Annotated in this window: 62 protein-coding genes and 2 pseudogenes (1 of these 64 cut by a window edge); 28 read left to right on the plus strand and 36 right to left on the minus strand. The window is 60.2% G+C overall.

Features of this window, described 5'->3' with window-relative positions; translation table 11 throughout:
- On the plus strand, positions 1–690 hold a 690-nt coding region (locus OB916_RS09790; protein WP_315909111.1), incomplete at its 5' end, for a pyruvate kinase alpha/beta domain-containing protein.
- A gap of 5 nt (positions 691–695) precedes the next feature.
- Here OB916_RS09790 and OB916_RS09795 read toward each other — a convergent pair.
- Positions 696–1,346, minus strand: a complete 651-nt coding sequence (locus OB916_RS09795) for an alpha/beta hydrolase (protein ID WP_315909112.1) — start codon at positions 1,344–1,346, stop codon at positions 696–698.
- A 205-nt stretch (positions 1,347–1,551) separates the two neighbouring features.
- Between OB916_RS09795 and OB916_RS09800 the strand changes: the two genes are divergently transcribed.
- Positions 1,552–3,711, plus strand: a complete 2,160-nt coding sequence (locus OB916_RS09800) for a hypothetical protein (protein ID WP_315909113.1) — start codon at positions 1,552–1,554, stop codon at positions 3,709–3,711.
- On the opposite strand, the gene OB916_RS17095 is transcribed toward OB916_RS09800, so the two are convergent.
- Positions 3,708–3,848 (minus strand): DUF7503 family protein, encoded by a 141-nt coding sequence (locus OB916_RS17095; protein ID WP_449267324.1) that lies wholly within the window; start codon positions 3,846–3,848, stop codon positions 3,708–3,710. The genes OB916_RS09800 and OB916_RS17095 overlap by 4 nt on opposite strands.
- Before the next feature lie 221 nt (positions 3,849–4,069).
- Between OB916_RS17095 and OB916_RS09805 the strand changes: the two genes are divergently transcribed.
- On the plus strand, positions 4,070–4,705 hold the full coding sequence (locus OB916_RS09805; protein WP_315909114.1) for a DUF7504 family protein: 636 nt from the start codon (positions 4,070–4,072) through the stop codon (positions 4,703–4,705).
- Between the two features lie 37 nt (positions 4,706–4,742).
- Here OB916_RS09805 and OB916_RS09810 read toward each other — a convergent pair whose 3' ends face one another.
- From OB916_RS09810 to OB916_RS09845, 8 genes are all read right to left on the minus strand, one after another.
- Complete coding sequence (locus tag OB916_RS09810; RefSeq protein WP_315909115.1) at positions 4,743–6,623, minus strand: ABC transporter ATP-binding protein; 1,881 nt, start codon at positions 6,621–6,623, stop codon at positions 4,743–4,745.
- Positions 6,620–8,509 (minus strand): ABC transporter ATP-binding protein, encoded by a 1,890-nt coding sequence (locus tag OB916_RS09815; protein ID WP_315909116.1) that lies wholly within the window; start codon positions 8,507–8,509, stop codon positions 6,620–6,622. The genes OB916_RS09810 and OB916_RS09815 overlap by 4 nt, the downstream gene beginning before the upstream one ends.
- Before the next feature lie 251 nt (positions 8,510–8,760).
- Positions 8,761–9,372 (minus strand): 3-isopropylmalate dehydratase small subunit, encoded by a 612-nt coding sequence (gene leuD / locus OB916_RS09820; protein WP_315909117.1) that lies wholly within the window; start codon positions 9,370–9,372, stop codon positions 8,761–8,763.
- Between the two features lie 94 nt (positions 9,373–9,466).
- Positions 9,467–10,888: a 3-isopropylmalate dehydratase large subunit gene (leuC, locus tag OB916_RS09825; RefSeq protein ID WP_315909118.1), complete on the minus strand. Its 1,422-nt coding sequence runs from the start codon at positions 10,886–10,888 to the stop codon at positions 9,467–9,469.
- Between the two features lie 93 nt (positions 10,889–10,981).
- Positions 10,982–11,995: a ketol-acid reductoisomerase gene (gene ilvC / locus OB916_RS09830; RefSeq protein ID WP_315909119.1), complete on the minus strand. Its 1,014-nt coding sequence runs from the start codon at positions 11,993–11,995 to the stop codon at positions 10,982–10,984.
- A gap of 21 nt (positions 11,996–12,016) precedes the next feature.
- Positions 12,017–12,619: an acetolactate synthase small subunit gene (gene ilvN, locus OB916_RS09835; protein ID WP_315909205.1), complete on the minus strand. Its 603-nt coding sequence runs from the start codon at positions 12,617–12,619 to the stop codon at positions 12,017–12,019.
- A gap of 13 nt (positions 12,620–12,632) precedes the next feature.
- Complete coding sequence (gene ilvB / locus OB916_RS09840; RefSeq protein ID WP_315909120.1) at positions 12,633–14,396, minus strand: biosynthetic-type acetolactate synthase large subunit; 1,764 nt, start codon at positions 14,394–14,396, stop codon at positions 12,633–12,635.
- A gap of 358 nt (positions 14,397–14,754) precedes the next feature.
- A complete protein-coding gene (locus OB916_RS09845; protein ID WP_315909206.1) occupies positions 14,755–15,942 on the minus strand; it encodes a LeuA family protein in 1,188 nt (395 codons plus the stop codon).
- Positions 15,943–16,180: 238 nt separating this feature from the next.
- Here OB916_RS09845 and OB916_RS09850 point away from each other — a divergent pair, with 238 nt between their 5' ends.
- Positions 16,181–16,474, plus strand: a complete 294-nt coding sequence (locus OB916_RS09850; RefSeq protein WP_315909121.1) for a DUF5779 family protein — start codon at positions 16,181–16,183, stop codon at positions 16,472–16,474.
- 6 nt (positions 16,475–16,480) lie between these two features.
- On the opposite strand, the gene OB916_RS09855 is transcribed toward OB916_RS09850, so the two are convergent.
- The gene (locus OB916_RS09855) at positions 16,481–17,194 is read right to left on the minus strand and encodes a TMEM165/GDT1 family protein (protein WP_315909122.1); all 714 of its coding nucleotides are present in this window, start codon (positions 17,192–17,194) and stop codon (positions 16,481–16,483) included.
- A 148-nt stretch (positions 17,195–17,342) separates the two neighbouring features.
- Between OB916_RS09855 and OB916_RS09860 the strand changes: the two genes are divergently transcribed.
- Positions 17,343–18,344 (plus strand): DUF5784 family protein, encoded by a 1,002-nt coding sequence (locus OB916_RS09860; protein WP_315909123.1) that lies wholly within the window; start codon positions 17,343–17,345, stop codon positions 18,342–18,344.
- Positions 18,345–18,371: 27 nt separating this feature from the next.
- Here the strand turns inward: OB916_RS09860 and OB916_RS09865 are convergent, their stop codons facing one another.
- Both OB916_RS09865 and OB916_RS09870 read right to left on the minus strand, forming a co-directional pair.
- Positions 18,372–18,932 (minus strand): maltose acetyltransferase domain-containing protein, encoded by a 561-nt coding sequence (locus OB916_RS09865; protein ID WP_315909124.1) that lies wholly within the window; start codon positions 18,930–18,932, stop codon positions 18,372–18,374.
- Positions 18,929–20,188, minus strand: coding sequence for an NAD(P)/FAD-dependent oxidoreductase (locus OB916_RS09870; RefSeq protein WP_315909125.1), 1,260 nt, complete (start codon positions 20,186–20,188; stop codon positions 18,929–18,931). Before OB916_RS09870 ends, OB916_RS09865 begins: the two co-directional genes overlap by 4 nt.
- Positions 20,189–20,297: 109 nt before the next feature.
- On the opposite strand from OB916_RS09870, the gene OB916_RS09875 reads away from it, so the two are divergent.
- Positions 20,298–21,488, plus strand: a complete 1,191-nt coding sequence (locus OB916_RS09875; protein WP_315909126.1) for a threonine synthase — start codon at positions 20,298–20,300, stop codon at positions 21,486–21,488.
- Between the two features lie 11 nt (positions 21,489–21,499).
- Here OB916_RS09875 and OB916_RS09880 read toward each other — a convergent pair whose 3' ends face one another.
- The 3 genes from OB916_RS09880 to OB916_RS09890 all read right to left on the minus strand — a co-directional run bounded on the left by OB916_RS09880 (position 21,500) and on the right by OB916_RS09890 (position 23,419).
- On the minus strand, positions 21,500–22,759 hold the full coding sequence (locus tag OB916_RS09880) for an RNA-guided endonuclease InsQ/TnpB family protein (protein WP_315909127.1): 1,260 nt from the start codon (positions 22,757–22,759) through the stop codon (positions 21,500–21,502).
- Positions 22,760–22,763: 4 nt separating this feature from the next.
- On the minus strand, positions 22,764–22,919 hold the full coding sequence (locus OB916_RS09885; protein WP_315909128.1) for a DUF2080 family transposase-associated protein: 156 nt from the start codon (positions 22,917–22,919) through the stop codon (positions 22,764–22,766).
- A 227-nt stretch (positions 22,920–23,146) separates the two neighbouring features.
- A complete protein-coding gene (locus OB916_RS09890; protein ID WP_315909129.1) occupies positions 23,147–23,419 on the minus strand; it encodes a DUF7577 domain-containing protein in 273 nt (90 codons plus the stop codon).
- 107 nt (positions 23,420–23,526) lie between these two features.
- Between OB916_RS09890 and OB916_RS09895 the strand changes: the two genes are divergently transcribed.
- The 5 genes and pseudogenes from OB916_RS09895 to OB916_RS17020 all read left to right on the plus strand — a co-directional run bounded on the left by OB916_RS09895 (position 23,527) and on the right by OB916_RS17020 (position 26,391).
- Positions 23,527–23,838, plus strand: coding sequence for a 30S ribosomal protein S24e (locus OB916_RS09895; protein WP_315909130.1), 312 nt, complete (start codon positions 23,527–23,529; stop codon positions 23,836–23,838).
- On the plus strand, positions 23,839–23,973 hold the full coding sequence (locus tag OB916_RS09900; protein WP_315909131.1) for a 30S ribosomal protein S27ae: 135 nt from the start codon (positions 23,839–23,841) through the stop codon (positions 23,971–23,973).
- A gap of 520 nt (positions 23,974–24,493) precedes the next feature.
- Positions 24,494–24,598, plus strand: a pseudogene (locus OB916_RS09905) (AN1-type zinc finger domain-containing protein); the annotation flags it as partial.
- A 258-nt stretch (positions 24,599–24,856) separates the two neighbouring features.
- Positions 24,857–25,543 (plus strand): CAP domain-containing protein, encoded by a 687-nt coding sequence (locus OB916_RS09910; RefSeq protein WP_315909207.1) that lies wholly within the window; start codon positions 24,857–24,859, stop codon positions 25,541–25,543.
- Between the two features lie 596 nt (positions 25,544–26,139).
- On the plus strand, positions 26,140–26,391 hold the full coding sequence (locus OB916_RS17020; RefSeq protein WP_390884076.1) for a UPF0058 family protein: 252 nt from the start codon (positions 26,140–26,142) through the stop codon (positions 26,389–26,391).
- A 420-nt stretch (positions 26,392–26,811) separates the two neighbouring features.
- Here OB916_RS17020 and OB916_RS09915 read toward each other — a convergent pair whose 3' ends face one another.
- The 3 genes from OB916_RS09915 to OB916_RS09925 all read right to left on the minus strand — a co-directional run bounded on the left by OB916_RS09915 (position 26,812) and on the right by OB916_RS09925 (position 30,092).
- Positions 26,812–29,490, minus strand: coding sequence for a PriCT-2 domain-containing protein (locus OB916_RS09915; protein WP_315909132.1), 2,679 nt, complete (start codon positions 29,488–29,490; stop codon positions 26,812–26,814).
- A gap of 87 nt (positions 29,491–29,577) precedes the next feature.
- Positions 29,578–29,781: a hypothetical protein gene (locus OB916_RS09920; RefSeq protein ID WP_315909133.1), complete on the minus strand. Its 204-nt coding sequence runs from the start codon at positions 29,779–29,781 to the stop codon at positions 29,578–29,580.
- Positions 29,778–30,092 (minus strand): hypothetical protein, encoded by a 315-nt coding sequence (locus OB916_RS09925; protein WP_315909134.1) that lies wholly within the window; start codon positions 30,090–30,092, stop codon positions 29,778–29,780. Before OB916_RS09925 ends, OB916_RS09920 begins: the two co-directional genes overlap by 4 nt.
- 194 nt (positions 30,093–30,286) lie before the next feature.
- Between OB916_RS09925 and OB916_RS09930 the strand changes: the two genes are divergently transcribed.
- The 8 genes from OB916_RS09930 (at position 30,287) to OB916_RS09960 (ending at position 33,651) form a co-directional block, all read left to right on the plus strand.
- Complete coding sequence (locus tag OB916_RS09930; protein WP_315909135.1) at positions 30,287–30,829, plus strand: hypothetical protein; 543 nt, start codon at positions 30,287–30,289, stop codon at positions 30,827–30,829.
- Between the two features lie 179 nt (positions 30,830–31,008).
- The gene (locus OB916_RS09935; protein WP_315909136.1) at positions 31,009–31,305 is read left to right on the plus strand and encodes a hypothetical protein; all 297 of its coding nucleotides are present in this window, start codon (positions 31,009–31,011) and stop codon (positions 31,303–31,305) included.
- On the plus strand, positions 31,298–31,444 hold the full coding sequence (locus OB916_RS17100) for a DUF7563 family protein (protein WP_449267325.1): 147 nt from the start codon (positions 31,298–31,300) through the stop codon (positions 31,442–31,444). The genes OB916_RS09935 and OB916_RS17100 overlap by 8 nt, the downstream gene beginning before the upstream one ends.
- Positions 31,445–31,448: 4 nt before the next feature.
- Entirely contained in the window at positions 31,449–31,679 is a 231-nt protein-coding gene (locus tag OB916_RS09940) for a hypothetical protein (protein WP_315909137.1), read from the plus strand.
- Positions 31,676–32,113, plus strand: coding sequence for a hypothetical protein (locus OB916_RS09945; protein WP_315909138.1), 438 nt, complete (start codon positions 31,676–31,678; stop codon positions 32,111–32,113). Before OB916_RS09940 ends, OB916_RS09945 begins: the two co-directional genes overlap by 4 nt.
- A gap of 620 nt (positions 32,114–32,733) precedes the next feature.
- A complete protein-coding gene (locus OB916_RS09950; RefSeq protein WP_315909139.1) occupies positions 32,734–32,913 on the plus strand; it encodes a hypothetical protein in 180 nt (59 codons plus the stop codon).
- 103 nt (positions 32,914–33,016) lie between these two features.
- Complete coding sequence (locus OB916_RS09955; RefSeq protein WP_315909140.1) at positions 33,017–33,187, plus strand: hypothetical protein; 171 nt, start codon at positions 33,017–33,019, stop codon at positions 33,185–33,187.
- Positions 33,188–33,342: 155 nt separating this feature from the next.
- The gene (locus tag OB916_RS09960; protein ID WP_315909141.1) at positions 33,343–33,651 is read left to right on the plus strand and encodes a hypothetical protein; all 309 of its coding nucleotides are present in this window, start codon (positions 33,343–33,345) and stop codon (positions 33,649–33,651) included.
- Positions 33,652–34,483: 832 nt separating this feature from the next.
- Here the strand turns inward: OB916_RS09960 and OB916_RS09965 are convergent.
- Together OB916_RS09965 and OB916_RS09970 are read right to left on the minus strand one after the other, a co-directional pair.
- Positions 34,484–34,897 (minus strand): FxLYD domain-containing protein, encoded by a 414-nt coding sequence (locus tag OB916_RS09965; protein WP_315909142.1) that lies wholly within the window; start codon positions 34,895–34,897, stop codon positions 34,484–34,486.
- Positions 34,898–34,984: 87 nt separating this feature from the next.
- On the minus strand, positions 34,985–35,842 hold the full coding sequence (locus OB916_RS09970; protein ID WP_315909143.1) for a hypothetical protein: 858 nt from the start codon (positions 35,840–35,842) through the stop codon (positions 34,985–34,987).
- A gap of 353 nt (positions 35,843–36,195) precedes the next feature.
- Here OB916_RS09970 and OB916_RS09975 point away from each other — a divergent pair, with 353 nt between their 5' ends.
- Positions 36,196–36,768 (plus strand): zinc-ribbon domain-containing protein, encoded by a 573-nt coding sequence (locus OB916_RS09975; protein ID WP_315909144.1) that lies wholly within the window; start codon positions 36,196–36,198, stop codon positions 36,766–36,768.
- 149 nt (positions 36,769–36,917) lie between these two features.
- Here the strand turns inward: OB916_RS09975 and OB916_RS09980 are convergent, their stop codons facing one another.
- From OB916_RS09980 to OB916_RS10005, 5 genes and pseudogenes are all read right to left on the minus strand, one after another.
- Positions 36,918–37,328, minus strand: a complete 411-nt coding sequence (locus tag OB916_RS09980; protein ID WP_315909145.1) for a hypothetical protein — start codon at positions 37,326–37,328, stop codon at positions 36,918–36,920.
- A 50-nt stretch (positions 37,329–37,378) separates the two neighbouring features.
- Positions 37,379–37,855: pseudogene (locus OB916_RS09985) on the minus strand (site-specific integrase); the annotation flags it as partial.
- A gap of 47 nt (positions 37,856–37,902) precedes the next feature.
- Complete coding sequence (locus tag OB916_RS09990) at positions 37,903–38,745, minus strand: hypothetical protein (protein WP_315909146.1); 843 nt, start codon at positions 38,743–38,745, stop codon at positions 37,903–37,905.
- A gap of 234 nt (positions 38,746–38,979) precedes the next feature.
- Positions 38,980–40,290, minus strand: a complete 1,311-nt coding sequence (locus OB916_RS09995) for a tyrosine-type recombinase/integrase (RefSeq protein WP_315909147.1) — start codon at positions 40,288–40,290, stop codon at positions 38,980–38,982.
- 208 nt (positions 40,291–40,498) lie between these two features.
- The gene (locus OB916_RS10005; RefSeq protein ID WP_390884073.1) at positions 40,499–41,674 is read right to left on the minus strand and encodes a lycopene cyclase domain-containing protein; all 1,176 of its coding nucleotides are present in this window, start codon (positions 41,672–41,674) and stop codon (positions 40,499–40,501) included.
- Between the two features lie 145 nt (positions 41,675–41,819).
- Here OB916_RS10005 and radB point away from each other — a divergent pair, with 145 nt between their 5' ends.
- On the plus strand, positions 41,820–42,503 hold the full coding sequence (radB, locus tag OB916_RS10010; RefSeq protein ID WP_315909148.1) for a DNA repair and recombination protein RadB: 684 nt from the start codon (positions 41,820–41,822) through the stop codon (positions 42,501–42,503).
- 99 nt (positions 42,504–42,602) lie between these two features.
- Here radB and OB916_RS10015 read toward each other — a convergent pair whose 3' ends face one another.
- Both OB916_RS10015 and OB916_RS10020 read right to left on the minus strand, forming a co-directional pair.
- Positions 42,603–43,232, minus strand: coding sequence for an RAD55 family ATPase (locus tag OB916_RS10015; protein ID WP_315909149.1), 630 nt, complete (start codon positions 43,230–43,232; stop codon positions 42,603–42,605).
- 227 nt (positions 43,233–43,459) lie between these two features.
- Positions 43,460–44,488 (minus strand): aldo/keto reductase, encoded by a 1,029-nt coding sequence (locus OB916_RS10020; protein WP_315909150.1) that lies wholly within the window; start codon positions 44,486–44,488, stop codon positions 43,460–43,462.
- A gap of 105 nt (positions 44,489–44,593) precedes the next feature.
- Here OB916_RS10020 and OB916_RS10025 point away from each other — a divergent pair, with 105 nt between their 5' ends.
- Positions 44,594–44,932, plus strand: coding sequence for a hypothetical protein (locus OB916_RS10025; protein ID WP_315909151.1), 339 nt, complete (start codon positions 44,594–44,596; stop codon positions 44,930–44,932).
- A 14-nt stretch (positions 44,933–44,946) separates the two neighbouring features.
- Here OB916_RS10025 and OB916_RS10030 read toward each other — a convergent pair whose 3' ends face one another.
- The gene (locus OB916_RS10030; protein ID WP_315909152.1) at positions 44,947–45,144 is read right to left on the minus strand and encodes a DUF5800 family protein; all 198 of its coding nucleotides are present in this window, start codon (positions 45,142–45,144) and stop codon (positions 44,947–44,949) included.
- 112 nt (positions 45,145–45,256) lie between these two features.
- Between OB916_RS10030 and OB916_RS10035 the strand changes: the two genes are divergently transcribed.
- A complete protein-coding gene (locus tag OB916_RS10035; protein ID WP_390884074.1) occupies positions 45,257–46,372 on the plus strand; it encodes a polymer-forming cytoskeletal protein in 1,116 nt (371 codons plus the stop codon).
- A 36-nt stretch (positions 46,373–46,408) separates the two neighbouring features.
- Here the strand turns inward: OB916_RS10035 and OB916_RS10040 are convergent, their stop codons facing one another.
- Both OB916_RS10040 and OB916_RS10045 read right to left on the minus strand, forming a co-directional pair.
- Positions 46,409–47,146 carry a beta-ketoacyl-ACP reductase gene (locus OB916_RS10040; protein WP_315909154.1) on the minus strand — a complete coding sequence of 246 codons (738 nt, stop codon included), beginning with the start codon at positions 47,144–47,146 and terminating at the stop codon, positions 46,409–46,411.
- Positions 47,147–47,757: 611 nt separating this feature from the next.
- Positions 47,758–48,090 carry a hypothetical protein gene (locus OB916_RS10045; protein WP_315909155.1) on the minus strand — a complete coding sequence of 111 codons (333 nt, stop codon included), beginning with the start codon at positions 48,088–48,090 and terminating at the stop codon, positions 47,758–47,760.
- A gap of 128 nt (positions 48,091–48,218) precedes the next feature.
- Here OB916_RS10045 and OB916_RS10050 point away from each other — a divergent pair, with 128 nt between their 5' ends.
- On the plus strand, positions 48,219–49,400 hold the full coding sequence (locus OB916_RS10050) for a redox-regulated ATPase YchF (protein ID WP_315909156.1): 1,182 nt from the start codon (positions 48,219–48,221) through the stop codon (positions 49,398–49,400).
- Positions 49,401–49,460: 60 nt separating this feature from the next.
- Here OB916_RS10050 and OB916_RS10055 read toward each other — a convergent pair whose 3' ends face one another.
- Together OB916_RS10055 and OB916_RS10060 are read right to left on the minus strand one after the other, a co-directional pair.
- A complete protein-coding gene (locus OB916_RS10055) occupies positions 49,461–49,622 on the minus strand; it encodes a hypothetical protein (protein WP_315909157.1) in 162 nt (53 codons plus the stop codon).
- A 47-nt stretch (positions 49,623–49,669) separates the two neighbouring features.
- Complete coding sequence (locus OB916_RS10060; RefSeq protein WP_315909158.1) at positions 49,670–50,041, minus strand: hypothetical protein; 372 nt, start codon at positions 50,039–50,041, stop codon at positions 49,670–49,672.
- Positions 50,042–50,160: 119 nt separating this feature from the next.
- Here OB916_RS10060 and OB916_RS10065 point away from each other — a divergent pair, with 119 nt between their 5' ends.
- Entirely contained in the window at positions 50,161–51,345 is a 1,185-nt protein-coding gene (locus OB916_RS10065; RefSeq protein ID WP_315909159.1) for a hypothetical protein, read from the plus strand.
- A gap of 69 nt (positions 51,346–51,414) precedes the next feature.
- On the plus strand, positions 51,415–52,338 hold the full coding sequence (locus OB916_RS10070; RefSeq protein ID WP_315909209.1) for an alpha/beta fold hydrolase: 924 nt from the start codon (positions 51,415–51,417) through the stop codon (positions 52,336–52,338).
- A 13-nt stretch (positions 52,339–52,351) separates the two neighbouring features.
- Here the strand turns inward: OB916_RS10070 and OB916_RS10075 are convergent, their stop codons facing one another.
- The 3 genes from OB916_RS10075 to OB916_RS10085 are packed head-to-tail and all read right to left on the minus strand — an operon-like array spanning position 52,352 to position 54,411.
- Positions 52,352–52,624 carry a DUF7111 family protein gene (locus OB916_RS10075; protein WP_315909160.1) on the minus strand — a complete coding sequence of 91 codons (273 nt, stop codon included), beginning with the start codon at positions 52,622–52,624 and terminating at the stop codon, positions 52,352–52,354.
- A gap of 60 nt (positions 52,625–52,684) precedes the next feature.
- Positions 52,685–53,470 (minus strand): endonuclease V, encoded by a 786-nt coding sequence (locus OB916_RS10080; protein ID WP_315909161.1) that lies wholly within the window; start codon positions 53,468–53,470, stop codon positions 52,685–52,687.
- Between the two features lie 2 nt (positions 53,471–53,472).
- Positions 53,473–54,411 carry a rhomboid family intramembrane serine protease gene (locus OB916_RS10085; RefSeq protein ID WP_315909162.1) on the minus strand — a complete coding sequence of 313 codons (939 nt, stop codon included), beginning with the start codon at positions 54,409–54,411 and terminating at the stop codon, positions 53,473–53,475.
- Positions 54,412–54,540: 129 nt separating this feature from the next.
- On the opposite strand from OB916_RS10085, the gene OB916_RS10090 reads away from it, so the two are divergent.
- Both OB916_RS10090 and polX read left to right on the plus strand, forming a co-directional pair.
- Positions 54,541–54,996 (plus strand): DUF5788 family protein, encoded by a 456-nt coding sequence (locus OB916_RS10090; RefSeq protein WP_315909163.1) that lies wholly within the window; start codon positions 54,541–54,543, stop codon positions 54,994–54,996.
- Positions 54,993–55,105, plus strand: partial view of a DNA polymerase/3'-5' exonuclease PolX gene (gene polX / locus OB916_RS10095; protein ID WP_315909164.1) — the start only. 1,627 nt of this gene lie beyond the right edge of the window; the window shows 113 of its 1,740 coding nt (coding positions 1–113); its start codon is at positions 54,993–54,995; its stop codon lies beyond the right edge, outside the window. The genes OB916_RS10090 and polX overlap by 4 nt, the downstream gene beginning before the upstream one ends.

Genomic DNA, 55,105 nt, shown 5'->3' on the forward strand with positions numbered 1-55,105 from the left:
CACGCGGCACGGTTCCTGGCCGAAGACGTTGACGCCACCGCGATCGTTGCCGCCAGCGAGTCGGGTCACTCCGCGCTGAAAATGGCCAAGTTCCGGCCCGGTATCCCGATCATCGCCTCGACGCCGAACGATCGGGTCCGCCGGCGGCTCGCCCTCTCCTGGGGCATCCACCCGACTTCGACCCCCTACACCACCGAAGGGGCGGACGCCATCATCCAGAACTCCGTCCAGTCGGCGCTTGACACTGGGATCGCTCGGAGTGGGGATACCTTGATCGTCGTCTCAGGGATGATGACTGAACTCGATGGGATCGGGACTTCGAACATGCTCAAGATCCACGTTGCAGCCGAAACCATCGTTTCCGGGAAAGCTATCGTCAGCGGCCTCGTCACGGGCGAGCTACACCGCGTCGAGGACGGCGACCTCTCGGCAGTTCCTGACGGGGCGATTGCGGCGATTTCCGAAGCGTACGATGGCGAGTTGACTGGTGACGCCGACCACGTCCGTGGGATCGTCAGCAGCGCAAGCGACGTGACTAGCAGCCACGCTGCCGTCCTGGCACGCGAACTCGACATCCCGATGATCGGCGATGCCGCGGTTCCGGACGACATCGAGGACGGAACCGTCGTCACGCTCGACGCTGAACGCGCGGTCCTGTACCGTGACGTCGTCGGCGCCCGCGAGGAATAGCGACCCTATCCAACGAGCGAGGCAAGCAATTCGGAGACGAACTGGATTTCGTCCTCGTTGATATCGTGCCCCATCCCCTCGTAGAGTCGCGTCGTCACGCTTCCCCCGAGCCGTTCGAAGACGGTTGCGGACTCGTGGACGCGCTCGGCGGGGATGTGCGGATCAGTATCACTGCAACCCAGGAAGACCGTCGTGCCATCGAGGTCACCCTCGTACTCGCTGGGATCGATCGACTCACCGATGAGCCCGCCGCTCAGTGCGACGAGTCCGCCGTAGCGATCCGGGTTTCTGGCGACGAACTCGCTGGCCAGGCACCCACCTTGAGAGAACCCGAGAATCACGACTTGGTCGATCGGTATATCGGCGGCTTCGGCCACAGAGATGGCGTCGTCGACGGCCTGCAGTCCCGACGTACGGCCGGGCTCGTTGGACTCGACCGGCGCGGTGAAGGGGTTAGGATACCAGGTGTTGCCAGCAGCCTGCGGGGCGAGGTGCGCGACGCCCTCGACGGCAAACTGATCGGCCATCCGAACCATCCCCTGGGCTGTCGCACCCCTGCCGTGAACGAGGATCATCGCGACAGTTGCGCTCTCGAGTGGCGTTCCCGCAGTCTCTATCGGCTGGTTTTGGTGAGGGGACTCGCTATCAGGGTGCATAGAGACGACTGGGCTGGCAACGCCTCAAGGCTTTCGTGTCAGACACACAGTTGGTTTGACCCGCTACCGGTAGCGTTTTTGACTCGCACACGTACGTACACGAAAAGGATCGGGCTGGGTCCACTGGACCCACTCGGAGCGGATTGCGGGAGCGACCGATGAGCAGTGTCGTCAGGTGCGATCATACAACAGGGGATCTACGATCGTGACAGAGAAATGGTCGAAAGAAGAGAGCGAGCAGGCGCGCGAAGACGGAGCATATCCGCAAGTACGCGCACACCCGCTGTTCGACGGTGTCCAGATCATCGATCCGATCGAGGGATCGCAGTTCACGCTGTTGACACCCACGTCAGTCGAACCGACGGCGATCGATCTGGACGAGTTCTACTTCCCGGTCGACACGGCGGCCACCATCTGTACGAACGAACTCGAAACGCCGTATCTGGTCGACATCTGGATTCGGGATGCAGAGGGAGAGCTGGTCGCACAGAGTACCGACGAAGGGTCAATCTCGGTACCACCGGGGGAATACAATCTGGAAGTATCGTCCGCGCAGATGAAACTCTACATCGCCGTCAACGGGCGCGTACAGGTCGCCACGGGTGAGGACCGAGTGCGGCTCGATTTCGGCGAGACAGAGTGCATCTCGATCGGTGTTCGGTCGCTGCACGAACAGCCGGCGGCGACGATCACGACGACCGACGACCCAGAAGACCTGATGGCCGCGATATCGGCGTTCGGCTCGGCACTGAAAACCACCTCCTGTGAACGGTCGTTCCCGACACTACGGGGACATCCGCCCCTGCTTGAACGCGGGACAGAGCTCGACATCCCGGACGTGCTCGACGTTCCCGAGACTGGGATCCGGATCGAAGTCCCGCCGGAACGAGAGTACATCTATCCGATCGCGTCGCTGGCCTACTACCTCGGTGCGACGGTCGTTCCGGGCGATCGGCCGCGATTGCACGCAGACGGCGAGACGTTCTCGCTGACAGCCGATGGCGACTTCGAGTCGACCGTCGCGCGGGTGCTCGAACAGGTGTTCCTCATGGACTGTGTCACCCGGACAGAGGGATACTATACGGTTGACCTGCACGAGCGGAACGTGGTCGAGGACGCCGTCGATCTCGATTTCGAGGCACTTTACGAGCGATCGACCGCGGAACAGGTCCGGACGTACCTCTCGATCCCCTTCGAGGACGTCACGGACGCCGTCCCGCGGTGGAAACTCACCGCCGACGTCGTTCCCGATCCGGAGCACGCCGAGACGTTGCCTTTCCTGGCGAACGACCTGGCGAAGATCCGGACCCTGTCGGACGCGGAGATCCGGTCGCGCTCGGTCCACGAAGGTCTGGCGACCGTAGAGGATTTCTTCGGCCGCGGTTCGAAGAGTGCCCGCTCGGCGCTGACTCGTTCGACGCGGACCTACCGCTCCGACTCCAGCGGCCCCTTCGAGGAGCACGTATTTCGACCGCCGGAATCCGACAGCATCGAACAGGCGTATGTCGGCGAAGGGGTGCCGATCCGGGCCAGCAAGCTATCCGTCGAGGCGTTCAACCGACGCCTCCGATATCAGCCCTCGGAAGACGCCCGGACAGAGGTGATCGTCGTCTCCAACGAAGAAGAGATGGCCGACGAAAGCGTCGTCTCCGAGATTTACGGGACCCGGGAGTGGATTGATTTCGACATCACGATCCGGCACGAACTCACGACCGACGAAATGAGAGACGTGCTGGCGACCGACGCCGATTTCTTCCACTATATCGGCCACGTCGACGAAGAGGGAATCCGGTGCAGTGACGGCTGGCTGGACACTCGCACGCTCGATGAGGTGGGCGTGAGCGCGTTCCTGTTGAACGCGTGTAAATCGTACGAGCAAGGACGAGCACTCGTCGAAAAGGGCGCGATCGGCGGAATCGTGACGGTCGCGGACTTGCTGAATAAGACAGCAACGAAACTCGGACGGACAATCGCCTTCCTGAGCGACGCTGGATTCTCGTTATCTACTTCTTTAGAATTGCTCGAACGGCAGAGTATTGTTAGTAATCACTATCTCATTGTCGGAGATGGGAATATGCAGGTAGTGGAAAGCCAGACCGGCTCCCCATACTTAGCAAAATTAGAAGATGACAATGAATTTAAAATACAATATGAATTTTACCCATCTAGAAATTATGGGCCTGAAACATTAGTCACTCCAAGAGTGAAAGGTTATACCACCCGGTATCTCACAGGCAACCGAACGCGGTGGTATCAATTATCTATGAATTCACTAGAGGATTTCATCCAAAAACACGGCTTCCCTATTGAATATAACGGATCAATTTACTGGAGTGAGGATTTCCCTATGGAACGTTTAGATTAGGGGCCAACAGTTGACGTAGCGTTCCCACCCACAGCCGTCCCGGCCTGCATAAGCAATACAGTCATCCAGAACAGGACGCCGATCCATTTGGGGTGCTCTTTGAGGAAGCTTCGTACCGATGACGCACTTTGACTCATGTTGCATGAGTGCGTTCGACGGGATCTGCATTGAATTTTTCTAAATAATTATTATAGAAAATTGGCGAGATAATGTCAGAGTGTCGAAAACGATCGACAGACGGACGCCGGCACGAGCGGGGCAACGCCGCCAAGCGTGCGAGCACCTGCAAAACACTCTTGATATTGTGGGTTGTTTGTCCTCGTAGTACAATGAATTCGGGCCGGGCGAGGTGGCGACAGTGAGCGGGGACCCTGGCGGTGACCTCGACACCGTCTCGAACGTACTCGTGTTGGCACCGCGGCTGGACGGGGCAGGAGCCGACGCGTGTGCGAGCCTCCTCGTCGACGGTGGTGACGCCCTCGACCGACTCGTCGTTGTCGCAGTCGGACAGACACCGACGGAGTGGCACTCGCGATTGACCCAACACGTCACTGGAACGCTTCCGGAGATCGACTACATCGACGTGAAGACGCTCACCCGCTCGACAGCCACTTCGACGGAGACGGTCGACGCACCTGCGCCTGTCGCGACCATCTCGAGCCCGGCCGACCTGGTATCGCTCGGGACCGCGATCAACGATCGACTCAGCGCCGCCGCCGAACAGGGCGAGCACGTGGGGCTCTGTCTCCACTCGATCACCGATATGCTCCAGTTCGTCGATCGAGAGTCCGTCTTCAAGTTCCTGCACGCGGTCAGCGCACGCGTCCGCAACGTCGACGCCGTCGCCTACTACGACCTCGACAACGACGCCCCCGACGAGAAACTCGAAACGATGTTCGCACACCTCTGTGACACCGTCGTCTCCGTCGAGGGCGGCGAGATGTCCGTCTCGGCAGGCTACTACACGCCAGCTAGTAGCGAATCCGAGAGCTGAGTCGAGCGCAGCACAGTCGACAACCGATTTTTGCCGATCAGTCGACGACGCCCGAGCGAGCGTGTTCGATGAACTCCGCCGGCAGCGCATCAAGGTTGCCGACCTGGACGTTCCAGAGGTTCGCGTAGGTGCCGCCAGCGGCGAGGAGGTCGTCGTGTGTCCCCTGTTCGGCGACCGTTCCATCGTCGAGGACGACGATGCGGTCAGCGTCGCGCACCGTCGAGAGCCGATGGGCGATGACGAACGTCGTCCGGTCGGCGGTCAACTCGTCGAGATTCCGCTGGATCAGCACCTCAGTTTCGTTGTCGACGTGGCTGGTCGCCTCGTCGAACACCATGATCGGTGGATCGGAGAGGATGGCCCTGGCGATGGCGATTCGCTGACGTTGTCCACCCGAGAGTTTCGTCCCACGCTGGCCGACCTCGGTGTCGTAACCGTCGTCGAGATCGGTGATGAACCGGTGGGCGCCGGCCGCCTTCGCCGCAGCTTCGATGGCCGCGTCGTCGGCATCGAGGTCACCGTAGGCGATGTTCTCCATGACCGTGCCGTGGAAGAGGAACGGGTCCTGGTTGACGTAGCCGATAGACTTCCGAAGTTGTTTGCGCGGGACGGACGCGATGTCACGGCCGTCCAGCGTGATCGCACCGTCCTGGACGTCGTAAAAGCGCAGCAGGAGCTTGATCAGTGTCGACTTGCCGGCACCCGTCGAGCCGACCAGGCCGACGGTCTCGCCAGGCTCGACCTCGAAGCTCACCCCGTCGATCGTCCGTTCCTCGGCACTGGGGTAGCTGAAGGTGACTGCATCGTAGGTGACGTGACCGTCGGCCGATTCGAGGGGGGAAGGGTCCTCGGGATCGGCGACGGTCGTCTCGGTTGCCTTGAGACCGAGAATCCGCCGGGCGGCAGCCTGAGAGCGCTTGTACTGCTCGACGAGCGTCGGGACCTGTCGCATCGGGCTGGCGAGCTGCTGGGTGTAAAACAGGAACGGGATCAACTGCCCAGCGGTGAGGGCCCCGCTGAAGGGCCACGGCGGACCGGTCGCGACCCAGAACCCACCCACCAGGAACGTGACGACGAGCGCGCTCCCGGAGATGAGCCGAATCGACGGGTGATGACGGGCCGAGATCCGTTTGGATTCCCAGCGAGCCAGGAGGTGACCGTAAGAAGCCGATTCGACCTGCTCGGACTCGAACGGTTCAGCGGTGGAGGTCTTCACGACGTCGATGCCGCTCAGACTGGTTTCGAGACGGGCGTTGAGTGCGCCCGTTTCGGATCGAATCTCGTTTTGTAGTCGTTCCTGAACTCGGGAGAACCACCAGTTGACACCGGCGATCAACGGGGCACTGGCGACGACGAACAACGCCAGCTGCCAGTTCAGCAGCGACATGAACACCAACACCGTGACCAACACGAGGGTGGTGCGGAGCAGCCACGTGATGCCGCCACTCAGGAACTCCTCGAGGGTGTTGACGTCGTTGTTGAGGATACTCATCACGTCGCCAGTCTGGCTGTCGTTGAAGAACCCCAGTTCTAGGTGCTGGGCCGTGTCGAAGGCGTCGATGCGGACGCTGTCGAGGACACGTTGGGAGAAGATCCCCCTCATCACCTGGCTGATATTTGCGGCCGCGATGTCACCGGCTTTCATCACCAGCAGCAGACCCACCGTGAACCAGAGTTGATCCATCGGTGTCGTCGGGATCATCCCATCCGGAAACAGCGGAAGGACGTAGGACTGGTCGTTGAACATCGCGTCGAAGGCGATACCGAGCACGAACACGTCTGCACGGTCGAGCACCGTCGCGACCAGCGTCGAGAGGAACGCCCCGACGAGATACGGGAGGTGCCGCCGACCCGTCGTCGTCACGAGATACGCGAGGGGACGGTCCGTCGGTGCGCGCTCGGCGATCTCGTCGCTCATCGAGCCACCTCCTCGGGCGGGACGTCGCCAAGGAACCGATCCGAGACGGCGTCGATGTCGCCGACTTGCACCCGCCAGAGGTCCGCGTACAGGCCGTCGCGATCCAGCAGGTCCTCGTGGGTCCCGCGTTCGGCGATCTGTCCGTCGTCGAGGACCAGGATCGCATCGGCGTCACGCACCGTCGAGAGCCGGTGGGCGATGACGAACGTCGTCCGGTCGCCGGCGATTGCCTCCAGGCTCTGCTGGATCTGGAGTTCGGTCTCGTTGTCGACGTGGCTGGTCGCCTCGTCCAGCACCAGAATCTCGGGATCACTCAAGAGCGCGCGAGCGATGGCGAGTCGCTGGCGCTGTCCACCGGAGAGTTTGACGCCGCGTTCACCGACCTCGGTATCGTAGCCGTCGTCCAGCGACGTGACGAACTCGTGGGCGCCGGCGATGCGTGCTGCTCGTTCGACCGTCTCCTGGTCGGCCCCGGGGGTCGCGTAAGCGATGTTGCTGCGGATCGTCCCGTCGAAGAGGAACGGATCCTGGCTGACGTAGCCGATGTGCTCGCGAACGCTACGTCGGGAGACCGTGCCGATGTCGGTCCCGTCGATACGGATCATCCCCGAGTCGGGGTCGTAAAAACGGAACAATAGTTTCAGCACGGTGGACTTGCCCGCACCCGTCGAGCCGACGATCCCGACGAGGTCGCCGTCGTCGACCGACAGATCGATCGATCGGAGCGTCGGTTCCTCGGCGGTCGGGTAGGTGAACGTGACGTCCTCGTAGCTGACGCTCCCGTCCGTAATCGAGAGCGTATCTGTGTCACCGTCGTCCTCGATGGCCGAATTGGTCAGCACGCCGGCGACGCGCTTGGCCGAGGCGTTCGCGTTCTGGATCCGGTCGATGACGTTGACAGCGAGCTGCTGGACCGGGATCAGGAACGAGTGAGTGTACATGAAGAACGTCAGCAACGTCCCCGGCGTGAGCGACCCACTCATCAGCGGCGGTGGTCCGACGAGGATCCAGTAGCCACCGATCAGCAACAGGACGTGTTCGGAGCCACGGCCGACGAACCAGGTGATCGCACTGAAGACGACACGGATGCGGATGGCCCCCCATCGCGTCGCCTTGTATCGGCGGGACTGCTCGGTGACCCGGTCGAGTTCGTGATTCTCTCGGGTGTTGGCTTTCACCGTCGCGATCCCGTCGATGGTGTCCTCAAGTCGTGCGTTGACCTGACCGACGCTCTCACGGACGGCCTCGTAGCGCTGTTTGATCTGCCTGGCGTAGATGTGAGACAGCACGCCCATGAGAACGGGGATGAGTGCGGCAACGATCGCGAGTTGCCAGTTCAACACCAGCATAAACGCCAGCGCGATGAGCACCTGGCTGACGAAGTTCGTCCCCGAATAGACCCCTTCCGAGAGGTTGTCGATGTTGTTGACGTCGTTGTTGAGGATGCTCATCACCTCGCCACTTTGGGTGTCGTCGAAGTAGGACATCTCCAGAGCGACGACGCTGTCGTAGGTGGCCGTCCGGATATCGTGGAGGGTGTGGACCGTCGCGTGATAGTACGACCACCGCGAAACCCAGTCGAGACCGCTCTCGACGAGGACGGCCCCAGCCAGAATGAAGACGGTAAACCAGAGCTGACCGGTCGGCGTCTCCGGGATCCATCCCTGAGGGACGAGCGGCAGGCGGTAGGGTTGGGTCGCGAGAAACAGTGCGTCCAGCGAGACCCCGATCAGCAGCGCAGGAATCCGCTGGGGAATCCGTGCGAGGACGAGCGTCACGAGGCCGAAGGTGAAACCGCGGCTGTGAGGCCGGGCAAAGCGCGAGAGCAGTAGCCTGAGTGGCGTCTGCTCGTCCGTCGATCGTGAACGTGGCGTATCTGTGCTCATTGCGAGAGTGTCTCAGCGTTGAATCCGACGTGCCGTCACCGGGACGATCTGACGAAGGACGGAAAGGACGCCTCGTCAACGGTCACTTACCGCCCCGACGAGGACAGTCGTTTGTGATCGTACGTTCCCTTTCACGAAGCCGCAGTTAACTGTTTCTGGTGGGAGTGAACAAGACCCACGGACCGAGGACGAGACAGAGAAGTACAGACTGCAGGTACTATCAGATATTTTAAATTGGTTGGCGATCGCGGTTACAGATACGGCAGCGAGTCGGCCGTCTGCTGGATGGCGTTCTGGTTGGCCTTCATCAGGGCCGTCGTGTCCCAGATACCTTCGACCAGGGCCTGGCGCTGGGCGTCGTCGACGCTGACCGAGATCTCGTTGCTTCCGTAGCGGACGGTCTCGGCCGCGACGTCGACCTCGATCTCGCCGTCGGGGTTGTCGTCGACCCACTGCTGGAGGGCGTTGATCGTCTCGTGGTCGGCCGTGACGGTCGGGATGCCCAGTGCGAGGCAGTTGCCCGCGAAGATCTCCGCGAAGCCCTCGCCGATGATGGCGTCGATGCCCCAGCGCATCAGCGCCTGGGGGGCGTGCTCGCGGGAGGAGCCACAGCCGAAGTTGTTGTTGACCACCATGAGCGAGGCCTCTTTGAACCGGTCCTCGTTCATCGGGTGGTCCTTCTCGTTGTCCTCGTCGTCGAAGCGCTGGTCGAAGAACGAGAACTGGCCCAGGCCGTCGAAGGTGACGACCTTCATGAACCGCGCCGGGATGATCTGGTCGGTGTCGATGTCGTTGCCCCGGATCGGGATCCCCGTGCCTTCGACGTAGTCGACCTCGGGGATCTCCTCGGTGGGATCGCTCATGCGACCACCCCCAGCGCTTTGCGCTGTCGAGGTCGCATGGCTCGCTCACGGGCGCTGCCCGTTCGCGTGTTCGAGATGCGTGGCATCTCGCTTGTCATGCCAGGTTGACCTCCTTCAGGTCGCGCACGTCAGTGACCTCGCCGGTCACGGCCGCGGCCGCGACCATCCGCGGGTTCATCAACACAGTTCTCCCGTCCTTGGACCCCTGTCGGCCGATGAAGTTCCGGTTCGAGGAGCTGGCACAGGCCTCGTCACCCTCCAGCTGGTCCTCGTTCATGCCCAGACACATCGAACAGCCAGCGTTGCGCCACTCGAAGCCGGCCTCCTCGAAAGTGTCTTTCAGGCCTTCTTCCTCGGCGGCTCGCTGGACGCGCTGGCTGCCGGGGACGACCATCGCGCGGACGTCCTCGTCGACCTGACGACCCTCGACGATCCGGGCCGCGCGGCGCAGGTCCGGCAGGCGCGCGTTGGTACACGAGCCCAGGAAGGCCACGTCGATCTCGTAGCCGTTCATCGTCTCGCCAGGCTCGACGCGCATGTGCTTCTGGGCACGGCGGGCGGTGTCCTGCTTGTCCTCGGCCAGATCTTCGGGTGCCGGAATCGGGTCGTTGATACCGATGCCCTGCCCGGGTGTGGTCCCCCACGTGACGACGGGCTCCAACTCTGAGGCGTCGATGTGGACGACGTCGTCGTACTCGGCGTCGTCGTCGCTCTGGATCGACTCCCAGTAGGGTTTGAGCTTCTCGAACTCCTCGGGGTTGTCCTGGAAGTAGTCGGTCTGCTCCAGCCATTCGAAGGTGGTCTCGTCGGGGTTGACGTACCCCGCGCGAGCGCCGCCCTCGATGGACATGTTACAGATCGACATCCGACCTTCCATGCCCAGGTTCTCGATGGCCTCGCCGGCGTACTCGTAGACGTAGCCGACGCCGCCCTCGGTCCCGAGGCGGCGGATGATCTCCAGGATGATGTCCTTGGCCTCGACGCCGTCGCCGAGTTCGCCGTCGACCTGGATCTTCCGAACTTTCTGTTTCTCCATCGCGATGGTCTGGGTGGCCAGGACGTCCCGGATCTGGGACGTGCCGATCCCGAACGCCAGCGCGCCGAACGCGCCGTGCGTGGAAGTGTGGCTGTCACCGCAGACGATGGTCTTACCGGGCTGGGTCAGCCCCTGCTCCGGGCCGACGACGTGGACGATCCCCTGATCCCCGGTGGTGGGGTCCAGGAAGTCGATGCCCGCGTCGCGGACGTTCGCCTCGAGTTCGGACATCATGTTCTCGGCCGCGTCGTCGGTGTAGGGTCGCGACTGATCGGCCGTCGGGACGATGTGGTCCACGGTGGCGAGGGTGAGGTCCGGTCGCGCGACCTCGATGTCGCGCTCGCGGAGCATCCCGAACGCCTGCGGGCTCGTGACCTCGTGGATGAGGTGCAGCCCGACGAACAACTGGTCCTGCCCGTTCGGCAGTTCGGTTACCTTGTGTTTCTCCCATACCTTGTCGTACAGCGTTCCGTCACTCATTGTCCGTCTCCGTGTCGTGTCTGCATTTGTTATCGTACTGTGTCCGTGTCTGCATTTGTTGCCGTGCCGCCGTTTGTCCGTGCGTCTGACTCGTCATTCCGCGCTCTCGTCCCAGTCGAACAGCTCGCGCAGGCGACCGCCCACGTCTTCGATGTCGTGGTTCTGCTCGGCTTCCCGGAGCTGCTTGTAGCTGGGTCGGTTCGTCTGGTTCTCGGAGATCCACTCCTTGGCGAACTCGCCGTTCTGGACCTCCTGCAGTATCTGCTCCATTCCCTCGCGGGCCGAGTCGTCGATGACGTACTCGCCGCGGGTCAATCCGCCGTATTCGGCCGTATCGGAGACCGAGTCCCACATCTCCATCAGTCCACCCTCATAGATGAGATCGACGATCAACTTCATCTCGTTCATGACCTCGAAATAGGCCATCTCCGGACTGTAGCCGGCCTCAACCAGCGTCTCGTATCCGACCTTCATCATCTCTGTGACGCCGCCACAGAGGACGGCCTGCTCGCCGAACAGGTCCGTCTCGGTCTCCTCCTGGAACGTCGTCTCGATGACCCCTGCGCGGGTACAGCCGATGGCCTTCGCGTAGGCCAGCGCTTCGTCTTTGGCCTTGCCGGTGGCGTCCTGATAGACCGCAACCAGACCGGGCGTCCCCTCGCCGCGCTTGTACGTTCGTCGAACGAGATGGCCCGGCGACTTGGGCGCGACCATCGTCACGTCGACGCCCTCGGGCGGTTCTATCTGGCCGTAGTGGATGTTGAACCCGTGGGCGAACTGCAGCGTGTCGCCTTCCTCCAGGTTCGGCTCGACCGCGTTCTCGTAGACGTCCGGCTGCACCGTATCGGGGACCAGCATGACCACGATATCGCCTTGGGCCGCTGCTTCGGGCTGGGTCGCGACCTCGATCCCGTCGGCTTTCGCCTCCTCTCGCGAGGGGGACCCCTCGCGAACGCCGACGACCACGTCGACGCCGCTGTCGGCGAGGTTCTGTGCGTGGGCGTGGCCCTGGCTCCCGTAACCCAGAACGGCTACGGTCCGGTCGTCCAGTATCGATTCGTCCGCGTCCTCGTCGTAGTATACGTCCGTACTAAATTCGTCTACCATAGGTGATTCGTCGGGGATCGCTCAGTTATCGCTTTCCATTGTCGCCGAGTCCATCGTCTTCGAGCCGCGCTCGAGGGCGGCCGCGCCGGTGCGGACGATCTCGAGCACATCGAACTGTTCGAACGCCTCGATCGCGGCGTCGATCTTCTGCTTGCTGCCGGTGATTTCGACGGTCACTGCGTCTTTCGAGGCGTCGACGGCGTCGCCGCCGTACATCTGCGCGACCGCCTGCACGTCGTCGGGCTTGTCGCCAGCGACCTTGATCAGCGCCAGCTCACGGCGCATGGCCGCCGACTCCAGTTCCTCGACCTCGATGACGGGGATGAGCTTGCGGAGCTGCTTTTTCGCCTGCTGGACGCCCGGCTCGGGCTCCTCGATGACGATCGTCATCCGGGCAGTCGTCTCGTCGGCCGTCGGTCCCACAGTGAGACTCTCGATGTTGAACTGTCGGCGGCTGAACAGGCTCGACACTTCCGACAGGACGCCGGGCTCGTGTTTGACCAGCGCCGACAACACGGCCATCCGCGGCTCGTGGGTCGCCTCTGCTTCGGGATCGATGCGGATTCCTTGCGTGTTGCGCCGACCGATCGGACGCATCCGTTCGTCCGGGGCCGGACCGGGCATTTCTCCGGGCATCTCAGATCATCTCCAGGTGTTGCTCGTTCAGGGCAAACAGTCCGTTGTCGCCACCGGAGGGGACCATCGGGAAGACGTTCTCGGCGGGATCGATGATCGCGTCGATCACGGCCGGTCCGTCGTACTCGCGGGCGGCCTGGATGGTCTCCTCGACGTCCTCGGGCTCTTCCAGCCGGAACCCGCGCGCGCCGAACGCTTCCGCGAGCTTGTCGAACTCCGGCACCCAGGGGTATTCGGAGGCCATCCGACGCCCCTCGTAGAAGCCGTCCTGCCACTGGCGGACCATCCCGATCGCCTCGTTGTTGAGTATGACGTAGGTGACGTCGAGGTTCTCCCGGACCGCCACCGACAGCTCCTGCATCGTCATCAGGAAGGATCCGTCTCCGTCGAAGGTGACGACTTCCTTGTCGGGTGCGCCGATCTTCGCACCGATGGCCGACGGGACACCGTATCCCATCGTCCCCAGGCCGTTCGATGAGACCCACGTTCGCGGGTATTCGTAGGTCCAGAACTGGGCGGCCCACATCTGGTGTTGCCCGACGCCGGTCGTGACGATCGCGTCGTCGTCGGCCAGTTCGTCGAACTTCTCGACGACGTACTGTGGCTTGAGCGGCTCGTCCTCGGGCATCTCGTAGGTCAGCGGATACTCCTCGGTCCAGGTCTGGCACTGCTCGCGCCACTCGTCGGCCTCCGGCGCACGTGTCATCGCGTCGTCCAGCTGTTCCAGCACGCGCTCGGCGTCGCCGATTAGCGGATGGTCAGCCTCGATGTTCTTGGAAATTTCCGCCGGATCGATCTCGACGTGGATGACGTCCGCGTCTGGTGCGAACGACTCGACGCCGCCGGTCAGCCGGTCGTCGAAGCGGGTGCCGACGCCCAGCAGCACGTCACAGTTGGTAACGGCCATGTTCGCCGCACCGGTCCCGTGCATCCCGGCCATCCCCAGCGAGAGGTCGTCGGTCTCCGGGAACGTCCCCAGCCCGGGCATCGTCGTGATGACGGGGATCTCGTACTCGCGAGCGAACGATCGGAGATCGTCGCTGGCCTCGCTTTTCACGACACCGCCACCGGAAAGGATCAGCGGGCGGTCGGCCTCTTTCAGTGCCGTCGCGGCTGCTTCGACTGCCGATTCGTCGGCCTCGACCGGCTCGTCGTGGGTTTCAGGCGTCTTCGGGGGATTCGGCCACTGGTCGGTCTCGCCTTTGGTGATGTCCTTCGGGAGGTCGACCAGCGTCGGGCCCTGCCGGCCCTTTTCCGCCAGCGCGAACGCCTCGCTGACGTCGTCACCGACCGTGTCCGAGTGATCGGCGAAGTAGTTCTGCTTGGTGATCGGCATCGTGATGCCGGTCGTGTCGGTCTCCTGGAAGGCGTCGTTACCGACGAAATCGGTCGCGACCTGGCCGGTCAGCGCGATCAACGGATCGGAGTCCATCGCCGCGTCGGCGATACCCGTCACCAGGTTCGTCGCGCCGGGGCCGGAGGTGGCCATCGCCAGACCGGGTTCGCCGGTGACGATCCCGTAGGCGTCGGCCGCGTGAGCCGCGCCCTGCTCGTGCGCCATCGTGATGTGGCTAATCGAGGAGTCGTACAGGGCGTCGTAGACGGGCATGATCGCGCCGCCCTGGACGCCGAAGGCGTGCTCGACGCCGGCCTGTTCGAGCGCGGCGATCACCGATTGGGAGCCGGTTGTGACCTCTTCGATGCCGTTCTCTCGTTCGGGAACTTCTTCTGGGTCCCGTTTGGGAATCGATGCGCGTTCACTCATGATCGATCACTGTGTGTTGGGTGTCGTGTCTGCATTGCTGGTTGCTGGGTTGGTGTTCGAGAACGATACCGGCCGGAACGAGAGCGTGTGATAGCGGGGCCTAACGGGCCCCTACAATACCGCCGAGAAGGACGAGCGCGCCGCTGGTGACGGGGCGATCCCGAGCGCCAGCGGGCTGTATCATCAGTACGTGAATCTGTCCGTCCCGGGTAATAAAGGTTCCGTGAGAGCGGCTGGCGAGGTGACGGTCGTCGTCCTGTGGGTGTCGAACGAGACGGTCGCCGGCTCGCGTCCTGTAACGCCCTCGCGTACGGCAGCCGCTGCTGACCGGGGGGCTCGATCGCGGTCGGCGACATGATCAGACGCTGACCTCCTCGACTCGCGTGCGGTCGACGCCGACTTCGTCGGCGAACCGTTCGAGGACGTCCAGCGTGACCTGTCGTTTCTCGGCGCCGTAGTCCTTGACGCGACGGGTCACCTGCCGGACTTCCTCGTCGGTCGGGTTGTACCCGGCCTCGGTCAGCCGCTCGCGAACGGAGTGGGTGCCGGTGTGTTTGCCCAGAACCAGTTCGCGTTCGGCCCCCACCATCTCGGGGGTCATCACGCCCGGCTCGAAGGTGTCGGCGTTCTCGATGACGCCGGCGGCGTGGATACCACTTTCATGGGAGAAGGCGTTGGCGCCGACGACCGGCTTGTTGCCGGGTACGGCGATCGAACTCTTCTCCTCGATCAGCCTCGACAGTTCGGTAATCTTCGTCGTGTCGATCCCGGTATCGACGTCGTAGAGGCTCTCCAGTGCCATCACGACTTCCTCGTAGGCGGCGTTGCCCGCCCGCTCGCCGATGCCGTTGACCGACACCTGCGACTGGGCGGCACCGGCCTCGTAGCCCGACAGGGCGTTGGCCGTCGCCAGCCCGAAGTCGTCGTGGGTGTGAACGTCCACGCGGGCGTCCGTGTGCTCGAGGACCGTCCCGACCAGGTCCTCGAACCGGCCGGGGGTTGCGACGCCCGTGGTGTCCGGGATGTTGATCCAGTCGGTGCCTCCCTCGGAGACGGCCTCGACGACCTCGATCAGGAACGACTCGTCGGTGCGCGTCGCGTCCATCGGTGAGAACATGCACTCGACGCCCGCCTCTTTGACGCGTTCGACCGACTCGACCGCACGGCTGAGTGCGTCTTCACGGGTGGCGTGCATGCTATCCTGCAGCTGGACGTCGCTGGTCGAGACGAACACGTGGACCAGTTCGACGCCCGAATCGAGCGCCGCTTCGACGTCGTCCTCGACGACGCGGGCCAGTCCACAGACGGTCGTGGACGTCGAGGCGGCGATGTCCCGGACCGCCTCGAACTCCGCGTCGGAGTTGACCGGGAACCCGGCCTCGATGACGTGGGTCCCCATCTCGTCGAGCAGCGCGGCTATCTCGCGTTTGTCTTCGTAACTGAACGACGTACCAGGCGACTGCTCCCCGTCGCGGAGCGTCGTGTCGAAAATTCGTGCCTCGTCGATTTCAGAGGTGCTATCGAGTGTGCCCTGGAAGAACTCGATCCGCCGGAGACTCCGACGTGCCCTCGGTGTGTTGGGTCATTTGCATCCGAATCAAGGTCACTCGCGATATAAAAAGGTTGTTCTCCCGTGATCGGCCCGCCTTTAGGAATCGTATTGTGACAAAGTGTCAGTGGACGTTCGTCAGTCCCGGTAGCTGCTACCGTCCCGGAGATGGACGGGTGTCAGATTCGGACGCTCATATGCACCATTTTTGTCGGTGGCCGCCGAGAGGAGACGTATGGCCGAGTTCGATCTCGATCTGCAGGCTGTCGAGGACAAGCTAGAGGGGGGCGAAGAGAGAGACAGCCGGATCGTGCTGGACATTCTCGACGGATCCACTCCCGACGCGGAATGGATCGAGTTGCTCGAAGACGACGCAGTCCTCGTTCTCAGCGTCGATGGGAACGTCAACGAACTCGCAGCCGGGTTCGCCCGCGACGTCCGGGACATGGGCGGCGAGCTGGTTCACTTCAGAGGGTTCCTGATCGTCGCTCCACCGGGTGTATCAGTCGACACCGACCGGCTGGACTGACATCGCCTAGATCCCGACAGTAGTGAGCAGATCGAGCAGCGTCGATCCGACCGCGTTCACGACGGTTTCCCAGACGGAGAAGCCGGTCGTGATCGCCAGTACAGTGTCGGCGGCGAAGAAGGCGAAGATCGCCGCGCCGACGAAGTGAGCCTTCCGGATGTCGAACCGGTGCGAGAACGTGTGGAAGAAGTACGCGTTCGCGAGGCTCACGGGGATGATGGCGAGCATCTCGCCGATCCAGATCCCGGGATGGGCGCCGTACTGAGCGGCCAGCGTGATCGTGATCAGCTGAGTCTTGTCGCCGAACTCACCGGCGCTCATCATCGCGAAGATCGGCAGCCAGCCGCCGAGCGCGTTCGGGACCTCGCGACCGAAGATCTCGACGTCCAGATTGCCCTCCGCGCCGAACGCGCCGCCGTCGGTCGCGGTCGGATGGGTCTGCTTCGCGGGGGCCGACCGGAGGAGCAAGACCGCAAACACCGCGAACAGGATCGCGGTAAAGAGATTCAGGTAAAGCTCCGGGAGCGCGCCCTGCAACGCGTTGCCGAAGAGGATCTCCAGCGCCGTCCAGCCCGCGAAGGCGGCTCCGGCAGCCGAGACCACAATCAACGGGTGGTATCGCGTCGAGAGGCCCGCGATGATGAACTGTACCTTCTCCCCCGGGAGGACCGCCAGTTGTGCCGTCGCAGCGACGAACACGACTATAAGAAAATCTGACATGACTCTCCCTCTCCTGATCGGCTCCGTCCCATTGGAGAGATTTAGATACGTCTAATATGTAAGTGTTTTGGAGCCAATCTAGATATGAGGCCGATAGAACGGGCACCAGCACCGAACACATATAGGCGGTGGCGGTCTACTGATTCGCGTGGCAACACCGCTTCGGTTCCGTCGGTCGAACGCTAACTGGACGGAGGGACGAGTCCGTGCGGAGATCTATCAGTCACTCGATCAGAACCTTGGCGCGGAGATGTCCACACCGTGGTACAAGCCACCCGACGGGTACGACGCCAGGCGGTTCGAGATGGACAACGGCGACGTGGCGCTGTTCTGCTGGAACGACGACGGGGGGTACTGGCTCGGTAATACCGAGACCCCGAAAACGCTGTGGGGAACGAACAAGGTGACCTTCGAGGAGGCGCCGGATCCGGTCTCGGAGTGGGCACAGCGCGAACTGCTCGCCCAGCTGTACGAGGAGGATCCGTGGCTCGAAACGACCCCGAAGCTGGCGTGGTTTTTCCTGCCAGTCTTTCTCTCGAAGGACGGGCGCGAGAGCACGCGAGCGTTCTTCCGTGAGCACGCTGCGGGCTTTCCGGACGCCGACCGAGATACGGCACTGTCTTTCTACGAGGACTTTCTTGCGACTGGGGCACTCGACGGCCACCGGTATGTGATGGCCTCGAAACTGGGGACCTCCGAGACAGTCCATCACGCCCGGATGGCAGCGGCGATGAGCGAATTCACCGTCGCGAAGATCCTGTTCGAACAGGGCTATACAGTCACACCCGAAATCGAAATCTCGACGGGCCACTCCATCGATTTCCGGATCGATCGGGCCGACGCCGAGACGACGCTGGTCGAAGTGACCCGCCCCGTGCCCCCGGACGACCGGGTGGCCGACTCCGCGGTCGCGGCGATCCGCCAGACTGCCGGGAACAAGACCTCGGGACAGTTGCAGGAACACGGCGGCGGCGTGACGCTCTTCGTCGACTGCTCGTCGTTTACCGACGACGGGTGGGCCGAGATCGCGCGAAACCGACCGGAGGTCGGTCATCGCCCCGCTGTCGTCTTCCGTGCCCGCCCCGACGGCCGGCTCGACGGCTACACCCACGGTTCCGTTCCGATCGATCTCCCCCGCGAGATCGACTAGCGCCGCGTGTCGCGGTTCGATCGGGGGCTACTCGTCGATTTCCCGAATCACGCGTGCCGGATTCCCGCCCACGACCACGCCGTCGGGCACGTCCTCGATGACGACCGCCCCTGCCGCCACGACGACGTCGTCGCCGATCGTCACGCCGGGATTGATCACGGCCTGCCCGCCGATCCATGCTCGGTCGCCGATCTCGACTGGTTTGCCGAACTCCGTACCGCTGGTGCGTGCGGTCGCGTCGAGTGGGTGTGTCGCCGTGTACACGTGGACGCTCGGCCCGAGCATACACTGATCGCCGAAGCGGATCTCACAGACGTCCAGAAACACGCAGCCGAAGTTCGCGAAGAAGTCCTCGCCGACGTGGATCTGCCCGCCGTAGTCACAGCGAAACGGGGGCACGACGTTGGCCGTCTCACCACCGGAGCCGAAGAGCGCGGCAAGCACCGTCCGTCGACGCTCGTCTGCAGTCGGGTCGGTCTCGTTGAACAGGCGCGTCAACTGACGGGCGGCTCGGCGTTCGGCACGCAACTGCGGGTCCATCGGATCGTAGGCCTCGCCGGCGAGCATCTTCTCTTTCTCGGTGGTCACTGTCGCTCTCCTCTGGCGAGTTCGGCTGCACGGCGGCCGCTTTCGAGTGCCCCCTGGATCGAACACCAGCGCGTGTAGTCGCCGGCGAGGACGACCGGGCCGTCGGGTGCGTCCGGGTCAGGGAGTGACGACAGAAATCCCGGCGGCTGAGGGAACTGTGCGAATTCGATCCGGTCGGTGTGGCGCAATTCGAGTCCGCCAAGATCGCGCTCGGGATACCACGCGGAGAGTGCCTCGCGCGTCTCCGCGGCCAGTTGCTCGTCGCTCTCCGCCTGGTCGCCGAGAAAGGTCGCGCTCAGCAACTGCGTCCCCTCGGGCGCGTACTCCGGCGCGACGGCCGATAGCGGCGCGATCTGGTTGGGACGGTCGTCCGCAGCGTTGAGCAGGAGCTTGGTCCCGGTGTCGAGCTCGGCGTAGCTGTCGAGCGTGTAATACTGTGTGACACAGCCTTTCGCACCGGTCGGGATCGATTCGACGCCGGTCAGTTCCCGTGCAGTGTGGGGGTCGGTGGCGACGACGACGGCGTCCGCGTCGACTGTCTCTCCGGAGAGTTCGACCGTGCCGTCGCCGACGGCTGTCACCTCCCGCCCGGTCTCGATCCGCGCGCCGGCCGCCTCGGCGCGGCGGGACAGTTGTTCGCCGATCGCGCCCATCCCCGCGGCCGGGACGACAGTAGATCCCTCCGAGGCCATCTTGAACGTGTACTCGAACACGCGCGAGTCGGTCGACAGCGACCGGTCGAGCGTGATTCCGCCGTAGAAGGGGGCGACGAACCGTTCGACGTACGCCTTCGAGAAGCCCCGATCTGCGAGGAATTCGCGGATCGTCGTCGCCGGACGATTCGGGTCGAGGATCTCGTCCGGATTCGTCCGGGCGAGTTCGCGCTGGAGCCGGAACGTCCGGAGCTTGTCCCCAGTCCGAACGTCGCGATTGAACAGCGTCTCAAGCCCGTCCCGAGGGTTGCGGAACGGATCGGACAGGACCGACCGGTGGCCAGGCCGTGCGATAGTCGCGCCCGGCGCGAACGATCGGAGATCGAGCGCGTCCAGGTCGAGTTCCCGCTGGACCGCCGGATACGCGGTAAAGAGCACCTGAAAGCCCCGGTCGAGCGTCAGTCCGTCCTCGCGACTCGTTCGCACTCGACCACCGACCGTCTCCTCGCGTTCGAACAGCACCACGTCGTGGCCGCCGTCTGCGAGATGGCGCGCGGCGACCAGCCCGGCCAGGCCACCGCCAGCCACGGCGAAATCAGTCATGGCACTACCTGCGAGCGGCGGGCACAAAACGACTGCGACGGGTCGGGCACTCTCGGAAGCTCCACCGGCGACGGACAGGGCTTTGTCGGTGGCTCCCGGAGGGCGAGGCATGGAGACGACGGCGGCCTGCAGCGGACTCCGCTGTACGGACTGCGGGGCGACACACGAACTGGACGCGGCGACGCATCGCTGTCCGGGCTGTGGTGGCGTCCTCGAACTCACCTACGACTACTCGGTGCTCGATCTTGATCCCGTGGGGCTGCGAGCCCGACCTTTCGACGGGCTCGGCCGGTACGCCGAGCTCTTGCCGTTTCCCCGGGAAACGCTCGTGACGATCGGCGAGGGGACGACGCCGCTGGTCGGAGCCTCCGACTGGGCCGAACGACTGGGCGTCGAACGCGTCCTGCTCAAAGACGAGGGCGCGAACCCGACCGGGTCGATCGCGGACCGCGGTGCAACCCTCGCGGTGACCGCAGCGAAGCGACACGGCGCAGCGACAGTCGCGCTGCCCTCGACCGGCAACGCCGCGCAGGCCGTGAGCGCCTACGCCGCCCGCGCGGGTCTCGACGTCGAGGCGTTCGTTCCGTCGCGCGCGATCTTCGACGCCAAGGCGATGATCAACGTCCACGGCGGCGAGATGTCCGTCGTCGGCGGCCGGCTCGCCGACGCGATCGACGCGTTCGAGGAGGCAGTCGCGGACGAGCAGTGGTACTCGCTCGCGGCGTTCGAAACGCCCTATCGCCAGGACGGCGTGAAGACGATCGGCTACGAGATCGCCGAACAGCTGGACTGGCGCGCCCCCGACCACGTCGTCTATCCGACCGGCAACGGTGTCGGATTCGTCGGGCTGGCCAGGGCGGTCCGCGAACTCCGTGAGCTGGGGTGGATCGATACCGCGCCGACCATCCACGCCGTGCAGCCGGAGGGTTGCGCGCCGATCGTCGAGGCGTTCGAAGACGGCCACGCCAAACACGAGCCGGTCGAGTACCCCGACACGATCTGTGGCGGACTCGAAGTCGCCGATCCGCCGGCGAGCCGGCTCATGCTCGACGCCGTCCGGGAGAGCGACGGGTCGGCCGTCGCGACGCCGGACGCAGCGATTCTGGAAGCCGCAGCCGATGTTGCCCAGTCTGCGGGTGTCGAGGTCGGGACGGCCGGTGGGGCGGCCGCGAGCGGCGCGCTCGAACTCGCCGAACGCGGCGTCTTCGGCGACAGCGAGACTGTCGTGATCGTCAACCCCGCGGCGGGGAACAAGGAGTCAGATGTGCTTCGGAGCCATTTGATGAGCAAGGGGATGTGAACTACCCCACCCTACTCGCTCACCGCTGTCGCGGCTCGCTCCTTGAGGGTGGGGCTTCCTGTTTCAACGACGCACTTTGCATCCACAACGGTGGACGAACCATCAGTCGCGGACGTAGGGAGTGCAGTCTCCGCAGGCGTCACTTCGGCGTGTCCCACGCCTAACTCCTGAAGACCGCGTTGTAGCACGTTGTACGCGGCGTTCTCGTCACGGTCAGTCTCGAACCCACACGTCGGGCAGGAATGTTCGCGTACCCACAGTTCTTTCTCAACCTCAACCCCGCACTCGGCACACTCTTGCGTCGTGCCCTCTGGTTCGACTTTGACGAAGTGCCTGCCCTCGCGGTCGCACTTGTATTCGAGGAAGTCGATGAACGTCCGCCACGACGCCGACGCTCGGTTCCGACTGTTCGACGGCAGTTGCATCATCCCGTGAACGTCGAGGTCTTCGACGGCCACAAGGTCATACTCTCGAACGTAGTAGTTCGAGAGCTTGTGCAGGAAGTCGCGGCGCTTCCGCACAATACGAGTGTGGATACGGGCCACGCGGCGGCGTTGCTCGTGCCAGTTTTGCGACCCCTTCTCCTTGCGACTCAACGCTCGTTGCTCGCGTTCGAGCCGCTCGTACTCGGCGTCGAGGTCGAGACTGCCGACCATCGTGCTGTCGGTGTCGTGAGCGTATTTGATGATGCCCACGTCGATGCCAACCATATCCTCACGGTCAACCTTGTCTAACGCGGCTTTTTCGGGCGCATCGTCTTCGGTTTCGATGCCGAAGATGGCGTACCAATCACCCGTTTTCTCTTGCTTGACCGTGACTTGTTTCACGCGGGCGTCGTCGGGGATGTCGCGGTGGAGGTGTATCGGAATCTCACCAATCTTGGAAAGAGAAAGGAGTGTCTGGTCACTCGTGTTCTTGAGTTCGAAACCAGACTGGTTGTAGGTAAGACTCTGATACTCCTGCGGCGACTTCCACGTGAGCATCCCGACCTTTCGCCCGTTGTCTTTCTGGACTTTGAGGCGGTCGAGATTGTCGCTGACGCGACGGGCGACCATCTGCAACACTTTCGAGTACACGTCGTTGAGGTCGCCCCACCAGTCTTTCAGGTCGGGGAGCATATTCTGCATCGCGGTGTACGACAGGTACTCGTCGGTGTTGCGAAGTTCGTACAGGTAGTGGTTGTAGAGTTGCCTACAGGTATCTATGTGCCGTTCTAACTCGACTTCGACGGCTTCGTCAGGCTCGATGCGATACCTGTAGTTGTAGTTCATCGTGTTACTCTTCGTCGTCGGTTTCGTCGGGGTCGGTGACGCGGATGACTTTCACGTCTGCGCCACGCCAGTCTTTGGGGACGGTAACGTGGGCACTCCCACCGAACTCCTTCGCTTCCCGGTCGATGATTTCTTGGCCTTCCAGTTCGAACGTGTCCATATACGAGTATATATTGAGTATATATTTATGCGTTTCGGTGGAGAGTGACAATGGCTTACGGCTGTATCCCCGCCCTACTGCGCTACTCACTCGCTCCGTTCGTTGCGTTGCTCCTTGAGGACGGGGACTTAGCCTGCACAAGTTAAATCACCACCGAGCGAGGGGGTCGCGAAACGAAGGGGTACTCTCGCTGTCGACTGGTAGACTGCGCGCGAGCGTCTCTCCAGCTACTGCAGTCGCTGGACACACTCCTGGCAATAGGTGTAGGCTGGGTCGCGCTCGTTGTAGGCGCCACAGCGCGGACAGCGGACCAGCTCTCCGTCTTCGGCCTCGATGCTCGTGGCGGCGGCCCGGGGGCGGGCGAGTTCGGTGTCACCGTAATCCGGCGTCGCCTGTTCGAGCGGAGGCTGCTCTTCGCCCTGGAGATAGCGATAGAGCAACAGCTGAAACAGGGCAAACGCCAGCACGTACACCAGGATCCAGATCCAGGCTCCCGGCATACATTGATATTTGTTGCCACGACACTTGGGTGTTTGGGCGGACACGGAACGTCTGCCGGTTCGAAATCCTTTTAGGTATTTCGGAGGGAAGATATGAGCAACGAACTATGGACGTCGACATTATCGAGGAAGAAGAGAACCCCATGCTGCACAGGACGGACATCCGGTTCGAGATCACTCACGAGGAAGCGACGCCGTCGCGGCTGTCGGTCCGTGATTCGCTCGCGGCCAAGCTGAACAAGGACGCCGAGGAGGTCGTCGTCCACAAGCTCGACACGAAATTCGGCATGCGAAAGACCATCGGCTACGCCAAGGTCTACGACGAGCCCGAGGCCGCCCTGGAGGTCGAACAGAAGCACATGCTCGAACGGAACAAGATCGCCGTCGACGGCGAGGAAGCCACCGCGGAGGAGGCATAGATGGCGCGCTACGAACTCTACGACGAGGACGGGACGACCGACCACGAACAGTGCCCTCGGTGTGGCGACGCGTTCCTGGCTGATCACGGCGACCGGCTCCACTGCGGCAAGTGCGGCTACACAAGATGGGACTAAGCGGTAAGTAGAAAATCCGGTTGAACACCGGGAAACGGCTATTCTCCCGAATCGCAACATGGCGTAGGGATTGCTATATCACTATCTGAAACCTGATAGGTCTTGAGACACCCCCCACCTCTCTATCAAATGATAGGTTCGGCGCGCAAATTGCCATCAGTGGTATTTTGGATTGGTATTCTGTCCTACTGTGTGCGGCAAAATGGGTCTACCCCTTTATTTTATTTTTGAACAGACAAATGTGTAGCCATGAGCAAGCAATTCAGAAAATTCCTCTATCGCACAGGAATAGCGTTATTTGTGATCATAGTGTGGGCTGTTGCGATGATAGCCGCAGGCGTCGGTCCGTTTTGAAGTGGTTGGTAGTACGTTAGAAAAGCGTGGGGAAAGGATCGATCCGTTTGGGGGATAGCCACTTGAGGGTGGCACCGGCAAATGCACTGTCGGGGGGTATAATTCCTTCGCAATTGCGCCAGAATAAGGACCGATTTTTATTGTGAGTGCGTGACAAGAACAGGTAATGAAAGAATGTTCCGTCTGTGGTGAGTCTGTAGCCCACTCCTATACGTGTAACTACTGTGGCGAGACTCACTGTAGTGAGCACCGCTTACCAGAAAACCACAACTGTCCGGAACTCATTTCAGAACTCTCTTTTGGCGGGAATGGGCCAGGATCGGGCTGGATTCAGGAAACAAGCGATACAGACACGTCTGCACAAGATAGTAACGAGACTACAGAGCGACGTACTGTGGATAATCCTGGTCGGGTAGGTAGTTCTTCGAGGCAGGATTTCGGAGAATCAAGTCCCGATGTTGCTAGTGATGGATCAATCAAGGGACCAACATCGGGAAGGGTGTCAAACCCCCAGTCAGATGAAAGCGGTGTGATTGACTGGCGAAAACTGTGGATTGACACGAAAATCTATACCCGAAAGGGTATTTCGATCGGCTTTCGCCTAATTCTTGTCGGCCTAATCGTCGCCGGCTTGCTGCTCCTTGTTGGTGCGACTGTAGGCACTGGAATTCCTATAATCGACGGGCCGTCCCAAGACCTTGCCTCTGGTATCTCTGATTTTGCCGATACAAGCGTGAACCGGACGGAAGTAGAACGTGAAATCCACCGCGAAATCAATGAACGACGGGGAGAACATGGATTGCGCCCTTTAGAATGGGACACTGAATTACGAGATATTGCCCGCTACCATAGCGAAGATATGGCTCAGAACGGGTATTTTGCCCATGAAGCACCCGATGGAGAAACTCTCGAAGACCGCTATCAGAGGTTCAACTATAACTGCCGTATTGAGACAGCGGACGGGATAATCACAAGTGGAGGTGAAAATATCGCGTATACCTTTGCCGGGTCCGATGTTGAGCGAGAAGACGGTTCAGTTGTCGATCACGATTATGACGAAACACAAATTGCTGAGGGACTAGTCAGCCAGTGGATGAACTCCCCTGGCCACCGAGAGAATATCTTACGGCCATACTGGCAAGCAGAGGGAATCGGTGTCTACATCGCGGATGACAACGGGAAGACGAAAGTCTATGCCACACAGAATTTCTGCTAGCATTCCGCCACATAGCAAGCTGCTAATTAGGAGTATACACATAACCGCAAGACAGCACAAGGGTTCAAGGGTCCCCCCGATTTTGGCTTTATCCCGCCCGCGTGTACGCCCGCGCGGGATAAGCAGCGTCCCCTGGGGACCCTCGATTAAAACCATGAAGAATAAACTGCTCTCTTGTGGTTCGAGGGGTCGCGCGAGCGCGCGGGAAAGTCGGGCTATATCGCTATACCCTTACATACTGTTGTTATAGAAGCGACAGAATATAGTTAGTTGGAGGATCTTATCTATCTGAGTGAAACAGATATCAAAATAGTGAGATTATCACAGAGTAACGTGCAAGATGGAAAGCGCATATACGGCACCACGTACTTTGCAGATCGTCCCTGGTCGAATCGATCAGTACAGGGAATAAGATAACGAAGATCCTGTGTTACGGAGTATCCCAAACACAGCCCTGTAAGCATCCCTTTTTGGGGAGAGATACCGCACGATGGTTTCGGAGCATCAGCTGTGTACGAGACACTTACAAAACCGTAATTTCGGATTATTCCGATATGGCAGAAAATTACTTTCCCTACAGAGAGACAGTGAGACGCATGAAACACCAGGAGCTTCTCCATATTCACGCGTTGCTATTCAAAGTGAGTGCGTATATCAAGCGCGAAGACACGAGTCACGCTGATATTTTTGCCCGGTATGAGTCCCAGCCAACGCGACCGCACCACGTCCATCGAGGCAAAGACGCCCATAGAACTGCAATCACTCATCTACTGTGTGGATGCTCCCGAGCCATTCGCGCATTCCACCAGCACACACAGACTGCCAGTCCCGGAACGACGCCCTCATAGTAATGTCAATCACCTTCAAAGACATGGCCGAACGGTGTGGGTTGGAAGGCACGCTGATCAAACGGAAAACCAGAGCCAACATCTACGTGTGCTATCCGGCAGACGCGACCGACGAGGAACTCAGAACAATGTGGATTCGAGCAATACAGAGTGATCTCACTTCGCTGGCAGATCATCGATAACTGAGACCATCTCAGCCCGAGCAATCAGCGTCAGCATCCTCCCCGAATTAATCTCATCCTGATTATTTACAGGAGTCGTTCCAATCTCGCTGAGCCTATTTGGCTTCTGCTGTATACACTCTCTATATCTTGCACTGGGTGTTTCCCTAACTTCATGACACATCGGTTTCACTGCGTTCGGGAAGAGCCAAGTTGGAACAAGTGAACCAACTTTCCACCGACGAAAAAGCGCCAATCGTTAATACCGGCCTAGTCCGGTTGCGGTCGTTTCATCGGTCACATTGAACCGATATTCGTTCGTGTGACCTTCGTGAATTTCGAGGTTATACAGTTCGCTTAGTTCGCTCTCATACTGGCTGAGTTTGCCGCCAAGGCCCTGGGGCCGACTGTATGTGAAAGATAGATTGTGACTATCAGCAACCTCATTCAGTCGATCCACAAGCGAACTAGCCGAACGCCATGTACTGGCGTCGTTGGGATCGTCGTCTATCCATTCGTCAATAGTAGCCGCCCAGGGTTCGTTTTCAAGGGCAAAGCTCGCGCGTTCCGTTTCCATCGTTTCGAGAAGGTTGTCAACCCCGGACACATCAAGGGCGTCAGCCGTCGCCTGAGCAAAGATTGCCCAATCTGCCATACGGTGACTTGACGACATCGTACCCATATCTCGACGTTCGTATTCAGCAAGCACCTGCTGAATGTTGTCGAGATAGGTAGACCACAGTGTGTCCCGGTACTGTGTGACTTGTCGCTGAAACACGCCTTCTCCGATGAATTCGTTATCAGAGAAGCGTTGCACACGGAAGACTAGCAGTCTATCGGCTACGTCGTCACGTCGGAACGGTGGATCTCGACTCGTCAACGATAGCCAGCAGCGTGGTGTCTCACGGCGTAGCGTGTTCGTGGTATACAGTTCCCGTTTGTCGATCCCGGCACCTGTAGCGATAGCAGCCAAGAGGTCATTGGCCCAATCAACCCCGTCGTCGTAGTTATCGACAAAGGCGAGTGCCTGATTCGTGACTTTCGCCAGAAAGTCGTCTTTGCTATCAGGCATAACGCTCTCCTTATAGCCGTCGCCATACAGAAAGCGGCCAATCGACCGCTGTATCATAGATTTCCCACTTCCCTTCTTTCCGACCCACGCCATGATCGGACGAGCGTTCAACACATCAATGAAGGGTAGCGTATGTAGGTGTAGATACAACTGCTTTCGCTGTTCTGTCGGCCCGAGAGTCGCGTTTTCATCGTAGTTAATCCGGTTTCCGAACAGTCGCATAATCGGATCACCGGAACCGCCCCACATCGGGCGTTCCCCTGGGATTTGCTGGGGGAGTGATTCACGTTCTTCTGGCGGCAGGTACTCGAAAGGTTCCGCTCTATCGTCAGGGAGAAAGTACACATCGGTACCGTTCGGTCGCCATTCGATTGCAGTGGGAGACACCGCATAGTACCCGTTCCCCCAATCAGTCAGATACAGCTCACCCTCTGAGTCGTTGTAGTGAGCAAACTGGTACACGTCTTTCTTGGGGGCCGCTCGCCGTGCTTGACTCTTCAAGTCCTTACCCAAGTTCCGGCTGAAACTCCCCGAGAAGAGATTGTACCGTTCCCACACCATACCCTGAAACTCTTCGCTTAGGGTTCGGTTCTTCAATTGTGGGTCAACCCGATACACTTCGGTTTCATCGTCAAAGAAGTAGTACAGGCGTCCGTCGTCGGTTTTGAAGAACTCGCCCGAATCTTGGAGATCGGTGAAGACAACTCGACCAATCACGGCTTGCTTGTCCGTGCCGTCAAGATTGTCGGCTTCCCTGTTGAACAGCATTACAGCGTCGTCTATTCCAGTCGTCGGCAGGATATCACCGACACCGACATACTGCTTTTCACCGTCAAAGGTCCGGGTAGCAATCTTGCCTGCTTCTATCTGGTAGTAAGCACAGGCGTTTCGAAACGTCTCATGGATATCGGAAGTGTCACTAATCGACGTGTCCGATGTACCCCCGCCTGTTGTGGTCGTTGCCCCACCGTCTGTGGTTTTCTTGGGATAGGACCACCCTTCTTTCTTCGCTTTGTGGACTAACGTGCCAACACTCACATCCCCATTATCGTCGGCATTCGACCAGATCCAGTCAATCGTGTTCTGTGCAGCGTTGTCGTACTTGGAACTGCCTCGTGACCAACTCTCGAAGACAGACTTTCCTGTTGAGCCACTGTCCCACGCATGGACAGCGAACCCAACACGGACCCATTCATCATGGACCATACTCGGGTCAAGTTTGCTTAGCGCGTCCTCAACCGATTCCTTCGAGAGGTCACTGTCCCCGTCGTAATCTCCCCTGTCACTATCGGAAGACGACAATTCGCGGGGAAGACGACCATACAACTCTTGATACGCCTTCAACAGCCACGGCGTCGGATCAACCTCTTGTGGTTCACCGGCAGAGATAGACAGTTCATTCCCGGTGACAATGAAGAACTTTTCTTCATAAGCTTCTACGCCTTCGTGTTCGCGGTCGTCAAAATGCTCATTTGACCACCATTCGGGGAGATTGCCCTTACCGAACAAGTGGAAACCAGTTCCAGAGGTCGAAAACTGAGCATAGGCCGTGTCAACAAACAACTCTGGACTCGGAACCCAATCTTTCGGTTTCTCAGTGTTGGGTTCCCGCAAGGCACTATCTACGTCGATCCCGAAATACGGATCGGCCTTACTCACGACAAAGCCGATTCCGTCAAACCGGCTGTCTGTTTTCGCTAGTTCGTATGCCCCTTCAAAGGACAGCCAGCAACCGGGATCATTCCACTCTTTCCCTGTTTTGTTTTCGTCAAGCGGCATTTTGTCCTTGTCATAGGACCACAACCGCCACTGGTTCCGTCCTTTCATCCAGTCCGGAACAGCGGACTTGGCCGGTATCTCACCCATGTTGGACCACCCCGACGTGCATGGTCCGATAGGTGGCTTTCCACCCTGCCGATGGACTCGACTCGCGGCGTAGCTGCCGATCCTGGATCATTCCCGAACCCCCTCAAGCGCGGCTTGGGCAACTTCCTGTAGCGGATTCTCGTCGTCTTCAGCCACTCTCTCGAAGGCGTCCATGCCTTCAACCACCACTTCCCGAATCTCGCGCCCACACTTTCGGCACTCGAAGGCGTCCACATCCAGCGACTCTAGGCGACCGCCACACTGTGGACAGTCGTAATTCGCCTGGCTCATTCCGACCACCCCACAAGCATCGTCTGTTCGCTTGTATCGCCCTGCCACTGCTCGAACAGTTCCGGCAGGTCCGATAGGTCCGGATCAAAGCCGTCTTCGCGGTCACGGCGTTGGCCGATCCAGAGAAGGAATCTGGCGCTGCCGTGTGTGGGGAGTCCGTGATTCGGTGGCTCTCCTTGGCTTGCGTCAAGACTATTGCCCGCGCCTGTGCTACTGTCGTCTTGGGCGGTCTTGCGACCGTCCCGCTTCGGGTAACTCGGTGTGTCTTTGGTAGGGTGCGCCGAGTTGCCCGGAAAGGCGTTCGTTGCCATGTCTGTGTACTCCTGCGAACACGGTGAACGCCTGACCGAACCAACTAAGAGAGAATAGCCCCAATACACACTTGTTCAGGGTGCGTCGGGCTTTCTCCGGCGTTCTTCTCCCCGATTAGCTCAGGGTGCCGCGTTCACATCATAACCCTACGAATGCCGGGGTTTTATGAGATGACAATTCATACTCATGTATTATGAGGTGCGAATCACAGGGGATAGAACATGATGATGTGGATAGGTCGTGTGGTTTCCTGACTAAAACTGAAAGAGAGTACCTGCTCGGGGAGTGGCAAGGCCGTGATGACCAACAGGAGAAATCCAAAGAAAACGAAATCGCGGTGAGAACACGTCACGCGCTGGCAGATTTTGCTTTGTTACAGAAGCACGGTTCCAATGGCTTCACTGATAGGATCGTGCAGACAGACATTGACCCCCCTATTTTTCGCACCCAAGTCAGAGAGCACCTGATTCAAGGGCTGTTGCGGTTTGCTTCGGACGCCACAACAGACGAGTCCGTTACCAACTATCTCTTTGACGAGTTGCACAGAGAGAACGCAGAAGGCCCTGATGGCGTGGATTCAGATGATGAAACACAAGCGATGTTAGAAGCAGCAGCACAAGGGAATGCTGAGCAATTCTTAACTCGGCATTTTAGACAGTTTGGCGAAGCAGCGAAGGATGCAGATATATCAAAACGCGAAGCTCGTAGGATATTTGAATCTGCTTGGCCTGAATAGCGCCTTTTTCGCCTGGCCTACCGCATTTTTGGGATTATCTACCTTATATCCGTGTATGGAACGGGTAGAAGCTATGGTTCCGCCGCCGATGTATGAATCAGTTGAAGAACACCGCCAGGAACACGGTTTCGAGAATCATTCTCAAGCGATCCGTGACCTACTCCGGCGAGGGTTAGACAATGAGTGACTACACTACGCTGTCGATCCGCGAAGATAGTAAAGACGCCTTCGAGGAAATCCGTCAGGGGACCGACCTTAGCCAGTCGGACCTTCTCGACAGACTCATTGAGTCCTATCAGCTCCGGCGGCTTCGAGAAGACAAACGGATTCAAGAAGCGCGGGAAGCGGTGGCTAAGGATCATGGCGTTGATCCCGAAGAGGTATCGCTTCGTGGCTTGCTGAAAACGACGGCAGGCGCGTATGTCGGCTATCAAACCACGGACGATTGGGAGATAGAAGGTGAGAGCCATGCCTGAGTGTGCTAACTGTGGTAGCCACGTCTCAGAGCACTACGCTCGCGTGTTCACACCGGACGGTGGGCAACCGCAAGCTTGTCCAAACTGTCCGAACCGTAAAAGAGGCGCAAACGGCAGAGCGGTCAAGAAGAGGGTCTGAAACTATGAGTGGAACCCACGGCAGAACCGACCGCGTGGACCTAGCCCTGGCGTTGTCAACCTTCGCCGGGATTCTTGTGTTCGTTGGCTGGATTGCGAACAGTGTGTTGGGTGAGTTATCAAGGGTAGACCGGACTGGCACAGTTGAAGGCTGGTATCTGATATTAGGCGTCCTAATGCCCGTGCTTGCCATTCTCGGCGTTGTCGCGTATTCCATCTGGAGTGGATACCAATGAGTCGAGATCGGACTTTTCGCCCGCGACTTGCCCGTGAAGAGAGAGACAGGGTGTACCAACTGGCCGAACGGTTGAACGGTGCCGAAGTGACGGGCGGGTTCCCAAAGGCGCTACGGCTGCTGCTACGCTGGTTTACGGTGATTCTGGAAAACGTCGAAGAGTGTCCTGAGTGTGGCAGCGACGACTTACGCGACTGGTTCGAGACTGAGAGTGGCGACACTATCGAGCTACCGGACGGCAAGTGGTACTGCCCCGAATGCGGGGAACCATTCGACGTGTGGGACTACGTAGGCGTCGATAACAGGGAGCAAGCACAGTTCCCAATCTTCCGTGATACCATTCGCTACACCTTCGAGGCAGACGACAAACCGACCGGAAACGTCAATGCTGATGTGGATGTGTCGGGTACCAATCCGATCAACGACTCTTGGTAGTGTTCTTTTCGGCACTTTAGACTATCACGTAGTAGACACCACTCCCCGATGTATGGATAGAGGGGATTCTACCAGGACAGGGTAATACGGGCGGCACAGACTTCACAGAACAGAAATCCAGAACGAACGACTACCACAAGCAAGCGGCATACAATGTATCAATATAACGTATAGACCGGAATGGTACCCAAGTTGTAGTGGGTGCAGGGTGGGACTGGCGGCAGGGTCATATCTTCGGCCAGTGAATCGGCTACTGTCCGGCGATTAGGAAGCTATGAGTGAATCGATTAAGCAACCCTATAAAGGACAACACGCGAAAGGCAAGACAGCAGTGGAATCCTAACGTTCTCTCTAGTACATACACGGTATCGGGGACTACAGTTGGGTTAGGAACGTGCGAGGCGGAGTTGAATCACAGCAACAACCAGTCTATACCTACGTACTAAACGCGCGGTGGGGAGATACCTCGTTGTGGAGTATTCAGCTCTTCACCGGCCACTCTATACGCCCGTGGCGACTCACACAGAGACACAGCAGGCGTCTATCGTCTGTCGGCGGGTGGACGTACTACGTAGCCCCTGGCCTTCTTGCTTTTTGTTAATATAGTTCCTATCTAGCATATGGACAATCCCAAGCATATCGCCCTGTACGATCCAGCAGAGGAGGTGCAGTGGGAACAAGCCGAGAAAGTCGTTCGGGATAAGTATAGCGCGGGAAACGCCAGAGAGGGAGAAGTCCTCGCGGAAATCTGTGCTGCTTACGTGGGATATGACGGGCCACTATCGAGGGGTGAAGAATGAGTAAAACCTGTCCTATTTGCGGAGAGACAGGACTGAACGACCTTGCCACACACATCCGCGAAGCACACGCGCCGGAAGACTTCGGACTCACAGGTGATACGCCATGATCGAAGACCCTGACGACATTGTGCCAGACGACCTTGACATTGTGCCGGAGATCGTCGCCAGAGACAGTGACATAGCAACGCCGGACGACGATCCGGCGGAACCATTCGATGAGCATATTGACCGAATCACGCAGTCAGTTGATCGGGTCTTACGGTGGGAAGAATGATTACCGGCCTATTCGCGGCCCTTGTGCTGGCTCTGTTCGCACTTATCGTCATGGCTCAGGGCGGACTGTGGGGTATCGTGCTGTTCGCTCTGGCGTTCCTGACTGCAATCAGTGGCGTCTCAAATCGGGCATAATGCCAGAATTTAGGTGATACAATGCCTTCACGCGCCGAAAAAACAGTTGCTATGTATCAGTCGGAACAGGCAGAGAGTTACACCCAGGCTGTCCGGACGCTCGAAGAACGTGGGAAGATCGACAGTGACGCGTCCGAAGGTGAGAAACTAGCCACACTTTCGCGGGTTGCTGTTGCCCAAGTGCAGACTGAGGAATCGGCGTCAGACAGCCAGAAAAGCCGGATTCCGTGGGATACAGTCTCATTTGTCATTGGCATAGTCGGGCTATTGCTCATAGTGGGGTTGCTCATTGGCAGTGTGGCGTTCGCCGCGTCCGTGTTCCTTCTCTAGGGGCATAATGCCCGTGCGCGTCTCTCGAAGCGTTCCACCACTCTCCGGTTAGTCGTTGTTCTCTGTGACGGAACAAATCGCCATACAACGCCACTACGTACACACCAGGGGGACACACAGGTGTACTGTACGTATCGTACTATGCGTGACCCCCGGTCTGTTCAACTCCAAAATATCGACGACAACCAAGATCGGCGCTTGTGAGCTTCAACAGAGAGTGATAGCACCGGGAAACCAGTCGTGAACACTACGCTACCCACTCATTCTATACGCCTAAGGCTATGAGTCGTCTCTCCAGTCAATATCACAGTCTGCGTGGTCGCTGCGGATTATGACCGCTGTCATACGTTGGTACAACACGCGAAGAAAGCAGGACTGGCTCCAGAATAACGCAACACCGTTACTAACGATGTGATACAAGTCCTGTACTGCTTGATATCTGTATGCTCAGACGCTATTTTGCGGATTCGTTCTGGAAGGTGGTTTGCTCCCTGTCAAGTGTAGGAGTGAGAGTGTCGGATTCGATTTTCTGCTTGCGATTATCCCTTGAATGGGTCAAAGTCGAACGCTTCGCCCGGACGGGGCCAGGGTGGTTTTAGGCGATGTTCTTACCGAGTACAGCGAAACAGAGGAAATGGCGACCGACCTCAACTACATGGTTTGATTCTCGTGTCATCTCGGGACGAGGTGGCTGTATATTTGGTCGGCAGTCTGTCGGTTCGCATGGCGTAACCGGAGTTGCACGTCCTCGAGGCGGCCGCCGTCGACCTGGATAATCCGGTAGGCGACCGAGTGGCGGAGGGTGTGAAGGGTGTGTCCCTGGGATCGCCGGTTAGTAGATATGGACCTCAATTTCATAGTGATCGGGCGGGCCGTGTTCACGCTCATTATAATAGGTAGAATCCCAAACCCGGGTTTGCCCCGCTTCTATATCGGCTCGGATCTGAGTGAATGATTCCCCGAGTAGCGTATCATCGGAATCGAACCAGTCAATTCTAACCTGGAATTTTAGATCTCGATCAGTGAGGTTCGTCGCCTCGCCGGCAAGGTAGTGCAGTACATTGGCCTCGGTTTTGTGCTCAATGTTGGATAGTTCAATCCGTTTTTGATTGCTGGCTCCGCCGTTCGGTCCCGAGGCGCCATCCCCATCGTCCGAGCACCCCGAAAGTGAAACCACGGCCGTAGCACCCACAACGCCAATCACCTGGCGTCGGGAAACTCGCTCAATTGTTGATTTATCTGTCATTGGTATATATTATTTCGACTCATCGAGGAATAAGGTGGCTGTATATTTGGTCGGTAGTTTATCGGTTCGTATGGCGTAGTCGGTGTTTTACTCTATCTGTATGGTCCAATTCCCGTCAGAATTAACGTGCAAATACCCGATGCCGTCGAATGTGAAACTTGATTCGTATTCGCCCGGTCCGGCTTCCAGTAAGGGCATTGCAAAGTCCGCCCATGGTGCTTTCATCGGCCAGAGAGTAACGATGAAATCGCCTTCGGCGTCGTTTGTCGCGGTAATAACCCTGGTTCTTTCAATGTAGTACGGCCCAGTGACGGTTTGTCCGGTACCTGAAACGTCGATTGGCGGGGTATCCGCGTCGGCCCGGGTTGCTCGGGGTTGGCTGATCGTTATCTCCCAGTCACCTTGGCTTTCGATGTCGATGTGGTATGCGCCGGTTTCATCGACCACGTTTGCTCCTTCCCCGTTTTCGACGGGGCCAGAGTCGCCGTACAGTTGAGTGGTCCGTCCGGATTCGATGTTTCGGAGTGTGACTTGTATGTTGCTGAAGTCGTATTCAAGATTCGAGTACGTGACTTCAGCGACGACAAGCCCGCTGTGGATTTGCTGGTTCCGGATTACTTTCGTCCCGGTCCCCGAGTAGATTTTCGGCTCAATATCGATTGGTGTCGTGGTCGTCTCGGTCTCAGTCTCGGTCTCGGTCTCGGTCTCAGTCTCGGTCTCGGTCTCAGTCTCGGTCTCGGTCTCAGTCTCGGTCGTGGTCTTTTCACCCTCTGTCTCGGTCGTGGTCTTTTCACCCTCTGTCTCGGTCGTGGTCCTTTCACCCTCTGTCTCGGTCGTGGTCGTCTCACTGTCTGTTGTCGTTCTACCAATGTCCCCCTCCGAACATCCGGTGAGAGCTGCCGCGCCAATCCAAGCCCCAGCCACAATAAATCTTCGACGATCCATATGGAGTATACATATATAATCATAGTTAGTAATGGAGGCAGTACCGGCGCGACATATTCAAGTCACTAGGATGTCCCCGACTGACTCCTCGGTGCAAACGCTCATTGGCTTGCCTGCCTTGCAAACCGAATGAACGAAGCGCACGCTTCGGTTCTAGATATCGCTCTACACACGTCGTCTGGGGGTGCGAGACTCGCGCCCTCCATCTTGTACGGGCGCTATTGATCTCCCTATTCTCTGTCAAAATCACTGTGACCGACTTAGAGAGTGTATTGAGCGAATCGCTGGGTAATCTTTTCAAGCCCCGTAAACCGTGAACGGGATTTATTGTATAAGCTGTAGGATATTCAACTATGGTCCCATATTGCCCCTCCTGCGGCGAAGAACTGGCTGAAGACGCATCATTCTGTAGCAATTGTGGCGCCGAAATAGAAGACGCATCCAGTTCGACAGAGGAATTCGAAGCGCAGAGTGGCAGCATTGAGCCAGACGACGATGTAGAAGGGTGGAAACAATATCTGCCTCAATCATGGCGAATCGGGATAACTGGAGTCGTATTCGGATTGCTAATTGGATTCCTCGTCGCATGGGCGCTCGCCGAGATCGGTGGGAGTGGGATTGGATTCCTCATCGGTTTAATTGGTGGGACATTGTACCTCTGGCAAAAGCGAACGGCAACAGGCGCGATCGGGAGCGGACTCTACGTGTCAGCACTCATCATGATTCTGGTCCCGATTCTTTTTTATGGCGGAATGCTCGCGAACGTGGACGAAGATCCCCAAACCGCTGAGGAGGTCGGGATGGCTATTGGGGGTGTAATGGGGCTTGTGATTTGGGGGTTCGTGTTTTTCCTCCTTGCGATCGTGGTAGCGGCAATTGGATACTTTTTCAAGAAACGTGAAAAGAAAAAATTGAACGCGGCATGATACGAGTGGGAAACTGGAGCTTCTGCGTTGATGTATCAGCTGTACTGGCCGATTCTATCGACAGAGCTGACTCCGGCGGTGTGCGAGATACGCGCTATCTATCTTGCACGCCAATAAGTACCAATGGAACGTAAATAACACCAAGAGCCTTAGGCGAACACATCCGCCAGTCCTTCAACGTCTGCCGGTGTCGTCACAACCCCACTGTGCTGGTCTTTGTTCCTGGGTGAGCCTTTGATCGACAACGTACCGAGCGGCAGCGTGGCGCAAATCCCCTCGATACGCTCTTGGCTATCCGAGCGTAGCACTTCCGAGGGTTCCTGCACCCTCTTGTTCCGTCCTTCGGGGACACCGAGATACAACCACTCGATTTCCGCGTATGCGTGTTCCAGCAATGACCGGACCATTGTGGGGCTATACGTGGTAATCTGGAATCGGTCGGCGTCTCCAAAGCATTGCATCGTCGTTTCCTGTTCGTGCCGCGAAAGTGCAGCGTCCACACGGTCAACCAACTGCTGCCGTGTTCGCATTTCGTCGTCGCTGGCTGTCTGCCGTCCCATATCCTTGGATACGGTAGATATTCAAATAGAACGACAGGGCCAGGGGGATTTCAGGCGAAACTCACACCCTCGAAGGCGTCGTTTATCACTTGCTCAGAGGGTGCATTCAGATACGGTTCAATCGCCTGCCAGCTATCCCAGCCACTTACTGCCATCACCACACGCGGGTTCATACTCTCGTCAACCAGCAACCGCTGTGCATACTGCCTGCGTAGGTCGTGGCTTGAGACATACTGGTAATCCTCTTCGCCGGTCGCTTCGGCTGTGCGTTCTGCCACGCGCTTCACAACGGCTCTGACGCCACTCTCAGACAGGTCTATGAACGGATCAGACGAGCGTAGATCGTTCGCCTGTTGGTATTGGTGTAGATCCCGCTCGGTTGACGGTAACAAGTAAGCGTCCCGTGGCTTGCCACCGTTACCTGTCGTATCTTTGCCTTCCGGCACGCGCAGGCGGTAGTGTTCTCCGTCGTCTGTTCGTTTGATGTGCTGCGGCTGTATCTATGGTATCTTGGAGGCACGAAGACCCGGTCTAATTAAAGCGAACGGGGATAAGCGAGGGCCAGAGTACAAAATCACTCAGTCGAAATAGAAACGCCAAGTTCATCTTCGATTACGGACCGACGAACAACAGTATAATTTTGACTTTCATTATAGTATTCGTCGCCGTCTGAAATATATTGATCAGCAGACTCACCCTGCGCTAACAACCGTGCTGCAATCTCGTACTGCCGATTAGCACTTGCCATCAGATCCATCGCGCGCTCAGCGTCGCTGAAGTAGGACAGAATATCTGTATATCCAAACTCACTCGCACGATCATATGCATTGTTAAATAAGACAGCGGATCCATCATATTGGCCGAATGCGGTTGCGAACGACTCTGCTGCTAAAATATAGTCCTCATTAACAAAGTTATCATAGCCATTGTTATACGACGAGACAGCAGCATTTTGGAGAGTGATTCCATATCCGTAGAACCAAATCACGAGTCTTTTCTTTTGGTCTTCAGTAGTAGTCTTTTGGGTCGTCAGTGATTCTTCGAGATTCTGTACGGACTGATTTCTCGATTCAAGTACTGACTCAAGATCCTGTATCGTCTGGTTCTTCGAATTAAGAGCGGACTGGACCGCCGTTAATTCACTCTCCAAGTCCCCAACTTGCTCCTCATACTCTGTAATCGTCTGCCGGGCGGCTGCCAAATCATCTTCACTTGCGTTTAATTCTGAACGGGCGTCTGCAAGCGATCCCTTCGCCTGACTCAGCTCATTTTCAACCTCAGTCAATTGCGACTGCGCAGCTGAAAGTCGCTGCTGAACAGTCTTGTATTCATTTTGGCTTGGTCCGTCAGAATTGCATCCGGCAATCGTTGTACCAAGCACTGTAGCCCCGGACAGTAAGAATGATCGTCTGTCCATATATGAACACAGACTCGTTTGACAATAAAACTAATCCAGACACGAAGACGGTATCCAAACGGACAAGAGAAAATAGCCAGACAGGAGTCTTTCGGACAATGACTGACATCGTAGATTAGCCATTCTCGCGCCGAAACACGGGTGGTAGCGTAGTTCTCCCAGGACTAGGTTTCGGTGGAGGTCGTCAGAGGAAGGGGGGAGAGCACACAGGATACCGTCTAATCGGTCAATGCGCTATTCGTCTTCGGCCAGCATTTCCAGCTTGTTCATCAAATCGGCGGCTAGTTTCGGATCGTCGTTCACTGCCTGTGCTATCTTATCGGCGTCCTTGTACTCTTCGAGGGTGTCTGCCTCTTCTTTCGCTTCACGGGTTTGCTCTTCTATCTGGTCCTGTGCCTGTTTCGCGTCCGGTGCAACGACAGTCCCACACGACGGACAGGCTTTGTCTGACGGGTCTAATTCGTTCAGACAGTCGGGATTCGGGCATTCACGGCGTCCAACTGCCGGGGTATCGTCAGGCTCACGGCGTCCCATAGCTACCTCGGCGTCAGCGATGTAATCTTCATCCGTCAAGTGCTGATACGTCGTTTCCATCACTGTCGAGTCGCTTGAATGGCCAATGAGGAATTTGATAGTCGAATCATCCATGTTGTAATCCCGCTTGCACATCGTCACGAACGAATGGCGGAAGTTGTGGGGATTCACTGGCTTGTCAACCCCGGCTTTCTCGCCTATCTTCCGTAATCGCTGCCGGATCGTCTGTTGAGCCATTTGTTCGCCCGGCGTAGCCTTGTTGTTGTTCACAGTCGCGGTTATCAGGTAGTCCTCGGGGTTCCCGGTCGGGTGAAAGTCAAGCCAGTTCTTGACCGGGCCAGCAGCACCCAACAACGGACGCTTCTTACCGACTTTATCGGCTCCCTTGAGTCCGTTGGCGTCTGTGTTCAACCAGTAAACGCCTTCTTTCACATCCACGTCTTTCACTCGAAGTGTCTGAATCGCCCGGACGCGCTGGCCAGTGTTCAAGAGTAGTTCAAACAGGGCTTCGTCACGCGGGTTATCAATCACATCACGCATTGCCTCGATATCGGAATTGTCGAACATATCCCGTTCATCAACCGACTGGCTCCCCTTCGGTGGCTGGCTCACGGGAATGTCGTCAGCATCAAGATCCATCTTGTGGTGGCGAATAAACGCCTTCGCTGCACTCTGGAACTGTACCATTGTGCCCGTCGCAAACCCGTCGTCTTTCACATCGGGGTGTTTTCCGTTCGCAAACTGGCTTAGAAGCCGTTGTAACTCCCGCTGCGTGATTGTCTGAAACTCACCGTCATATGCCTCAGCCAGTCGCCGGAGCCGCGTGGTATAGTTCTCAGTGGTCGCTTCGGACTTAGTACCGATAGGGGATGTGTGGCGTAGGTCGCTTTCGTCAATCCCGAAGCTCATTTGCAGGATGTGTTTTTTCTCGCGGTTCGTAAGTTGCTTCGAGTCAAGGATTTTCGACCGGCGGCGTTCCAACCGGGTACGATAGCTATCAGACCGGGCCATATTGATACCACTATAGCCCATCCACTTGAATCTACTTACCCAAGTGAACCATATCGAAAAGTGCGGCTACACAGAGTGGAACTGAGCGGTTCCTGAACTCGGGATCGCCCGGGACGGCCTGATTCTTCGATGGGATGCACCCGCAAGACGCAACGATAGCAGCCGCTACAGACCAAGATCCTGTATCGCGATGAGGGCATGACAGCTGTCACTGCCGGTCGTTCTCTGTCAACGTTTCGTGGATGCCGAGCACCAGAGCGGGCACGACGAGCATGAAGAGGTGCTCTTCGATGGGGATTCCCAGAAGATCGACTCCCGTGTGCAGCCTGATGGCGAACACGCCGACTTCGAGCGTGTACCAGTCCCAGAGATACGCGATGGGGTACAGGACTGCGATGGTCCGGGCCGCTTGGGCCAGTGCGTCGGCACGGACCAGCAGCGCGAGCGCCACGCTGCCGAAGAGGACCTCGGTCGCGAGGTACGTGTACGGTCCCAGCACACTGATGTCGATGGGGGGCGGGCCGGCGAACGGCCGATACCACAGTGCGACGAGCAGCAACGCGAGGAGGACGTACGCGCCACGGACCAGCAGCATCGTCGCCACCCGCGGCCCGGCGCGTCGGCTGATCGCCGCGACGGCACCGAACGCGAACGCTGCCAGGACGGTCCCGGTGGGGAACACGCCGACTGCCGCCAGGGCGACCAGCAGGCCGGCACCTGCCGCCAGCAGTGCGTACGCCACCTGACGGGCGCGGACCGGCCCGAGAACGACCGCGACGGTCCGCTTGTCGATCGAACGGTCGTACGCCAGGTCCTGCGCGTCGTCGATCACTTTGATGCCCAACAGAACCACGACCAGCACGCTTGCCAGCCCGAAGACGGTCGGTCCGAACGGGGCCCCCTGGGCGACGTGGCCGCCGAGCAGTGCGAGTCCGATCCCGGCAGGATACCCGCCTGTCGCCGAGATGGGGCCGGTGTCCAGCTGGGGTGCGTGGAAGTATCCAAGCGCCCAGGTCGGCGCTGTCAGCGCGACGGCTACGAGTCCGGCCGTCGACCACAGTCCCGCGATAGCGGCCGCAAACACCGCGCTGGCACCGACCAGTGCGACACGACAGCCCGTCACCGAGAGCGGGTGGTCGTCGTCCTCGCCGCGGACGAAGAAATCGACGTAGCCGTCCTTGACATGGGCCGTGTAGACGGCCGCGAAGATCGCCAGCGCGTGCAGCGCGGCGACGGTCGGCGCGAACGTACCCGTCGACCGGGCAGCGAGAAGTGACCCCGTCAGCGAAACCGCGACAGGCGGCAGCATAAACACCGGGTGGACCTGCGACGCCAGCGCCCTGATCGCGGGGACGATTCCGGTCTGGTGGCGGGCGATTGCCATAGACGTGTCTTGGTATCTAATCACAAAGTCTGTGTGACGTTCCCAAATGTTGCTGGCACGCACCCAGCAGCGGCCTCGGCCTCGGCCTCGGAGTACCCTGCCGATCATGCGAGCGTTTTTGAGCGTCGCCGACGAACTGGCGAGCGTGTCAGAGCCGATTCCGACGGGCTGTTCGCCCATCGACGACCTCCTTGACGGTGGCTTTCCGCGCGGTGCTGCGACCCAGATTTACGGCCAGCCAGCCTCCGGTAAGACGAATCTCGCACTCGGCGCTGCTGTCGAAGTCGCCGCACGTGGCTCGTCGGCGCTGTTCATCGACACCGAAGGTGTCTCCGCTGATCGGATGGAACAACTGGCGTCGGCTCGTGGCGAGGTCGAGACTATCGCCTCGAACATCATCGTCTCGGAGGCGACGACCTTCGAGGAACAGGAGCAGGCGGTCAAAGACGCCGCTGACCTCGCGAGCCAGGTCGAGTTGATCGTCCTGGACAGCGCGACCGGGTTCTACCGGCTGGAGCGCACCGAACAGGAGGAGGGTGAAGCTCTCCGGGCGGTCGCGCGCCAGATCACGCATCTGCTCGCACAGGCCCGCAAACACGATCTCTCGGTCGTATTCACGAACCAGGTCTACACGGACCCCGAAAGCGACGGGACGCGCGCGCTTGGCGGCCACACCCTCAACCACTGGTCGGCGATCATCCTCCGGCTCGACCGCTTCCGGAGCGGCAACAGGCGTGGGACGCTCGAAAAACACCAGTCCAAAGCCGCTGGCGACACGGTGACCTTCCAGATCACTGGCGATGGGCTGGAAGCTGTCGAGGAATTCTGAAACGCCGTTCGAGAGGAGGGGCATCTCATACCGATTATTGTGCCTATTTACCGTTTCGGCCGCCCCATATCGGCTGGAACAGACGTCCAACAATCCGTATCAGGCGATGTCCCGACTCGTGTCGATCGAAACTTCTTCGACGAGGTTGAGTTTGATGACGTTCGTCGGCGCGCGGCCGCCACGGAACTTGGGAATTGCCATCCTGTTTTCGACCTCGTCGCCCTCGATCGCCGTGTCCATCTGGAAGATGACGTCCGCGAAGTGCTCGGTCGTATCTCGGAGCGGCGGCACTGACCGCCCGTCCAGGCAGTGCAGCACCGCGAGGCTCCCGGTATTGAAGATGTGGTTCTGCAGGTCGTTCATGAAGCTGCGAAAGCGGGACGGTGGTTCCTGCTCTTCGAGTACGTTCAGCGGGTCGATGATGAGATTCGAGGTTTCCGGGAGTGCGCTGACGAGCTTGCTGGCGTTGTCGAGGGGCGCTTCGCCGGAGACGTGTCGAATCGTCGGTTCGCCAGTGTTCGTCGGCGAGTTTTTGAGACTGTCTCTGATCGCCTGCTCGGAACGGTCCAGCGACAGGTACAGCGTCCCCCGAGTTGCCGTCAATTCGTAGAGAAATAACTCCGCCTGGCTCGCTGGATTGGCGTTCAACACGACGATGCTTCCGGCCGGGATCCCTCCGTCGAGCTTTCTATCGAGGACGTCGATCCCGGTCCGGAGCCGGTCCTGCATAGATCATTTTGACCGTTTGTTTTGCATGGGATTAAATATTGTGTTCGCTGTATCAGCGCGGCGTTGCAGGTCTCTCGCGGTCTATCGGCGTTTCATCTGGAGATATCTGAATGTCCGGTTGGCCGACTATTCGAGAAGGCGTTGTTGGCGCTGATCGGCTGGACTGCCGATGGCCCCACCGGATCCGATCGGCTGGACGACGACCTGCCCGAAACCGGCCGATCAGTTCACCGATGCCCCCAGCGCTTCCCCTCCTCGGCGTATCTCGCATCCACGATGCGGTTGAATTGGTCGTCGGACAGCGAGATGTCCACCGCGCCGACGTTCTCCTCAAGTTGTTCGGTCGTTCGGGCACCGACGATCGGGATCGTCGTGAAATCGGGCTGTTCGATCAGCCAGCGCAGTGCCACCTGTGCGGGCGTCGCGTCGAGTTCGTCCGAGATCGCACGGATCTCGTCCAGTACGTGCCAGCCTCGTTCGGAGAGGTAATAGTCCTCGAACCTGCCGTCGAGACTTCCGCGGGCTCCGTCCGGCCCCTCGAACGCCGTGGGATCGTCCTCGTCGACGCGCTCGTATTTGCCCGTCAGAAATCCGCCCGCGAGCGGCGAGTACGGACACACTGCCAGATCCTGGTCGGCACAGACGTCGAGATAGTCTTTCACGTCGTCGCGATATCCCGCGTGGAAGAGCGGCTGTGTCACGTCGAACCGGGCGAGATCCTCGACGTCGCTCTTCCAGAGCGCTTTCGTCAACTGCCAGCCCGCCATCGTCGACGCGCCGAGATAGTTGACTTTCCCCTCCCGGACGAGGTCGTTCAACGTCCGAAGGGTCTTCTCGATCGGCGTCTCCTCGTCCCAGCGATGGATGTAGTACAGGTCGAGGTAGTCCGTTCCCAGTCGTTCCAGCGTCCCCTCGATCTGTGCGCGGATGTGCTTCCGACCCAGACCCCGGTCGTTCGGCCCGGGTTCGCCCCAGCCGTCGAACGGGAAGTACACCTTCGAGGCGATGACGACGTCCTCGCGGTCGCGGCTGGCCAGCCACTCGCCGACGTACTCCTCGCTTGTCCCGTGTGGTGTCCCGTAGACGTTGGCCGTGTCGATGAAGTTGATCCCGTGCTCCCAGGCCGCGTCGAGTAACTCGTGTGCCTGTTCGCGGTCAGTTTCGACGACGCCGCCGGTCTCGCGACCGAATCGCCACGTGCCGAAACACAGCTGCGAGACGCGCGTGCCCGTCGCCCCGAGTGTCGTATACTCCATACCCCTGGGAGTACTCTGCCAGGAAACCTATAATTACTGGGCGCTGGTGTCCTCGCTTCGACCAGTCGTCGAAAGGTGTTTCCCGGTCCCGGAGTATCACCGCGTATGAGCCTCGATGATCTCGACGAAGACATCACTGACGTGGCAGGCGAACTCGGCGAGTCGATCGACGTCACCCTCGATCGGGAGACGCGAACCGAACTGGCGATGCTGACCGCTGCGCTCGGACCGACCGACCCCGACGAACTCGTCCGGCGGGCCGTCCACGCGTTCTTCCAGCAGCAGGTCGATACCGGACGGCTCGACTTCCAGCTCCGCGATCAGTACGACGTGACCTACGACGAATATCTCTCCGGCATGACCTTCGACGAGATGACTGGCGGGACGGGCGGCATTGGCGGCGCCACCCAGGGCGATCCGGACGACCGCCGATACCAGTTCTGATCCCGGTAGAACGTTTACTTGAGTACTTCACCGATCCGCTGTGGCTCGCCCGAGAGGTTCGGGTTTTTCTCGACGATCTTGAGCACTTCGTGGTCGGTCACGTCGGGATAGGGCTTTTCGATCGCGTCCTCGATGAGAGACTTCTCCAGGCGGAACTCGTGACCCTCGTAGATCACGTCCACACCCTGCTCGTCGAACGACAGCACTGTCATTGCCAGCGTATTGGTCCCGGAGCCTCAAAACGAGCCCGATCGCGATGGGCGTCAGACGCCCGGCAGACGCCCGGCAGACACGTGCTATGGCTTTAATACGGACGATCGACGTATGATACGTGTGCTGTTTCGATCGGACCCGCTTGAGGAACTGACGATCCCCGACGGGACGACCGTCGAGGAGCACGACCTCGTCACCGACGGCGACGTGCTTGTCGGCGGCCAGTCGACCGTGGAGTTCGGCGTCCGCGGGCGGAACGTCATCGCCGGCGAGCGCGTTCGTTTCGGCGGACACATCGAAGCCGAGGGTGACTGTCGGCTGGACATGTGGTGTGACGTCGCGGACAACGTGCTCGTCGGTGAGGACGCCTATCTGGGCGAGCGCGTCCACGTCGGCGGCCAGCTCAAGGTCGCGGGCGACATCGACATCGGCGACGACGTCGACATCGAGGAGGGCTTCGAGGCCAACGGCTGGATCGTCATCCGCAACCCCATGCCGACGATCGTCTTCCTGTTCGTCTACCTGGGCCAGCTGTTGCGGATCGGCGAGCAAGAGGCCGCCGAGGACGCCCTCTCGCAGTTGCTCGACAGTGATCGCGACGACGAACCGGTCGTCATCCCGCGCGGTGCGACCGTCAGCGACGACTCCTGGCGCGTGTCGACGCCAGCACGGATGGGCGACGACTGCCGGATCCATGGCAACATCCGCGCTGAATCGGTGACCGTCGGCCGAGACAACGTCCTCTTCGGGAGCCTCCGGGGGAAAGACGACATCATCGTCGGCCGGGGTTCGGAGATCAAAGGGAACGTCACGACCCGCAACGGCGATCTCGAGATCGGGCCGGGCGTCAAGATCTGGGGGGACGTCGCCGCCGAGAACGTCCGGCTCCACGAGAACGCGACCGTCGACGGGACGATCCGTGCCGGCGGCGAGATCGAGCTACACACCGAGGATGTGCTGGACGAACCCGACGAGGACGCCGAAGCGATGGCCGAGATGGCCGCCGAAATGGAAGGCGAATCGGATCCAGTCCCAGACCCCGTCGAAGGCGAGGTCGACACAGACGCGCTTGCTGCCGACGAATCCAGCGACCACGAATCCGAAGGCGAAACTGGCGACGGATCCGAAGACAAAACCGGGGGCGAATCCGACGACGGCGCAGTTACGGAGCCACCCGGGCCAGCCGGGGACGGTCCCGACGGCGATCACCCCGACCCGGCGACGTGATCGAACGCGGTCTCGGCTGTCGTCGGGTGCGGGGTCTTACAGATCTTTGCCGCCGTTGGCGTCGATGACCTCGCCGGTAATGAACGACGACCGGTCACTCGCCAGAAACGCGACGATCTCTGCGATTTCTTCGGGAGTGCCCAGTCGGCCGAGCGGCGTATCTTCCCGGATCTGGTCTTTGATGTGCTCCGGAAGGTCTTCGACCATCCTGGTGGAGATGAAGCCGGGCGCGATACAATTGGCAGTCGATCCGTTCGGAGCAAGTTCGAGTGCAAGCGTCCGCGTGAATCCGAACATTCCCGCCTTGGCCGTCGCGTAGTTTGCTTGCCCGAAGTTGCCACCCTTGCCGATGATACTGGAGATGTTTATCAGACGACCCTCGTCGGCAGCGGCCAGATCGTCGTAGAACGTCTGAGTGGCGTGGAACGCACCGTCGAGATGCACGTCGAGAACGGTATCCCACTCTTCGTGGGACATCTCGGTAAACTTGACGTCCTGGTTGATGCCGGCGTTGTTCACCAGTACGTCCACCTGTCCGAATTCCCTGTGGACTTTGTCACCCATCCGCTGTACCGCGTCCATATCGGTCACGTCGGCCTGGACGATCAGTGCCGAGCCACCCGCAGCTTCGACGGCGGTGGCCGTCTGCTCGGCACCCTCTCTGGAGCTCCTGTAATTTACCACGACGTTGTGTCCTTCTTCGCCGAACCGCTCGGCGATGGCCCGCCCGATCCCGCTCGAGGATCCCGTCACTACACAGGTTTTTGCCGCCATGTGTGGACTGACTCCCTATCGCTGCAAAACAATGGCGGCTATGGCAAATATTCCCGATCGGCGCTGTCTGACGTGTTTCCGTCAATCGCGAGAACCGTATGGGACTTCTCATAACGTGAACCGAGAACGGTATAACTTCTCACAGTGGCAACGTGAACCATCTGGCAGCGCAGACGGGCAAAATCTGGCAGTGCAGACGGGCAAATGGATAGCTAACGCCGTATCAACGGCTCGTATTCGACACGATCTGTATCAAACTGAAGTAGGTGGAGCAGCGAATGTAGGTGGGGCAGCGGGTTCCGCGGCACTGGCCGATCCGCCTTGGCTGTGATATGCCACGGATTGGTGCGATGATCAACTGCTGTTTTTGGCCGCCGCCGAATCCGCCTGAAGGGCCTCATAGAGATGGGCTTGTGCACGGTCGCGCTGTGTGGACCCCCCCATTGCAGCGTTTGGGTGCTGTTCCATAACCCCTCCACCCACATGCACATACAGACACCAAGTCAATGGTTATTTGCTATTGTGTACCAGGGTATTTATGTCTCCGTCCCCTGTTGGTTTTTTACGTTCTCGCCCAAACCGCAGGCCAGCGGTACACCTTGTTGGGTCAGTCAGCTATATCGAGTCGCGACCCAGTCGATGATGACGCCGTAGGCCACGCCGGCGAAGAAGCTCGGCCAGTCGCGGAACTCACTGGTGAGTGTGATCGCCGTAGTGACCACCAGCCCCAGCAGCAAGCCCCTGACGATGACGTTGTACTCCGAGTCGACGATCTGGAGCCCGCCCGCGAGCCCGATCAGCAGTCCCATGACGACTCGATTGTACCACATCGAAAACAGAAACAGTTCGTTGCCCTCGAAGCCGATCCGGAGACCGACTCCGGCGATGCAGAACAGCCCCAGAAACGCCCCCGTGAGGACGCCGATCGTGAGTCGTCTGTCCATGCCGACATATTTGTCGGATCAGGAATGAATATTGGGGTCGACAGGTCCCTCTCCGCTGGCCGGCGGGCCGCGACTGCAGGACTCACACGATCGAAATCCCCTTGGACCGGGGTCACCCACTCGAAGGTATGCTCTCGATCGCGCTTGCCGGGAAACCCAACGCCGGCAAGTCAACCTTCTACACGGCGGCGACGATGGCCGAGGTCGACGTGGGCAACTACCCGTTCACGACGATCGACGCCAACCGGGGCGTCACCCACGTCCGGACGGACTGTCCCTGTCTCGACCTCGATGAGCGCTGCGGGAACGAACACTGTCACGACGGCAAGCGATACGTTCCCGTCGAGTTGCTGGACGTCGCGGGACTGGTCCCCGGGGCACACGAGGGTCGGGGATTGGGAAATCAGTTCCTGGACGAACTCTCGAACGCCGACGTCATCCTCCACGTCGTCGACGCGGCGGGCGCGACCGACAAGGAGGGCGAACCGATCGAGGTCGGCGAGCACGATCCACTCTCTGACCTGGATTTCATCGAGACGGAACTGGATCTGTGGCTGGCCAGCATCGTCGATCGCAACTGGGAGTCGGTCGAGCGCGCCTCCCGATCGCCGGACTTCGAACTGGACGAGGCGCTGGTCGATCTGCTCAGTGGCGTCGGCGCGAGCGAACTCGACGTCTCCCGGACGTTGCGCGAACTCGACCATCCCGAGGATCCGCTCCAGTGGACCGACGACCACCGCGAGGCACTGGCCGAGGACATCCGCACGCGAACGAAGCCGATCGTCGTCGTGGCCAACAAGGCGGACATCGCGCCCGAACAGAACCTGCAACGACTGCGGGAGGCCGCCGACGCAGTCGTTCCCGCAACGGCGGACGGCGAACTGGCACTCCGGAAGGCCGCCGAGGCGGGCGTGATCGAATACGATCCCGGAGACGCGGACTTCGATATCGTCGGCGACGTGAGCGACCAGCAACAGCAGGGTCTCGAACGGATCCGGGGTGTCATGACTGAATGGGGTGGAACCGGAATTCAGGAGGCGCTCGATTACGCCGTCTACGATCTGCTCGATCACATCACGGCCTATCCCGTCCAGGACGCGACCCACTGGACTGACGGCCAGGGCAACGTCCTGCCCGACGCGTTCCTCCTGCCGAGTGGATCGACCCCGAAAGACCTCGCGTACGCGGTCCACAGCGACATCGGCGACGGCTATCTCCACGCCGTCGACGCCCGCAAGGACATGCGGATCAGCGACGACCAAGAGCTCGAAGAGGGCGACGTGATCAAGATCGTCTCGACGGCGAACTGAGCATCGGGACGGCCTTTCACACTGGTCGGGCGGCGTCGGCCTCTCCGTCGCACTGTCCAGTCAGCCCAGGATCGTGTTACACGACGGGCAGACGTAGAGCGTGTCGCTGCGCTTGCCCGCACCCATCGGTGCGATCCTGTCGCTGCTGACTTCGAGTTTTTCGAGTTCGTCGCCGCTGATCGACGACTCACAGTGTGGACACGTTGCTCGATCGACGGTCATGCCCGAGCATACGGCTCCGGGCGGTAAAAAGGACGAGCCGTTCGAATTCACGCCCATTTAGAGCGGTCGAAGACGAACGTCGAGACGTGTGCTGCCAGCTCGCGCGCCGCTTCCTCGCTCGATTCGTGCAAGTCCCCGGAGACCGGTCCTGCCTCGCCGCCGACGCCCTCCGCCTGTGAGATCGGGTCTGTGCCGGTTGGGTAGGGCCGTCGGTCACCCACCGAGTCGCGAAGTCGCTGCAGAGTTTCGGGGCGCAACTCGGCGTCGAGATGTGCGAGGTCGTACCGGACGATCCAGCCACGACGGGCGTTCCGGATCGCGACGACTGGCTGATCGTTGCCGGCGTCGCGTTCCCAGAGCATCTGTCGCTCGGCATCACTCTCGTAGATCGGTACGTCCGACGGCGCATGTGGAGTCATCAGCTACTGTTAGGCGTGTAGCGTTATTATCGCGTCGACTGCCGGGACGCCTGCCGATTCTTCTCGACCAGAGTTCCGCTACAGTCATATAAATGTACCTTCGGCTGTAACGTGGTGCAATGTCATCGGATTCGAGTGGTCCAGCCCGGCCCCCGCGTCCGGACACTGGCGGTCTCCGCACCACCCTCACAGCGTTCGTGGGTGTCGTCGCCCTCGCGCAGATCCCGGTCGTCTCCGCCCACGAGGCGACTGCGACCGGCGGGATCACGCAAGGGCACGGGATCGCGCTCGCGCTGGTCGGCGTCGTCGTCCTCGTCGCCAGTGCCCTGCTCAAACGCACGAACCACTTCGCGCCGACGCTTGCACTCTACGGTGTCTTCATCGGCATTTCACTCACCGCACTCGGGACGGTCCTCTTCGAGGGGTTGTCTCCGGATCCGACCTATACCGCACAGTCGATGCCGTTCTCCCGATCGTGGTATCAGCCGGTGGCGCTGTCGGTCGGTACCGCTATCGTCGCCGGGAGCGTCCTCGTCGGCCGCCTTCGCTGGCCGAACCGTCCGCGGTACGCGCTGCTCGGCGTCCTGATGGGGCTGTGGATCGTCTATCCCTACCTGATTCCCGGGCCGGCCAGCGATACGCACCCGCTCGGGTACGCGATTGTCCTCACGACGCCAGTCTTTGTCGGGTACGTCCTCTGGGTCGACGCCGGCGACGCCATTCGAGCTGTGCTTCGTGACCGCGTCGCCCGGCGGTTCGGGATCGGCACTGCTGTCGTCTTGCTCCTGTTTTTCTTCGGCGTGACCGGGTACCTCTCGTTTTTCCCGGAGGAAGGCGCGCCACACGAGATCACCGTCGCTGTTCTGCCGACGATCTATCAGCTGGTGTCCTGGCCGACGCTCGAAATCGCGATCCCGCACATCCCGCTGTTTCTGGCTGTCTCACCCGGGCAGCTCTTGATCCTCGGGACGCTGAGTGCGCTCATCGGACTGAACGGGGCGCTCATCGCCCGTCAGTGGCGTGCCGAACAGGAGGCTGGTCTGACCGAGGGGACGGCCGGGAGCGCCGCCATCGTCGGCACGTGTACCTGCGGCTGCTGTGGCCCCCTGGTCGCGAAGATCGCCGGACTGGTAGCCGGCCCCGCGATCGCCGCCCCGCTGTACTGGGTCTTCGTCGACCCGATGTCGCCGCTCAGCGCGCTGTTCGTCGTCGGGAGTCTGCTCCTGTTCGCCGGCAGTATCGTCTACGCGGTTCGGTCAGCGCGGAAACTCGATCTGTCCGTGACGGTCTCCCCGTCCGATTGATATCGCGCGGGGGGACGGACCGTAACAGCCGCCGGTCATTATATGTCGGTCTCGCTCCAAGACGCGAGCATGAAGCTTCGAAACGTCCTCGCCGCCGGCGTCGGTGGACTCGGTTTCGCTGCCGCGAGCAACCGCCTCCTGCAATCGAGAGCCAGCGATCTGGAGGCGCCACTGCCGGGCGAGCTCCGGTCGTATCGCTGGCGCGGTTTCAACGTCGGATACACGAAAGCCGGCGACCCGCAAGACCCGGAGCTCGTGTTGGTCCACGGGATCAACGCCGCCGCGACCAGTCGCGAGTTCGAGACCGTTTTCGAGTCGCTGGCCGAAGAGTATCACGTGCTCGCACCGGATCTGCCCGGGTTCGGCACCACCGATCGGCCGCCGCTTCTGTACTCGGCGCCGCTGTACGAGCAGTTCCTCGTGGACTTCCTCGAGGACCTGACTGACGAACCGACCGTCGTCGCTTCAGGCCTCTCCGGGGCGTACGTCACCCTCGCGGCCCGCGATCTCGACGTCTCGGAGCTGGTGTTGATCTGCCCGACTGGTACGACCATGGGCGGGGATGGCAAGCGAACCTGGGTCCGGTCGCTGCTGCGCTCGCCGCTGGTCGGGCAGGCACTGTTCAACGCGCTCGTCAGCAAACCCTCGATGCGTCACTTCCACGCCGATCACGGCTACTACGATATGGACAATCTCACCGAGGAGAGACTCGATTACGAGTGGCATTCGGCCCATCAGGAGGGCGCCCGGTTCGCCCCGGCGTCGTTCCTCGGTGGGTTCCTCGATCCCGACGAATCCCTCGAAGAGGCGCTCCCGGACGTCGATGCCCCCGTGACCCTCGTCTGGGGTCGGGACGCCTCGACGACGCCGCTGTCGGCGGGACGATCGCTCGCGGACGCCAGCGACGCGAAGCTGGTCGTTTTCGACGAGGCGACCCTCCTGCCCCACGTCGAGCATCCCGAGCAGTTCGCCGAGCTACTGGTCGAGGACTAGCGTTTCGCCAGTGTCACATCCCCATGTCTTCGGCCGGCTCGGGGACTGGCAGGTCGTGGGGCGAGACGCCGAGCAGTTCCGCGGCGTGATCGAGCGCCATGTCGAACCCGTAGTAGCGTTCGAGTTCGTCGCCGTCGGCTCTCGGGCGTACCTTCAGCATGACGTAGCCGTCGATGTTCTGGGCGATGGCGGCCGTCGCCCCCTCGCGCTCGAAGGTGAGCAGGCGCTCGGTCTCGGTTTCCTCGTAGCGTGCCGTGATCCCGTTCTCGGTGACGGACGTGGTCATCGACCGGTGGTGAGGACCACAGATAGTCTAACGTTGTGGTTCGCTCGGGACGGCCGAGCGTCACCTGAACTCGGACTTGGCCTCGTCGGCGAGCGCGTCGGCCAGTCGCGTCGGTTCCGGAAGCTTGTAGCCGTCGCAGGTCCGCTCGACGACGGCGACGGCCGCCTCGGCGCTGATCCGGTGGCCAGAACTGACATATAGCGGATTAATGCTGGTCGAGCCGCGCTCGTACTGGCGGCTCTGGTAGGCGTAGCCGATCACGGTCCCGTCCGGCGCGGTCACGTCACCGTTGGCCTCGATCGGGATCCGTGCGCCCTCGGGCAACCGATCCGGGATCGGCTCCCGTGGCGTCCCACAGAGGAGGTTCTTCGCGACGCCGACCGTCGGGTGATCGAGCGTGACGCCGACGTGTGTCGCCAGTCCGGCCTGCCGGAAGTGGATCCGGCCGCTCCCGTCGACGACTGTCAGGTCCGGCGAGACCGACAGCGCTTCCAGGGCTGCGAGGACGGCGTTGCCCTCCCGGAAACTCAACAGTCCCGGGATGTAGGGGATCTCCGTCTCCGCGACGGCCGTGGCCTCGTCGATCACCTCGCCAGCGCGGAGCGCGACGGCGGCGCTGACGGCCCGATCGTCTTCGAGAAACGCCTGGTCGACGCCGGCGATGACCGGGGGGTCGGCCTCGACGAGTGATCGCTGTCCGCTGTCCCGGCCGACCGTGACGTCCTCAGGATCGAACCCGAGGTCGTCCTCGAAGACCGCGGCCTCGGCGATCTCGTCCTGCAGCGATTCCATTTCTTCGCGGGTGAGGCTCGCGTCCGGAACGAACTCGGGGCGGACGGGCTGCATGCTCAGAACGGACCGCGCCGTCTACCGGGACCGCCCGGGCCGCCGGGACCGCCGGGGCCGCCCCCGCCGAACTGCAACTGCTGGGGCGCGCGCACCCGGTTTTTGACTCGCTGGCCGTATGCGAGCCCGATCACGAGCCCGAGCAGATGTGCCAGGTTAGCGACGTTGCTGCCAGTGAGACTCGGACCGAAGACGCCGAGCGCGCTCACGACCGCAAACCCGGCCGTGAGAACCCAGATCGGGATCGGGATCAGGAAGTACAGGTAGACGCGAAGGTTGGGATTGAGGATCGTCAACACGCCCATGATGGCGAGCCCGGCCCCGCTGGCACCAACGACGCCGCCAGCACTCGGAATGGCGCCGAACCCCTCGTAGATCTGGAGGGCAACCTGGCCGAGGCCGGCTATCGCGCCACTCGCGATGAACAGGGCGCTGAAGTCACGGGATCCGACGTAATCCTCGACGAGACGGCCGAAGAAGAAGATCACGATACTGTTGACTGCGATGTGGCCGAAGTCGCCGTGCGCGAAGATGGACGTCACCCACGTCCAGACGTATTCGGGGTGCTGTGGCGTGAGGACGAACAGCGTCCGATGGAGCTGGTTGTCGCCGATCGTCAGAACGATCGCCTGGAGAATGAACGTGAGCCACATCAGCCCGAGGAACGCGTAGGTCATATTCCCCCGGAAGTAGCCGAAGAAGCTGCCCGGCCCGGTGTTGATACCGAGACGGCCGGCGATTCCGTCTGACTGGGTCGTGCTGGACGTATCGACGCTGGTGTCGAAGCCGCTGTCGAAGACCCCGCCGGGGTCGCCCCAGTCGTCGAGCCCCGGGCAGTCGTGGTTCTCCGGCAGGCGATGATCGGCACAGAACGTCCCGCCGCAGTGTCGGCAGTGATACGGCATGTTCGTCTGCTTGCCACACACGTCGCAGGTCGCCATTATCACCTGTTTCGGACCGCCCGGGCAAATGGATTGTGCTTGGACGTCCTGACCGGATCGTGCGCGACCCGTAGTCGAAACCGCGCACGGACGCGTGGATTTTTCTCGATGCGGTTCCGACGAGTGAACGTGCAAGAGTACCAGCGCAAGCAACTGCTCGAACGCGTCAAGCGTGAGGGGGCGACGGTCGGGACCGCCATCCCCGAACAGGTCGACGTGCAAGGGGAGACGATCGACCTCCGGTCGTTCGTCTTCGAGATCAAGCGCCGGGAGACGGTTCCGGCCGGCGAGCGCGAGCGCGTCGAGCGGGCGAAGCGCAATCTCCGGCGCGAACGCCGAAAGCGCCGTCGGCGTCTCGAATCGGAATCGATCTCCTATCAGGAGGGCGAGCGGCTCGCGGAGGCGATCGTCGGTATCGACCGCGCGCTGGAAGCGCTGGAGTCGCTGGGGCCGACGGACATCGAAAGCGAAAAGCAAGCCAAGGAGGCGGCCGACCAGAAACGATGGATGTCGTTTCTCAGGCAGGCGCTCGGCCACGAGGACCACGATGGCGGCCCGCGCGGGTCGCACGGAGGAGATCGATGACACGCAACGACGCTGCCGCCGACCGGCTGGAGGAGATGGCCGATCGGCTCGACGCGATGGACGTCGAGTACAAGCCGCGGGCCTACCGTCGGGCGGCCGAGAACGTCCG

The organism is Halapricum hydrolyticum, from assembly GCF_025517535.1.
Lineage (GTDB): Archaea > Halobacteriota > Halobacteria > Halobacteriales > Haloarculaceae > Halapricum > Halapricum hydrolyticum.

Bases quoted from the DNA above. Each gene is read 5' to 3' on its own strand.
- OB916_RS09795 (WP_315909112.1), bottom strand. From the start codon at position 1,346: ATGCACCCTGATAGCGAGTCCCCTCACCAAAACCAGCCGATAGAGACT.
- OB916_RS17095 (WP_449267324.1), bottom strand. From the start codon at position 3,848: ATGAGTCAAAGTGCGTCATCGGTACGAAGCTTCCTCAAAGAGCACCCC.
- OB916_RS09810 (WP_315909115.1), bottom strand. From the start codon at position 6,623: ATGAGCGACGAGATCGCCGAGCGCGCACCGACGGACCGTCCCCTCGCG.
- OB916_RS09815 (WP_315909116.1), bottom strand. From the start codon at position 8,509: ATGAGCACAGATACGCCACGTTCACGATCGACGGACGAGCAGACGCCA.
- leuD (WP_315909117.1), bottom strand. From the start codon at position 9,372: ATGAGCGATCCCACCGAGGAGATCCCCGAGGTCGACTACGTCGAAGGC.
- leuC (WP_315909118.1), bottom strand. From the start codon at position 10,888: ATGAGTGACGGAACGCTGTACGACAAGGTATGGGAGAAACACAAGGTA.
- ilvC (WP_315909119.1), bottom strand. From the start codon at position 11,995: ATGGTAGACGAATTTAGTACGGACGTATACTACGACGAGGACGCGGAC.
- ilvN (WP_315909205.1), bottom strand. From the start codon at position 12,619: ATGCCCGGTCCGGCCCCGGACGAACGGATGCGTCCGATCGGTCGGCGC.
- ilvB (WP_315909120.1), bottom strand. From the start codon at position 14,396: ATGAGTGAACGCGCATCGATTCCCAAACGGGACCCAGAAGAAGTTCCC.
- OB916_RS09850 (WP_315909121.1), top strand. From the start codon at position 16,181: ATGGCCGAGTTCGATCTCGATCTGCAGGCTGTCGAGGACAAGCTAGAG.
- OB916_RS09855 (WP_315909122.1), bottom strand. From the start codon at position 17,194: ATGTCAGATTTTCTTATAGTCGTGTTCGTCGCTGCGACGGCACAACTG.
- OB916_RS09870 (WP_315909125.1), bottom strand. From the start codon at position 20,188: ATGACTGATTTCGCCGTGGCTGGCGGTGGCCTGGCCGGGCTGGTCGCC.
- OB916_RS09875 (WP_315909126.1), top strand. From the start codon at position 20,298: ATGGAGACGACGGCGGCCTGCAGCGGACTCCGCTGTACGGACTGCGGG.
- OB916_RS09880 (WP_315909127.1), bottom strand. From the start codon at position 22,759: ATGAACTACAACTACAGGTATCGCATCGAGCCTGACGAAGCCGTCGAA.
- OB916_RS09885 (WP_315909128.1), bottom strand. From the start codon at position 22,919: ATGGACACGTTCGAACTGGAAGGCCAAGAAATCATCGACCGGGAAGCG.
- OB916_RS09890 (WP_315909129.1), bottom strand. From the start codon at position 23,419: ATGCCGGGAGCCTGGATCTGGATCCTGGTGTACGTGCTGGCGTTTGCC.
- OB916_RS09895 (WP_315909130.1), top strand. From the start codon at position 23,527: ATGGACGTCGACATTATCGAGGAAGAAGAGAACCCCATGCTGCACAGG.
- OB916_RS09900 (WP_315909131.1), top strand. From the start codon at position 23,839: ATGGCGCGCTACGAACTCTACGACGAGGACGGGACGACCGACCACGAA.
- OB916_RS17020 (WP_390884076.1), top strand. From the start codon at position 26,140: ATGAAACACCAGGAGCTTCTCCATATTCACGCGTTGCTATTCAAAGTG.
- OB916_RS09915 (WP_315909132.1), bottom strand. From the start codon at position 29,490: ATGGGTGAGATACCGGCCAAGTCCGCTGTTCCGGACTGGATGAAAGGA.
- OB916_RS09920 (WP_315909133.1), bottom strand. From the start codon at position 29,781: ATGAGCCAGGCGAATTACGACTGTCCACAGTGTGGCGGTCGCCTAGAG.
- OB916_RS09925 (WP_315909134.1), bottom strand. From the start codon at position 30,092: ATGGCAACGAACGCCTTTCCGGGCAACTCGGCGCACCCTACCAAAGAC.
- OB916_RS09930 (WP_315909135.1), top strand. From the start codon at position 30,287: ATGAGGTGCGAATCACAGGGGATAGAACATGATGATGTGGATAGGTCG.
- OB916_RS09935 (WP_315909136.1), top strand. From the start codon at position 31,009: ATGAGTGACTACACTACGCTGTCGATCCGCGAAGATAGTAAAGACGCC.
- OB916_RS17100 (WP_449267325.1), top strand. From the start codon at position 31,298: ATGCCTGAGTGTGCTAACTGTGGTAGCCACGTCTCAGAGCACTACGCT.
- OB916_RS09940 (WP_315909137.1), top strand. From the start codon at position 31,449: ATGAGTGGAACCCACGGCAGAACCGACCGCGTGGACCTAGCCCTGGCG.
- OB916_RS09945 (WP_315909138.1), top strand. From the start codon at position 31,676: ATGAGTCGAGATCGGACTTTTCGCCCGCGACTTGCCCGTGAAGAGAGA.
- OB916_RS09950 (WP_315909139.1), top strand. From the start codon at position 32,734: ATGGACAATCCCAAGCATATCGCCCTGTACGATCCAGCAGAGGAGGTG.
- OB916_RS09955 (WP_315909140.1), top strand. From the start codon at position 33,017: ATGATCGAAGACCCTGACGACATTGTGCCAGACGACCTTGACATTGTG.
- OB916_RS09960 (WP_315909141.1), top strand. From the start codon at position 33,343: ATGCCTTCACGCGCCGAAAAAACAGTTGCTATGTATCAGTCGGAACAG.
- OB916_RS09965 (WP_315909142.1), bottom strand. From the start codon at position 34,897: ATGACAGATAAATCAACAATTGAGCGAGTTTCCCGACGCCAGGTGATT.
- OB916_RS09970 (WP_315909143.1), bottom strand. From the start codon at position 35,842: ATGGATCGTCGAAGATTTATTGTGGCTGGGGCTTGGATTGGCGCGGCA.
- OB916_RS09975 (WP_315909144.1), top strand. From the start codon at position 36,196: ATGGTCCCATATTGCCCCTCCTGCGGCGAAGAACTGGCTGAAGACGCA.
- OB916_RS09980 (WP_315909145.1), bottom strand. From the start codon at position 37,328: ATGGGACGGCAGACAGCCAGCGACGACGAAATGCGAACACGGCAGCAG.
- OB916_RS09990 (WP_315909146.1), bottom strand. From the start codon at position 38,745: ATGGACAGACGATCATTCTTACTGTCCGGGGCTACAGTGCTTGGTACA.
- OB916_RS09995 (WP_315909147.1), bottom strand. From the start codon at position 40,290: ATGGCCCGGTCTGATAGCTATCGTACCCGGTTGGAACGCCGCCGGTCG.
- OB916_RS10005 (WP_390884073.1), bottom strand. From the start codon at position 41,674: ATGGCAATCGCCCGCCACCAGACCGGAATCGTCCCCGCGATCAGGGCG.
- OB916_RS10015 (WP_315909149.1), bottom strand. From the start codon at position 43,232: ATGCAGGACCGGCTCCGGACCGGGATCGACGTCCTCGATAGAAAGCTC.
- OB916_RS10020 (WP_315909150.1), bottom strand. From the start codon at position 44,488: ATGGAGTATACGACACTCGGGGCGACGGGCACGCGCGTCTCGCAGCTG.
- OB916_RS10025 (WP_315909151.1), top strand. From the start codon at position 44,594: ATGAGCCTCGATGATCTCGACGAAGACATCACTGACGTGGCAGGCGAA.
- OB916_RS10030 (WP_315909152.1), bottom strand. From the start codon at position 45,144: ATGACAGTGCTGTCGTTCGACGAGCAGGGTGTGGACGTGATCTACGAG.
- OB916_RS10035 (WP_390884074.1), top strand. From the start codon at position 45,257: ATGATACGTGTGCTGTTTCGATCGGACCCGCTTGAGGAACTGACGATC.
- OB916_RS10040 (WP_315909154.1), bottom strand. From the start codon at position 47,146: ATGGCGGCAAAAACCTGTGTAGTGACGGGATCCTCGAGCGGGATCGGG.
- OB916_RS10045 (WP_315909155.1), bottom strand. From the start codon at position 48,090: ATGGACAGACGACTCACGATCGGCGTCCTCACGGGGGCGTTTCTGGGG.
- OB916_RS10050 (WP_315909156.1), top strand. From the start codon at position 48,219: ATGCTCTCGATCGCGCTTGCCGGGAAACCCAACGCCGGCAAGTCAACC.
- OB916_RS10055 (WP_315909157.1), bottom strand. From the start codon at position 49,622: ATGACCGTCGATCGAGCAACGTGTCCACACTGTGAGTCGTCGATCAGC.
- OB916_RS10060 (WP_315909158.1), bottom strand. From the start codon at position 50,041: ATGACTCCACATGCGCCGTCGGACGTACCGATCTACGAGAGTGATGCC.
- OB916_RS10065 (WP_315909159.1), top strand. From the start codon at position 50,161: ATGTCATCGGATTCGAGTGGTCCAGCCCGGCCCCCGCGTCCGGACACT.
- OB916_RS10070 (WP_315909209.1), top strand. From the start codon at position 51,415: ATGAAGCTTCGAAACGTCCTCGCCGCCGGCGTCGGTGGACTCGGTTTC.
- OB916_RS10075 (WP_315909160.1), bottom strand. From the start codon at position 52,624: ATGACCACGTCCGTCACCGAGAACGGGATCACGGCACGCTACGAGGAA.
- OB916_RS10080 (WP_315909161.1), bottom strand. From the start codon at position 53,470: ATGCAGCCCGTCCGCCCCGAGTTCGTTCCGGACGCGAGCCTCACCCGC.
- OB916_RS10085 (WP_315909162.1), bottom strand. From the start codon at position 54,411: ATGGCGACCTGCGACGTGTGTGGCAAGCAGACGAACATGCCGTATCAC.